Here is a 57,671-nt window from a genome sequence, read left to right as displayed (position 1 = left end):
GGCCCAACGCTCTTTTTCAGCGGCCGCCGCAAACAGCAGTTTGGCACTGTCGAAGCCAGAATCCTTGCGCATCAGTACGGCTTGTTCGGCTGACACCAGACGTTCGACACGCGGCAACAGCCGTTCGAGAAAATACTCGATCTCCAAAGACGAATGCCAGCGTCCGGGGCGAAGCTCCAGGCCAACACTAAAGTGGACCCCATTGTCCAGACAAATTATGACTCAGTTTAAGATCGAACCCTGTTCATACTCCAGCTGAATGGCGCTGTCCCAATTCTTCTACACGGGAACAAGCTTCCGCCTTCCCGTTAAATTTATCCACAATCTTGGCGCCGCCGCCTACAGCCGTCCGATACACATCATCCGGCGTTTTGTAATCCAACGATTGATGCAGGCGCTCCTCGTTGTAAAACATGAAGTAGCGAGTCAAGCCCATCAACAATTCCTGCAGGCTACCGTGCTGTTTCAAATACACCTCTTCGTATTTCACCGTTCGCCATAGCCGCTCGACAAAAATATTGTCCAGAGCCCGACCTCGTCCGTCCATGCTGATCGTGACGCCGTGCTCGATCAGGACGCCGGTGAAAGCGTCACTGGTGAATTGCGATCCCTGATCACTATTGAATATCTCTGGCGTTCCGTAGGCCTTGATGGCTTCTTCCAAACAGTCCACACAAAACCCGGCATCCATGGTATTCGACAACCGCCATGACAGCACTTTGCGGCTATACCAGTCGATGATCGCCACCAGATTGACAAAGCCACGCGGCAACCGAATATAGGTGATGTCGGTACTCCACACTTGGTTGGGCCGGATGATGTCGAGGCCCCTCAACAGATACGGATAAGTCTTGTGCTGCGGATGCGGCTTACTGGTATTGGGGCCGGGCGCCATGCCCGCCAATCCGAGGGTTTGCACTTGTGCCCTGTGGGTATCAAGCGCTGAACCCGCTTGCGATTAACCACCTGTCCGCCGCTACAGAGGTACCTCGTCATCCGCCGAGAGCCGTAAAAAGGATGCCGCGTATATGCCTCATCGAGCAAGCGCAGCAACAGGCCTTCATCTTCGTCAACAGCTTTCAGTAAACGCTTTTTCTGCTCGTATACCACAGAACGCGTGATCTTGAGCAATTGGCATTGCGTTGATAACGCTATCTCGTCGTCGGCTGCTATCCAGGTTTGACGCACCTCTACAGGCTGATCCCAGACTTTTTTCTAGTGCCCCGTGTGGGTATTAAGCCAGTCCAGTTCCATATTGAGTTGCCCGATCTTGGCATATAACCGGTCCGGATCGTTCTGCGCATTGACCGGTTTCGGCCCTCGCTTGCCGTCGAACAGACTGCCGGCATTGTCCAGCAACTCTTTTTTCCATTGGCTGACCTGGGTGGGATGCACGCCGTGCTCTTGGGCGATCTCATTGATCGTCTTCGTGCCTCTGACTGCTTCCAAGGCAACCTTTGCCTTTTGCGCCCCTGTATATATCTTCCGCTTACTTTCGCTCATTTCCTGTCTATTATTTTCCGTCAGGGCATAGCTTAAATTACTGTCCAGATTTCGGGGTCCACTTTAGTCGGTTTACGGCGGATGATTGCAGGTTCAATTGCAAATAATCTCGGTTTAAATGCCCGTCAGTTGTATCTAATTTCGGTCAACATTTGTGCTGATTGCCGGTTTGCGTGTTTTCGATTGCAAACCGCTGCACCTGCCCGCTAGGGAGCTTCGATTTTAATACCGAGTTTTTCCAGAAATACCGGCGGCGAGGCATAGCACATTTCGCCGCTGACCGCGCTTACCGCTGCCTGGATGGAATGGCCCTTAGCCAATACTTCGCGGGTTTCGGCATCCAGTATCCGATATTTGATTTTCATCCTGTATTCGTATTCCACCAATTGCGCTTCAGCGATGATGCGTTGTTCAAATCTGGCGGGACGGATGAAGCGCAATTGCAAATCCACAATCGGCCAAACATAGCCAGTGTCTTTCATGGCCATATAACCGTAGCCGATTTTGTCCAGCATGGCGCAACGGGCAATCTCGATATATTTGCAATAGTGTCCATGCCAAGCGATGTTCAATAAATCGATGTCATGAAAAGGCACGGTCAATTCGACTTCGGCACGTAGCATCACTTATCCTCCGCAGCCGACCGGCTCCAATAAGGGTAAAAATTGAACCATTGCAGTGGCGCTAGGCGACAATAGGCCTCCAGCCTCTGCGCATAGCGCCTGGCCAGGGTTTCCAACATTTCTTTACGCTGCGGTTCGGCGCGGGGAATGCGGATGTGGTCGGCAAATAGCTCAAGATGAATTTTGAATCGCCCTGCCACCGGAAAGCAAAACAAGGTGTAGACCGGGCAACGCAACAGCGAGGCCAGCAGATAAGGGCCTTGCGGGAATTCGGCGTCCTCGCCCAGAAAGCTGGCTGATACAGTACGTCCGCCTTGCACCGGAATCCGGTCGCCCACCATGACTAAAAACTCGCCGCGTTCGATCTTTTCCTGCAAGGTAATGGCGATGGCCGGGCTCAACTCCGTCACTTGAATCAATTGGATGGTGGCGCTGCCTCGGCTGCCGAGCAAGCGGTTGAACTTCTCGGCATGCTTGGTATGCACCAGTATGTTCAGATGAATGTGGCCGCGCATCGTAGCGATGGCCTGACAAATTTCCAGATTGCCGATGTGCCCTGATAGCAGCATGGCCCCGCGCTTTTCTGCGATCAAATCCAGCAGCAATTGGCGATGGGGGAAATCGACTTGCTCGGGCGTGATGTTGCCGGTCCAAACCACAATTTTATCCAGCAAGGTTTCGCCGAAGCAGAGGAAATGCCGGTAACTTTGCCAGTAACCGCCGTTGATCGGCAAATCGGGATAGAAGCGGCCGAGGTGGCTTAGATAATCTCTTGAAGCCTGGCGGGCAAGCCGCCCGGCCAGAAAGTAGTAGCTGACGACCGGACGCAAAAATAAGCGGAACACCCAACGGCCGCCGGTCCGATACACCCACACCAATACGCTTATGCCCCACAGCAGGCTATTTTCCTCGACAGCGGCCCAATGACGGGCGGCGGTGCTTGCCGGTTTCATCGAAAATGCCTCAGCAACAGAGTCGGCATCCGTAACAACATGCCGAAAAACAAGCGGGCATGCGTCTGACTCAGGAGCAGGTTATCCTCCCAGGCCCGGAAATGCGAGATGCCGTCGAGTGGATAGCGCACATGGGTGGGAATGGAGATGATCGACACCCCTTGCCAGTAAAGCCGAACCAAAATTTCCGTATCAAAACCCATGCGATTTTCCATGGTAACGCTTTGGATCAACTGCGCGCAGGATGCCAGCGGATAGACACGGTAGCCACACATGGAGTCGGGGATGGCGCAGGATAGCGTGTTGATGTGCACCCAGGCATGGGTCAGATAACGGGCGTAATAGCGTAGTTTGGGAATCGAAGCGTCGAACAGCGCTCGGCCGATGACCGCCGCTGCCGGTGCTTGTTGGGCTGCGGTTAAGAATTTATCCAGGTCGTTTAAATCGTGCTGGCCGTCGGCATCGATTTGCAAGGCATGCGAATAGCCTTGAGCATGCGCCGCTAAAATCCCGGCTTTCAGCGCAGCGCCCTTGCCTTGGTTCAGCCCCAGTCTGATGCTTTGTACCCAGGCATATTGCGCGGATAATCCGCGAATAACCTCGGCACAGGATGCCTCGCTACCGTCATCCACCAACAGACAAGGCAGTTGATAAGCAGCCAAACGCGCGACAATCCCAGGGAGCGGCTTTTCGTGGTTGTAGACCGGAATCAGAATGCAGGGATTAAACAAGGTCGTCATGAAAGTAGATTCTTCCGGAGCTATATTCGCAGCTTACCGAGCGGTAACAAAAAGACAGTTTGTTAGCTGCCGGCAGATATTGCAATGCCAATGCCAATTCCAACTGCTGGCCAGGTAACAACAACTCTTTGAATTTGACCGATTCCATATGACTGAATACGCGGGTTAAACCCAGGTATTGCCGAGCGTAATGCACCGCCCATTGGATTTGCACCACGCCGGGTACTACGGCAATCTCATCGAAATGACCATTGAAATAGGTCAGATCGGTGGGGATACGCAAGCCCAACACCGCACTATCGGCTTGGGTTTGTTCGTTTAGTATTTCCGGGAACAAAACGGCTTGGGCAATTAGCGTACTCAAAAGCTGGCCTTGACTTTGCGGCGGACAGCCATTTCTCCCGCCATCAACAATCCCATCAACACGTAGGCGATGCAACCGTTGTAAAGGCTCCACAACCAGCGGTCGCCATACCAAATGGTCAGCAAAGACATTGCCGCGTTTCCGAGGAAAAAGCCGCTCCACACCAGAGTGACTTTGCGGGTATACAGCACGCCATGGGCTGGCAGGTTAGGAAACTCCAGTCTCGCCAAGCGCTCCACCACCGTCGGCGGATGAATCAAGCTAAAGGAGAATACCGCAAAAAACAGCAGGCTGACGAACACCGGATAAGCCAGCAGCCAGCCGGCATTGTTAACCAGTGCTCCAAGCAACAAAAACAGCGCGCAAGCCAATATCAACCGAGACTCGGCTTTACCAGCCGGTTTAACGGTTTTCTGCAACCAATAACGCAGTAAGAACAAACCGGCAAGCCCCAAGGCCATGGAGCGCGGCTGCAAATAATCGGCGGAAAACCAAATCAGAAAGGGATAGCTGACAGTCACCCCCGCAACAAGCACATTCAGGATGATGTGCCGAGGCTCTGCCTTAGGCCTTGAGTAAACACTTGTGTCGGGATGGGCTTGGCGTTTGGCCGGCAGCAGATTGTTGAGAAAATCCTTAAACATCCAGGCCTATTCTGCGCTGATCCGATAGACGGTATCGACCACGTCCTGGATGGTGCGAGCGTTTTTGAAATCTTCGGGATTGATGCGTTTGCCGGTGATCTCCCGCAGCCGCACCATCAAATCCACCGCATCGATGCTGTCGATGTCTAAATCCTGCCGTAAGTTAGCCTCCAAGGTGATGTCCTCGGCCGTTAACTCGAACATTTCCACCATCAGTTGTCTTAAGGTGGAGAATACGTCTTCTTGGGTCTTCATACGGGTGTTGTTTCCTATTGCGATATGCTAAAACCGGCCGGGCTAGTTATGCGACACTTGCTCAATAAGCACGATTAAACGGTATCGGTTTGATATTGTATTGTTCTTCAGCGCCACGCCAAGCGCCAAGTATCTCTGCTAACCGCGCGATAAATTACTACGCCAGGTATGGATTATACCTTGGCTTAAAGCAGATCGCTTATGCTCCTGGCAATCGACCTCACGAAACATCATCCAAACGCCAATGCCAGATAGACCTATCCTGTCGGCAAGATCCACTGCTTTGACCGTGGATAACCGCTTGAACGAGCTTGGGCAGGCCATTTTCCTGCGATGTCGGGTCATTAGATGGCTCGCGCGTCAGCCGCAATTGCCGCCCTGCGCTCCCCGCTCTCGTTAAAGTCATAGCCAAGGCCCAAGTCACATCAGTGCCGGGCAGATAAGGTAAGTAAGCGTCGGGCAAAGGCTGTTCGTACCACACCACCAACACCTGGGGAACATCCAACAGCATGCCGCCTGCTTCCAGAAAGGCCGAGAACAGCCCTTCCGTACCGCCGGCCAAGGCCACATAAGGTAAAAAACTTGCGCTGTGAAAACTGGACAAACCGGCTATGGCGTTATGTACGCACTGGCTGAAGCGACTAGGCGAGACCGTTTCAGCGCCGGCTATGTCCTCCAGCATCTCAAAGTAATACTGGCTTTCGCCGTGATTTGAGCAAAACACCGAGGGCATGTCACCGCTTTTGCTGCGGCTGCGCCAAGCCACTGCGCAGGCGGCTCTGGCTAAAGGTGACAGCCTGCGCCTTTGCATCGCCGGTAAAAATCCCACATCGGCATTGCCTTGCTGATACGGCAATATGTCACCGTCCGGCCAGCCATTAGCTTCGGGACACGGCGCCGATTGCCAAAAACACCAGTGTTTCAGTGTAAAAGCCAAGCGGTTTTCCAAACCATTCGCGTCCATGCTGTCGGTCAACTCAGGTATCCCAGCGCTGGAAAACCAAGGAGGTGTTGATACCGCCAAACGCAAAGTTATTGCTGACGACATATTCGGCGTCGATAGTGCGGCCGTCGCCGGTTAGATAATCCAGCGCCGCGCAGCGCGGGTCGGGATTATCCAGATTGTGATTCGGGTGAAACCAGCCGTCCCGCATCATCTGAATCGCCACCATTGCCTCCAAGGCACCGCAAGCACCCAAGGTATGGCCAGTGTAGCTTTTCAGACTGCTAATCGGCGTGTTGCCGCCGAACACTGCCGCAGTGGCCTGACTTTCGGCAATATCGCCCTGTTCGGTGGCGGTGCCGTGCGCGCTGATATAAGCAATTTGACCTGGCTCAATCCGCGCGTCTTGTAAAGCCAGACGCATGACCAGTTGCATGGTGTCTGCATTGGGTTGAGTGGCGTGGACGCCGTCGGCATTGGTGGCAAAACCGACAATCTCGGCGTAGATCCGTGCGCCGCGCGCCAAAGCGCGCTCCAATTCCTCCAATACCAAAGTGCAAGCGCCCTCGCCTATTACCAGGCCGTCGCGATCACGGTCGAAAGGCCTGGGGGTTAGTTCAGGCTGGTCGTTGCGGGTACTGGTGGCATATAAAGCATCGAACAACGCCGCCTCGGTGGGACAAAGTTCCTCCGCACCGCCCGCCAACATCACATCTTGCAAACCGAATTTGATCGCCTCGTAGGCGTAACCTATGCCCTGGCTACCCGAGGTACACGCGCTGACAGACGGGATGACTCGACCGCGCACCTGAAAAAACAAGGCCACGTTAGCGCAGGTGGTATGACCCATCATCTTCAGATAGGTAGTAGCGTTGAGATTGCCGATGTCATGATTAATCAGCATTCTGCCGAAGTCAGCGATAGCCGGCGTCGACCCGACCGATGAGCCATAGGCCACGCCGGTACGGCCGCTGCTGATCACCGGATCGCCCAGCAAACCGGCATCAAGCATGGCCAGTTCGGTGGCGCGGGTTGCCAGCAAGGCGACCCGGCCCATGCTGCGGGTGTTTTTACGGGTGTAATGCGCCGGCAGCGTGAAATTTTCCACCGGCCCGGCCAAGCGGGTCAGCAAACCGTTATAAATTTCCCATTCCGGTATATACCGAATGCCGGATTGCTTTGCTAAAAGTCTGCCGCGTATTTCCTCCCAGTCGTTACCTATGGGTGAAAAGCCGGCCATACCGGTGACAACGACTCTCCGCGTCAACATAAACCTCCATTCACGGAAATTACTTGGCGGGTAATATAGCCGGCGTCTGCGGACATTAAAAAAGCCACCAACGCGGCGACTTCTTCCGGCGTACCCAAACGTTTGGCGGGTACGGCGGCAAGGGCTTCATCCAAAGGTAAACCTTCCAGCATTTCGGTCTCGATTAAACCGGGCGCCACGCAATTGACGGTGATTTTGCGTTTCGCCAACTCAACAGCTAGGGCTTTAGTCGCACCGATGATGCCCGCCTTGGCCGCGCTGTAATTGACCTGACCGCGGTTGCCGACTAAACCGGAAACGGAAGACAGGGTCACGATACGCCCCGGCTTGCGCCGTTGTATCATCGGCATGACTAGTGGATAAAGTACGTTGTAAAAACCATCGAGATTACTGCGCAATACTTGATCCCAATCCTCGCCGCTCAGCGCAGGAAAGGCATTGTCTCGGGAAAGGCCGGCATTGCAGACCACGCCGTAATAAGCACCGTGGGCTTGAATATCGCTTTCCAAACTGTCTTTGGCAGCACTCCGGTCGGCTAAATCAAAACTCAACACGCGGGCCTGCCGGCCCAACTCGACGATTTGCCGTTTAACATGTTCGGCCTCATCCAGCCGGCTGCGGCAATGGATGACAATATCGTAGCCCTCACGGGCCAGGCGCAAAGCTATCGCTTTGCCGATGCCTCGGCTGGATCCCGTGACCAGGATGGTGGGTTGGCTCATATTCCTTTTCCGGCGAGAAATTTTTTCGAATCCTGTGGCAGCAACACATTTAACTTTGAGCTGGCCTTGATATTTTGCCCTGCTATCGTGCAATCGAACACCGACATATCGTTGGCGGCCTCGATAATCTTTTCCGCCCGCACGGTTAGCTTGGTGCCGCAGGGGAAACTACCGACCGAGCATTGAAAGTAGCGGGTACCCAATAAAAATCCCAAACCAATCGCTTCGCCACGACACTTCCGGTGATAACCGGAATAGGCGGCAATGGCTTGTGCCATATATTCCAAACCCACCCAGGCAGGCACATGTTGGTCAACGCTGGAAAATAGGCCGTCATCGCGCACGTTCAATTCGACCAAGATATGGTTATCGCTTACGTCCAACACCCTATCCAGCAACACCATACGCCCGGACTGAGGTACTAAGGTTTCGATGGCATAAGGAAAAACCGCTGGACTGTCAGGGATGTCCAATGAGCAAGGACACATTGTTTCCGCCGAATGAAAAAGAGTTGCTGAGGCAGTATTGTAGCGGCTTTGGCCCCTGATTTTCCAGCCCTACCAAGTTCAGCCGAACCATATCGGGATCAGGTTCGCCATCCCACTGATGGGGGGGCAAGCGATTAGCCGGGTTTAAATCGGACAATAGCAACCAGCATAAACCCGCTTCGAGTGCGCCGGCGGCTCCCAAACAATGGCCGGTTGAAGGTTTGCTGGAACTGCAAGGCGTATCGCCACCGAATAACCGCCCGACCGCCCGATTTTCCATCGCGTCGTTTTGCCAGGTTGCCGTTCCATGCAAGTTGATGTAATCGATTTGCTCTGGCTTTATCCGCGCGTCGTCTAGCGCCGCCTGCATTGCCAGCGTCGCGCAGCTGCCGTCGGGACGTGGGGCGGAGATATGGTAAGCATCGGCACTGGCACCTACGCCCAGCAAAGCAATGGCTCCCGGCTCACGCGTCATCAGGAATAAGGCTGCGCCTTCCCCTATCATCGTGCCGTCTCGATTTTTACTAAACGGATTGCAACGCGTTTTGCTAATCGCGCCCAAAGCGGCAAAGCCTTCCAGAGTGGTAAGGCATAAACTGTCCGCCCCACCCACCAGCACGGCATCGCAGACACCTAAGCGTAACAGGCGGCGCGCCGAAGCCAAGGCGTTGGCGCTGGATGAACAGGTGGTGGACACCGTGTACGCCGGGCCGCGAATATCCAGGTGAGCCGCTAAAAATTCCGCCGCGCCGCCCAACTCCTGCTGTTTATAGCGATAGCTAGCCGGCATGCTCCCGCTTGCCTTCAAGGCTTGGACTGCCGTTTCGCCCTCAGCAATCCCGGAGGTACTGGTACCTACCACTACGCCAATGCGACCCGCCCCGTAATGAGCTATGGCGGTGCCGACCGAAGACTCGATCTGATCTAGCGCCGACAGCAACAAACGGTTGTTGCGGCAATCGTATTGTTTAAGGTGGGTCGGAATGACCGGTAATTCAGTTAGTACACCGAATGCGGGAATAGCCGAATCCAGCCAGGAAGGCGGAACCGGCAGAACGGAGAGCCCGGCAAGCCATGCGGCTAAAATATCAGCCCGGCTGTCACCTAAGGCACAGACCATGCCTAAATCATGTAAATACAAAAACGACACCAATCAGTCAGCTGGATAGGTTGCCAAGATGGCCTCGATTTTGTTGGCGGAACGCTGTGTCATCGGATTCTTTTCGTCCCAAGCATAGCCGGCGAGAATGGAGCTAATCATGGCCTTGATGTTGGCCAACTGGTGTTCTTCAAAGATGATTTTTTGGAAGCGGCCATCGTACCAAGCTTCCACATAGGCCCGAAACACCTCTATGCCCTTGCGTAAAGCTTGCTCGTATTCGACTGGCCAATCCACCGACTCACCGCGTAATTGGCGGTCGACCAATGGCACGGCCAGGGCTGCGGATTTCATCGCGATGGTGACCCCTGATGAAAACACCGGATCGAGGAATTCGCCGGCATTACCAAGCAGCGCAAACCCTTGCCCATACAATTGCTTGACGTTGGCCGAATAGCCACCGATGGTATTAGCCGGCGTATCGAAACGGCTATCCACCAACAACTCAGCGAGCCTAGGTTCCTCCATCGCGATTTCCCTTAAAACCTCCAGCGGCTCGCCGCTACGTTGGTCCAGGAATCCGGCGGGCGTCACCACACCCAGCGAGCATCGGCCGTTGCTGAATGGAATCAGCCAATACCAAATCTCGTGAAATTGGGGATGAATCGCGATCAAAATCTTATTGCGGTCGTAATCTGTCGCTGTAATCCGGTCTTCGATGTGGGTGAACAAGGCTCGCCGCGGCGATAACGAGGACGGCGTTTCCAGGTCCAACAGCCGAGGCAATACTCTGCCAAAACCGCTGGCATCCAATACCATCGCCGCGCTCCAGCCTTTCTGCACACCCTTGGCATCGACGCTGGTCAGGCTGGCTTGCCCTGGATTGCTAAAATCAGCCGCCAGGATAGTTTGTTGATAATGGATGGGCACGCCGGCGGCTTCGGCCGTGTCGGCTAAAATCTGATCGAAACGAGCGCGCGGCACTTGAAAGGTGGTTCCCCAACCGGCGCTAAATTTCTGGGTAAAATCGAACTCGGTCAGTTTGCCGGCCCTGGAAAAGGCCGCACCGTTTTTAAACTGAAAACCTTCCGCAGTGACCGCTGCCAACATATCGGCATCTTCCATAAACGCCATGCATTGCGGAAGCAGGCTTTCGCCAATCGAAAAACGCGGAAATTGCTCTTTTTCCAGGATCACCACGCGATGGCCGAGTTGTTTCAGCATCTTGGCTGCCACGCTGCCGGCTGGGCCGGCCCCAATGATCAATACATCCGCATCCATTTACTTTCCTGCCGGTTTATCCGGTTAAAATATGCTCAATACAAAAAGCGGCAATGCCGCTAAGTTAATGCCATAGCCGTGTTCAATAGATCGTATTGTCGCACCGGCCACGCCCGCGAGCTAAGCCAAGTCAATCGCGGGCGTGGCCCGTTCCGACCAATTAAGCTCAACTTCCGGCAATGGAAATCAGCTGCCACCCGTAAAAATCTACTTGATGCAGGCACTCTACCAATTTCCCAATACACCAATATCAATGGACCCTAGCGACTCAGCACCTTTTGCCGTCCATTCGGGCCAGGTGGTCAGCCACGGCAATTTATGGTCAGACGTAACGGCCATGGCCGCGCAATTGCCAGACCGGCCCTATCTGTTTAATTTATGCGAAAACCGCTATCTGTTTTGCGTCTGTTTGTTGGCGGCAGCTGCGCGCAAGCAGATTTGCCTGCTGCCACCCGCCGGGCAAATGGCGGTTATCCTGGAAATTCTTCGCGATTATCCCGGTGCCTATATCGCCAGAGAACACGCCCCGCAGCAAGCAGGTTTGGAATGGTACGAAGTGGTCGCGCCAAGTTCTACAAGCATGGCATTGCCACCCCACTTGGACTGGCAGCGCAGCGCCGTCATCGCCTTCACCTCCGGCAGCACCGGCAAACCCAAACCCTGTGCGCACAGCCTAAATACCTTCAAAACCTCCGCCGAGATGGCGGTAAGCAGCCTGGGAATAGCTGAGCAACAATTGTTGATGCTGTCCACCACTCCGCCGCAACACATGTACGGCCTGGAAACCTCGGTGTTTTGGCCGCTGTTTTCCACGCTGGTGCTGCACGATGGACGGCCGTTCTTCGCCGAAGACATACGCCAAACGATTAAAACGGCGCCGTGGCCGGTCGTGCTGGCTACCACACCCACGCACTTGCGTTCCTTGATCAAGACCGACGCCCCTTGGCACAACCTGGCCGGCATCATTTCCGCCACCGACACCCTATCCGAAAAGCTGGCTGGCGAAACCTCGGTAATTTTAGGACAATCGCCACGCGAAATCTATGGCAGCACCGAAACCCTGTCGTTTGCCAGCCGCGAGACCTTGCGTGAAAATTACTGGCGCCCCTACTCGGGCTGCCGTTTGATTCGAGGCAAAAACGGACAAGCCAGCCTGGAATCCGCACATTTGCCGGAAGCGGTGCAGTTGCAAGACAGCGTTAATATCGATACCAACGGCCGTTTCGCCGTATTGGGCCGGGATCAGGACATGGTGAAGATCGGCGGCAAACGCGCCTCCTTGACCGAATTGAACCGGCGCTTGAAAGACTTAAACGGCGTGGAAGACGGGGTTTGTTTTATCCAAGAAAACGGTCGATTGGCCGCAGTCGTGGTCAGCCAACTAAACAGCCAAGCGATTCGGCTTGGCTTGCAGCCCTATGTAGACGAAGTGTTTCTACCACGAAAAATCCACTTTGTTTCAGCCATCCCTCGCAATGAAACCGGTAAATTAGCGAAAACCGAGCTGGAACACCTGTTGGCGGATTTGTCCTCTTCAGAGGGGCTAGCTATGAAGTCGCCTAAAAGCGATCAATTTTAACTTAACACCACGCTCATGATCTTGACTCTATGCCCTCTATAGTCTTCCTCCTCCATTTCTGTCCAGCCGAGCTTTTGATAGAAATCCGCTTGATCCGGCGTGAACAGATACAGCTTGGCAACGCCGGCCGTCTCGGCTTGTGACATGACGTGTTTTACCAGCTTTGCGCCTATGCCCTGCCGGCGGAATGCGGGCGTCACGTAAACGCTGGCCAGCCATGGTGTTAATTCCAGGTGGGTATCCATGTCGCTTTCTATAATCGCTGCCGAGCCAGCCAATGTGCCTTCATGCTTGCAAATGAAAGTGCTCGGGATTAGTTTGTTGCTTAGATAAGCTTGCATTCTTTCTATGCGATCTTCCAAAGTTTGGCCGGGATTGAGACCGGCCCATTCGGCTTGGTGCCATTGCGCCAAGGTTGGGATTTTGTGGGGTTCTTGGGAGAGGTTGATGATGTTAAATGGCATCGGAGGTTTCAAAACAGCTACACGTTAAACCCGCGTGGGCACAAAAAACGTGCCCACCCTACTACTCTTCTCGTTTTTTGCAGAGCTTGACGAAATACGCGACCCAACTCCGATGCCGGTAAATTAAACCGTTCGCTGAGCGGAGTCGAAGCGAATTGCCTGGCTTCGGCTCCGCTCAGCCAGCGGTATCTCGCGCAAATAAGTCCGTGACTCCGCAGCATTGAGCAAAACTTTCCTCAAAGAAAACCATTTTTCAATTCAAAAATAAGCAAGCTACGCAGCAACGGTGTTCCCCCCTATGCCGCGCCGAGCACCGGAGCTTTTATCGAGAACAGCCCGAAGGGGCACCGCAGGGATGCGGTGCGTCGGCAGAGGGGCCTGGAAGCCCCTTCTGCCGACCCTCGATAAAAGCTTCGGCGCGCAGGATCAAAGCGGCATCCGGGCCGCCTTTTCTTTGGATACTTTCTTTTGGCGGAGCAAAAGAAAGTATCTCGCCCGTCGGTGCGAGAACCGACATTAGAAAAATCGTCGCGATAGCGACACGTAATTTCATCAGGTACAGAAATGCTAGTACCCACGCAAAAATATTTGGTTAACGTTTTTTTGAATTTCTTTTCTGATACTCACAGCGATATAGCAGGTAATTTAATCGATGAATTCTTTTCATCGCCTCTGTCCCTTTAGCCAAAATATCCACCACGGAATCTGAAATGTCCCAAATAATCTCAAATGCCCCCAAATCAACGGTACTCGACGGCACATGCTCTTCAAGCAAAACAAAGTTTCGGATCAACTTGTATGTATTGCTTCTACAACCTCTTAGATCAAAAGTAGACTTTAAATTATCAGGAAGTCCCGCGTTATCTTGAAATTTAAAACTCCCTATTTCTATCAGACCTAAAAATACACTCCAAAACTCGTCTGGCATGTTTTTAATATTTTTTGCGTCAAGTATTGTAGAGTTTAAATAAATCTCTCCATTATAAACTCCAAGTACATATTGGTGTTTTTGGGTGATTGAGTATGCAAAAGTTGCAATTCCAATTGATGTAGCATGCCATTTCACTGGAGACCAACTGTCTTTAACTTTTGATTCTAAAATAAAAATTCGTAATATTTCTGCAAAAAGCGAAGAGACTCTTTCAGCTGTAGAATTACCTTGGTTAGTATCAAGTCCAATTCCATTCGTTAAGCAATGGGCATATTCATCTATAACGACATTCCATTCTGACTCAACAATATTATGTTTCATATCGAAGGAGAACTCATTTTGTGGTGTTTCTGATTTGAAGAGTACATCTACTTACCTAATCCTTGGACAATAGCCTGGAAACCCTCACCAAATCCTCCTCCGTATCCACCCCCGCCTCCGGCGTCTTGTCAACAATCTTCACCAAAACCCTCTCCCCATGCCAAAGAATCCTAAGCTGCTCCAACGACTCGACACTTTCCAGCGGTGACGCAGACCAACTGCAATACCGCTGCAAGAAGCCGACGGTGTAGGCATACATGCCAATATGCCTGAGATGCGGCAAAGACGAAACAGCAGGATCATGTTGATCAGGGAAAGTCGAACGGTTCCACGGAATCGCCGCCCGGCTGAAATACAGCGCATAGCCGTTTTTATCCAACACCACCTTCACAGCATTCGGATTGAAAATCTCGTCCACATCCAGAATCGTTGCGGCCAGTGTCGCAATACCGGCCTGATATTGTCCTGCCAGAGCCAAGGCAGCATCGCGAATATAAGCCGGTGGAATCAGCGGTTCATCACCTTGCAGGTTAACGACGATTTGTTCGTCGGCCCAACCCATGATCCGCGCCACTTCGGCGATGCGTTCGGTGCCGGACTGGTGGTTGGGATCGGTCATCACCGCTTGCAAGCCCAAATCGCTGACCGCAGCGAAGATACGTTGATCGTCGGTCGCCACCACTACTTGCTCGGCGTCGGCTTCGAGTGCGCGTTCGCACACATGCACGATCATCGGCTTGCCGGCGATGTCCAACAAGGGCTTACCCGGCAAGCGGGTGGAACCGTAGCGAGCCGGAATAACGACTTTAAAGCCGGTGCTCATTTACGTAGCGCGTCCGCTTCTTCAAAACTCAACTCGCGGGCTTCGTCTTCCAGCATCACCGGAATATCGTCGCGGATCGGGAAAGCTAAATTATCAGCCTTGCAAATCAATTCCTGTTTGTCTTTGTCGTAAATCAGGGAGCTTTTGCAGAGCGGGCAGGCCAGAATCTCGAGCAGTTTTTTATCCATGAGCTTTATCTTTGAGTAGTTTTAACAGTTGTTGGGAAAATGCCTCGGGCAGTTCGGCATCGATAGGTAAATACCAGTGCTGGTCGGTCGCAAAGCGGGCGCATTTCACCGCATCTTTTTCGGTCATAATCACTGGGCGAGGCTCTTTGAATTGCAAGTCTTCGGCGGTAAACGGATGGTGGTCCGGCAAGGCGTGGGTTTGACAATCCAGTCCGGCGGCGGCCAATTGCGCAAAGAAGCGAGCGGGATTGCCGATTGCGGCAACAGCATGGCAGGCCGTATCTTTAAATTCGGCTAGCGGCTGCTGTTCGCCGGTTTGCAAATTGATTAGTTGCTGGCCTTTGCAGTGCATCGGCAATTCGCCTTCCAGCAATTCATCCGGGCCGTTGACGACCACCAAATCGACTTGCCTGACCCGTTCCTGCGGCTCGCGCAGCGGTCCGACAGGCAGGCAATAACCGTTACCAAAACGGCGTTGACCGTCTATCACGACGATTTCGATGTCGCGCTCCAATGCGTAATGCTGCAATCCGTCGTCGGAAATCAGTACGTCGCAGGCGTTGCTTGACAATAATTGCCGGCCTGCGGCTACCCGCTCGGCACCGACTACAACCGGACAAGCGCAACGTTTAGCTAACAACACCGCTTCGTCACCTACCTGTGCCGGGTTGCTGTCGGCGGTCACCGCTTGCGGGCTAACGCCGGCCGCTCCGGCATAACCGCGGCTAATGACGCCGGGTTTGTAGCCGTTTTGTTTTAGAAACTCGACCATCCAGATCACCAACGGCGTCTTGCCGGTACCGCCTACGGTAATGTTGCCAACGATAATCACCGGCACCGGCAATTTAGTCTTTTTCAATATGCCGATACGGTACAGAAAACGGCGGAAGCGGATCGCGTCTACGTACAACATCGACCAGGGCATTAACCAGGCCGAGATGTACATTTCCTTATACCAGGCGTCTTCAAACCATTTAACTAATTTCTTGTTCACGGTTTTTCCGGTCGGTTGATAGCGAAGGTGATGTGATGAAAACCCAGTTCATTAGCCACATCCAAGGCGCTGACCACGGCTTGATGCGGCGCTTTGCCGTCGGCGCTGATAATGAAGGGCAATTGTCTGGAGTCGCCGGCGGTTTGCGCCAAAGCCGCTTTTAAGCCGTCCAGATTTTGATTCACCAGTTCGTGAAATTGATTGTCGTCACCGGCCAAGGCATACGAGCCTTTCACGTCGACGTATAAATTGATGGTCTTACCCTGCTCAGAGGCATCGCTACCTTGGGCTTCCGGCAGATTAATCTTCAGTTCGGAATGATGGCGAAAGGTGGTGGCTACCATGAAAAAAAACAGTAAAACCAGCAACACGTCTATCATCGGGATTAAGCCGATATCGACCTGCGTGCGGCGTTTGCGGCGGAATTGCATTAAATATCCTCGCGCGCGCCTTGCATGATGTCGATCAGGCGCAGCGATTCTTCTTCCATCCGTACCACGTGATCGTCAACCAGCCGTTCGAAATAACGGTGAAAAAACAGACTGGGAATCGCCACGGTCAAACCCGAGGCGGTACAAATCAAGGCTTCGGAAATGCCGCCGCTCAACACGGCAGGATCGCCCATGCCGCCTATCGCGATGTCGGAGAACACCCGGATAATACCATCCACGGTACCCAGTAATCCTAATAAAGGCGTGATCGACGCGATGCTGCCCAGCGCATTCAAATAACGCTCCAGCTCGTGCGTCACCTGGCGGCCGACTTCTTCGATACTGGATTTCATGATTTCCCGGCCATGCCTGCGATTCAGCAAGCCTGCGGCCAAAATCCGCCCCAGAGGCGAACTTAGTTTGATGCGCCTGATGGTCGGTTCATCCAATTTCTTATCGCGATGCAATTGCCAGATGTACGGCACCAGATCGACAGGAATGATGCGTTTGCGCTGCAAAGACCAAAAGCGCTCGCCGATAATCGCCATCGCCACGATGGAACACAAAATGATAGGCGCCATCATCCAGCCGCCGTTTTTGATTACTTCAAACACGTTGTCTATCCCTCTTTCATAAAACTTGCCAATTTTAACCCAATCCGGGCCGAGATTCCCGAGCCACGCCGATATAGGCTATCAGCAAGGCCACGCAACACACCAAGGCCGCGATGATATAAACCAGCCGCCCGCCCAGCATATCCCAGAAATACCCGCTGTAAAGACTGCCTATCATCCCGCCCATGCCGAAGCTGACACTGCTGTACAGCGCTTGCCCTTTGCTCTGATGGCGTTCGCCGAAATATTGATACAGCAATTGCATCGCCACCACATGCACCACGCCGAAGCTGGCTGCGTGCAGAATTTGCGCACCTATCGTCAGTGCCAGAAAATCCACGCCGTCGGCGATTAACATCCAACGCAACACACTAAGCAATACCGCCAATAGAAGCAAAGTGCGCGGCGTAAACCATTTCAACAACTGGCGCATTGCAATGAACAATAGCACCTCTGCCGCTACGCCGGTGGCCCACAGCAAACCGGTTTCGGTCGCCGAATAGCCGTGCTGTTTTAGGTAAACCGAATAGAACACGTAGTAAGGGCCGTGGGCGACTTGCAACAGCATGTAAACCAGCAGAAACGCCAGCAGTTCCGGCTTAAGTAAGATTTGCCGAATGCCGCCGACATCGGTATGTGTCAGGCGCGGCTTGGCTTCGGGCGTAATCAGAGCCATCAGCCAATTCAACAGCATCAAGCCGCCAATAATCCACGGCAAATAGGCGATGCTGAAATCGTCCAGAAACCGACCTATGCCCAACACCGCCGCGATAAATCCTATCGAACCCCACAAACGGATTTGGCTATAACGCTGCGGTTCGGCTTTAAGATGAAACAAGGTCGCGGCCTCGAACTGCGGCAAAGTAGCATTCCAGAAAAAGCTGAAAATCACTGTTACCGCTGCACACCACAAGTAATCGCTACGGTACAAAAAGCCGGCAAAACACAGCACCGACAGCAAGGAGGTGACGCGGATTAAGCTGAGATTACGGCCGGTTTTATCGGCCAGCCAACCCCAATAATTGGGCGCGATAATCTTGGTGGCGACCAATAAAGCAGTCAGCTCGCCGATTTCCGTAGCAGCGAAGCCTATTTGTTTTAGATACAGGCTCCAAAACGGTAAAAACGAACCGAGCGTTGCGAAGTAGCAAAAGTAAAAACCGGATAAGCGCCAGTAAGGTACAGGCATTTAGTCCTTTGAAGTGCCAATCTGTTGAGATGCTACTTTAATGAGGAACCAAAAAGAGATTGGTACACTAAGCCAAGAAAGCAGTTGCCCCCAAAATAAGCCAACTCCTAGCCATGGCAGCAGATTGATCGATCCGACAAAGCAAGGCTGTAGGTTTTTTAGATTTCCTTGGCAATTGAAATAACTATAAGCCCAGTCGGCTAACAGCCATGCTCCAATAGTTAACGTCGCTGGTAACAGCGCGATTGTGTAGCGATATACCCAAGACATGTGATTTCTTAACGCAATATCGGTAAACCGGCTTCAACATGCAGATTCTGAGCGCGATGCCTAAGCAAATGATCCATCAACACCATCGCCACCATCGCTTCGGCGATGGGTGTGGCGCGAATGCCAACGCACGGATCGTGACGACCTTCGGTGACCACTTCAATGACTTCGCCTCTGGCGTTGATGCTTCGACCCGGCAAGCGCAGGCTGGAAGTGGGTTTAAGTGCGATGCGCGCAACAATATCCTGACCGCTGGAAATACCGCCCAAGATGCCGCCGGCATGATTACTTAAAAAACCTTCCGGGGTAATTTCGTCGCGAAATTTTGTGCCCTTGGTGTCGATGCAATCAAAACCGTCGCCGATTTCCACACCTTTTACCGCATTGATGCTCATCAAGGCGTAGGCCAATTCTGCATCCAGACGGTCGAAAATCGGCTCACCCAAGCCAGGCGGCACATTGCTGGCGATCACTTCGATCTTGGCGCCTATCGATTCGCCTTCCTTGCGCAGGGCGTCCATGTATTTTTCCATCTCTTCAACTTTGCCGGCGTCCGGGCAGAAGAAGGGATTATTCGGGACTTCGTCCCAATCGAACGCTTCGATCTTGACCGGCCCCAGTTGCGACAAATAACCGCGCACTTGAATGCCGTGCTGCTGGAACAGATATTTCTTCGCTATGGCACCTGCGGCAACGCGCATCGCGGTTTCGCGGGCCGAAGAGCGGCCGCCGCCGCGATAATCGCGAAAGCCGTATTTGTGCTGATAAGTGTAATCGGCATGACCGGGGCGGAAGCTTTCGGCGATCTTTGAATAATCCTTGGAACGCTGGTCAGTGTTTTCGATCATCAGTCCTATCGGGCAGCCGGTGGTTTTGCCTTCGAACACACCAGACAGAATTTTCACTTCGTCGGCTTCACGGCGTTGTGTGGTATGCCTTGAGGTGCCGGGCTTACGTCTATCCAAGTCGATCTGTAAATCGGCTTCCGACAACTCCAAGCCTGGCGGGCAACCATCGACAATAGCCAGTAAGGCCGGGCCATGACTTTCGCCGGAGGTAGTGACGGTAAATAATTTTCCTATGCTGTTTCCGGACATGGTTATAAAGCGCTGGCAAAGAGTGAGTGATAAAGAGTGACTTGTGCGGCGGTCAACAGAAATACGCCGTCGCCGCCATGCTCGAATTCCAGCCATTGGAACGGCACGTCGGGAAACATCTCCTGCAAAGTCTCGGCGCTGCTGCCCACTTCGATGATCAAGATGCCCTGCTCGGCTAGATAACGTTTGGCATCGACCAAAATCCGCAACACCAGATCCAGGCCGTGTTCACCGCCGGTAAATCCCATCTCGGGTTCGGCGTGAAACTCGGCGGGCAGACTTTCCCATTCGGCGATGGCGACATAGGGCGGATTGCTGACGATGATGTCGTAAGGCTTGGCCGGCAATTCGTTGAATAAATCGGATTGATAGAGCTGGACTTGGTCTTCCAGTTCATGTTTTTTCAAATTGATCCGGGCTACCGCCAAGGCATCGTCCGACAATTCCACCGCATCCACTTGTGCATCAGGGAAGGCATAGGCACAGGCGATAGCGATGCAGGCGCTACCGGTACATAAATCCAGAATGTTGAACACTTGGGTTTCTTCTATCCACGGCTCAAAGCGTTCGGCGATTAATTCGGCGATGGGCGAACGCGGCACCAAGACCCGTTCATCGACATAAAAAGACAGGCCGGCAAATATCGCTTCATGGGTTAAATAAGCGGACGGCTTACGTTCGACGATACGGCGTTCGATTAAAGCCAAAACCGCCTGGCGTTCGGCCATCGTCAGCGTAGCGTCCAAATAGCCATGATCCAAATCGTATGGCTGATGCAAAGTATGTAACACGATGGCTGCCGCTTCATCCAGGGGTGTGACGGTGCCGTGCCCTAAAAAAACCCGGTGCTCGGCAAATCGACTGGCAGCCCAGCGAATATAGTCTCTGATGCTGCTGAGGGTTGTGATAACATCCGGGCCAGTTCTATTCATAGCGTGTCTATACTTAAAAAACGTTTAAAAATGCAGCAGCGGATTTTAAACCAATCCCCCGCCGCTTGCCCGAATAAAGCAAAGTTAATGACCGAGGCCCATTCCCAACTGCTGTCCGCCAAACTGGCAAAAAACCGACTGTATCAAGATTGCTTTAAGTATATGCAATCCGATTCTTTGGCCTTGCCGACCATCCCCGATGTCTCGGTTAAAATTCGGCGCGCAATTAATGAACCCAATGCCAACAGCGCCAAAATCGCCAGAGTCGTGCAAATCGACCCCAGCATTACCGCGCGCGTGGTAAAAATCTCTAATAGTCCGCTATATCGTGGCCGGCGCAAAATCGAAAGTTGTCCGGAGGCGTTGACGCGTCTGGGTTTGAAAGCCGCGCAAGACATCATTACCGCCTTCGCGTTAAAAGCCGTGTTTAACGCCAAATCCCCGGTGATTCGCCGCAAGATGCAAGAGCTTTGGGCGCATAGCAGTTATGTCGCGGCGATCAGTGCGGTGTTTGCCCATAAAACCCCCGGCTTCGATCCGGATCGCGCCATGCTGGCCGGTTTGATTCACGACATAGGCGTGGTGCCGATTCTGGCTTACGCCGACCGCCAACCCGATATTTTAGCCAATCCCGGCGATTTGGCGGAAGCAGTGCGCGAGTTACGTAGCCCGATTGGCGTGCAAATCGTCCGTAAATGGGATTTTCCCAGCGACTTTGAAGACGTGATCATCCACGCTGAAAACTGGCACCGCGACAGCGGTGAGCAAGCCTGTTACAGCGATATAGTCATGATTTCGCAACTGCACAGCTTCATCGGCAAGATAGACATCAAACAAATGCCGAAGCTGGACGAATTGCCGGCTTATAAAAAACTGGCTAAAGGCAATCTGGATGCGGATTTAAGCATCAATATACTCGACCAGGCGAAAGATGAGATCGAGCATATTCGGCAGATGTTGAGTTAAAAATTTTCGCCACTGTTGGCAACACGGACAACTTGTCGAAGAGTCCACCCGCGCCCGCTAGACAAACGCAGTGGCCGCACCGCGTTGTCCACAAAGCACCTCAAAAACCCTAGCGCCGTCCTTCCCGCGAAAGGCTAAAGTCAGATTATCGGCCTTCGCGGGGATCGCGGTTTTTTCGGGGTGCTTGACAATCTTATCGTTGTTACTCGCCATATCGATGATTTCGAGCGCACCAAATTCGGCAGCCGAATCTTTTTATTGAATAGTCCTATATGGGTTGGTGGAAACAATCATCCAGCAGCAGTAGTGTTTTATCGGGCTTTTTCAGCCTAATAGTATGCGGCATATTGTCGCAGATACTTTCCTTCCAAGTTGGAATTTTCAGCCATTTAACACAGTTAAATTGGCCATTTAATATAAATTTGTGTGATTACACATAATAAAATTTACTCCGTTATCATTTTAAATATTAATTTGTCAATATTTTTATCGTCTGAAAATAATCCTGATTTACTGGTTGACTGTATTAACAAAAAATTGAAAAAATAAATCCATAGTAAGGCATGCCGACGAAGACTCTCGGCAAATAACATTGCTAGGCAACATATTCTAGGAGCTAACCAAGGGAATTCTTTTTTCTCTAAAAGACAATCCGCGGCTCTTTATATTTTAGAGTTTGAAATTTTCAAGAAGCGTTTTTACACCTTCTTTAATTTTTTATTAAAGAAAGCACTGTCATTAACCTGCCATCAATAACCCAATGGGCTTCTCGATGAGTAAAATCATGTTTTACACGTTCAACCGGTTTATCACCTGCGCTTTACTCCTAACCGCCACATGCACGGTGAGTTTTGCGCAAACCAACCCCGACGTCACTATCGTCAATGACACCATCCAATACGACGTGCAAACTGACGGTCGTTATACGGTCGAAGAAAGCGCCGCCTTGCGCATTGAGACGCCACAGGCGATTCAGCGCTTTGGACAAATACCACTTCCCTACAGTAGTACGCTACAGCAACTGGACGTGCTGGAAGCTTATGTGGTTGGCACAGACGACAAGCGCACCGACGTGCCGGCGGACCGCATCATGGTGCAACAGACACCGCAAAGCGCCGGTGCGCCGATGTTCGACGACGGTAAGGTCAAGGTAATCATATTCCCTGGTGTGGAGGTGGGCTCAGTGCTGCACCTGCACACACTCAAGACGCAGCTCAAGCCGCTGTTCCCGGACCATTTCTCCATGGTAGAGGCTATCCAAGGCATCTTTAATGTCGATTCCGAAGTGATCACGCTGACGGCGCCAGCCGCCTTGAAACTGTACGTCGACGCTATCGATCTGAAGGGCGGCGTCATCCAGGGCGATCAAGCGGATAAACAGTATTGGCGCTGGGAGGTCAAGAACTTGAAAGCGCTGCCCTTGGAGGCCGGATCCGTGGCACCTCAAGATTCCAGCCCGCGCGTAGCCGTCACCACCCTGGCCAGCGACCAGGAGGCTGCTCAGGCCTACCGTGATCGTGCGCTGCCGCAAGCGGCCGTGACGCCAAGTATCCAGGAACTGGCCAACGAGATTACCGCCGGAATCACCGACCGTCGTGCTCAGGCCGAGGCCATCTATGGCTGGGTTAGCGCCAACATCCGCTACGTCGCTATCTTTTTGGATGTGGGCGGCGTTGTACCGCACGCCGCGGACGAAATTGCCAAGGCACGTTACGGCGACTGCAAGGACCACACCACTATCCTGGGCGCTTTGCTCGCGGCCAAGGGAATCCGGAGCAGCCCGGTACTGGTTAATGCCGACTTGCAATTTTGGAAACCCGGGGTAGCCGTATCGCCAGGCGTTTTCAATCACGCCATCCTGAGCGTCCCGGAGTTTGACGTATACCTAGATTCCACCACCCAGTTTTCGCCATTTGGCACATTGGCGATGACGCTACGCGGCAAGCCCGCATTGGTGGTGAACGACAAAGGTCAAGCTAAAACGGTGACACTGCCTCTGTCCTTACCGGCGCAAGATCAGGTACGGGTGACGATGAATCTGGTACTCGAAGACGACGGCACCGTTAGCGGCCATGCCGATGTTGAAAGCGAGGGCATGTTTGGCCTGATCGCGCGTGGCCTAATGGCCAATATTCCGCAAGGCGCGGAAGCACAGGTTGTAGGCAACGTACTCTCGAAGACCGGGCAAAATGGCAGTGGTAGCTTCACCCGCGGAAAACCCCGCGACCTTGGCGGCCCACATCGTTACAGCACCGATTTCTCGCTACCGAACTATGTACAACTGCCCGGTCCGGGGGCTTTCATCGTGCCACAGGGATTCAGTAGCGCCACCAATATCGCGGCAACTTTTGAGCAACTAGGGCTCTCGCAACGTATATTGCCGGTACCGCTCCAGGGTAGACGCGTAGAAGAAACGATCACGCTACAGTTGCCCGCAACCTTCAAGCCAACTGCATTACCAAGCGGGGTACAGCGAAAGTGGACACACGGAAGTTATGAATCAACGGTAAAAACTGAAGGCTCGACCGTCACGATTACGCGAGTGCTTTCGCTCGCGATGCCCGGACCACTGTTGCTTCCGCAACAGTACGCCGAGTTCCAGTCATTCGGACAAGCCGTGATGCGCGATTTGAGGGCTCAGTTGGTTTATTGAACGTAAAACGGAAAATCGTCTGAATCAGGAAGTGGCGGCAGCCGTCCAACGGCAACTCAATTTGAATACTAACAGGTTTATGAAGGGGAAACAGTTCTATGGCCTGGTGCCAATACTAGCCCGCATAAAAGAATTAAGCCTTTCCAAGAAGTGTCTGGATTTTATTTAAAACTCCTCGCAGCGGTTCTTGCAAAGGCGAATGAATCGCTTCAAAAGAAGCGTGTTTTACGCCATCTTTATCTTGAAGATGGTTTCTATTTATTTTTACATCGGAATTATTATGTCTGTAAAAGAACTTTCTCTCGTTGAGATCAATGAAGTATCCGGGGCTGATTTCAATTGGGATTCATGCTATGGTCCAGTAACATTTGGGTTTTTGGGTGGTTTTGGCGCTGCCGCTGCCTCGAGTTGGTGGACTGGCCCGGCAATCGATTTTGGGGTTTCTACGATCTGGGGACTGGGTGGAGCATTTGCCGGATCATACGGCTGCTGGTTTTAATGCTTAGGGATTTGAAAACATAACAATAAAATACCCGTTGGCATGCTAAACAAGTGGCCGATAGTATTGGTTTTGTTGCTATTGTTGGTTCTATCTGGCCCACCATTTTCATCCAAGAAGATGGTAGGCCAGATTTTCGCAAAAATATTGAAAAGAAAGTTCCATGAGAAAAACTGGTATTCAATATTGCGATCGCTATGGTTTTTATCGAAAAATGAATTTCAGGCTATCAAACATAAGCACGCAAAAAAAACGTAATTGCGCCGTGATTAATTATGAGGTGAAAATGAGTTTTGTGAAGAACGTAAGTCAATTTATTTTAATGTTTTTATGTTTGATCGGCGCTCGCCAGCTTGAGTATTTATTATTCCATGAAATTGAAAGAGTCGGTCGCAACGAAGCTATGTACATATTTATAATATCTGCCGTAACGCAGCTTGTAGTATATATCTACCGATCCAAAGTGCACTGAAAAACACCTTAATGGTGCAATTAATTTAAATTAGAACACATTCCATCACAGATAGCCGGAACTGTAGTATGTTCGCCATTAGGTAATCCACCCCTGTTAAAGCCTTGGTGATTTGCTGTCGCGAAACCACACTACATTTTCTAGGAGGGAAAGTAAATGTTTAATTGCCAATGTGGGTCATGCCAGAAGAACATTTCTTGGCAGGACATTTCGTGGGGCCCTAGTAGCAATAGTCTATTACCTGAAGCATTTATATTATGCCCTTTTTGTAAGACAAGATTAGATTTTAATGGTCAAGCAAGAGCAATTGCCTACATAGTAGAAATTGCGTCGTTTGTAATGCTTGTTTATCTTTTTCGGAACTGGGGCATTAGTCGGGACTGGGGGATTACATGGACTTCTATTTATTATGCAACGATGATTTATATTGGGTTTATCGTAGGAGGATTTATAGAAAAACGTTTGATCTATGCTATTTCGCTTTTGTTTTTCTTGCCTCCGGTAGTCCGTGATGCTGAAGAGCTGTAAACGTCCGAAATTAGTTAATATTCCTTAGGTAGCTCTTGGTTACTATTGCGCGTCTCATAAGTTATTGCATGGTTTTGCGAGCACTGCATGAACTTGAGCAGGACTCTGGCGACTGACCTGCGGAAACTTATGAGACGCGCTATATGCTGGAAAAGTATATAGAGACCTTAGTTAATTAGCCCCCAAATAATAAGGATGAACGTAAAATGAATGCCATCTTCCAACCCGCTGCCTTGAATGCCCGGCAAGGCCATAAGGCGCAATAACTGAGTGTGATGGGTACATATGGTTTCGTGCCTAGGTTTTGGTTTACTGTCGCTCTACCCAGCGTAGTGCATCAAATAGATTTACTAGGTTTATTAGGTAAAAAATAGCTTTATTTTAGCGACGGTGTTCGGACGATTTTGTGGAGGGGCGATGTTAAGAGTGGGTGTTTCATTTCTTGTGTCATGTTTCCCAGTTATCTATACGGCATTGTATGTATTTACGGCAGTATTTGGATGGCTTGTTTTTGCGGAGGCAGCCAAGGGCATTGAAGGCAAAATGCTGGTCCAGGTAGCTGGATCAATAACACTTATTCTGTCGCCTTTAATATGTGCATCTGCCAAGAAAATAAAAAAAGAATGGGATAGCGAGCCATCAAAAATTGGCATTGTTGCTCACCCAATAATCATCGGCTTGCCAACTATCGTATTATTCTGCGTGACAGTATTTGCGGCGGCGGTGACTTATTTTGGAGACGAAAAAAATAAACCGCTTTACAATAATCTGTTGCTAATGATGTTGGTTTTCTTATTGATGATTATTGTCACACTTACCTTTACGGTGGTGTCCGAAAGCATTCATACGCGTAAAGTAAATCAAGCTAATAGTGGCTTGCCACTGCCGAGGCCTAGGCAGATAAACAATTCTATTTTATTTGAGCATATAAATGAGTGGCGTGGGTGGCCTGTTAAATGTCAAATCACCAGCGTAATTTTAGCGGGTGTGGTGATTTTCCTTTTCGGGTCAGGCATCGTATCGCTATTTAGCGGGGAATATAGAAACGCAATCAATTTGATTGCTGTGGGTTGTGTGTTCGCACCGCAGACTTTGACCCCGGAAATGTTTTTTCTGCCGATCGGCGAAGTAAGTCAAAATATGCAGCGAAATGGACAAAATGGTTTTATACAGAATATTCAGCGTATCGGCTTAGTACTCTGTATGCTGAGTGGAGGTTTATTTGTGCTGAACAAGATCGCAGAGCGTGTGGCCTGAACTTTGGTAAACAATCACGCGCATCAAGGTAAATTTAAGTTTCAGGGAACTTTTTTCGATTTACCGTTTTACAGGTGTATTTGGGAGGTAGGGATGAAAAATGAACTTGTGATAAGTTTGGTCGGCGCTTTGATACTCAGCGCTTTTATTATATTAATATATTTTATTTATTTAGAAAATTCCCCGAATGTTAATCGGCTAATAATAGATGGTATTTTATTGTTTGTCGGGTTCTTTGCAATGATTGCTTTAGCGCAATTTTTCTTTGGATGGCTTGAATCCAAATGCAATGCAATTATTCGGAATAGCACTATAAAAATTCTTGTGAAAAATTTGATTTCTGCTTTTACATTTTTTGTGTGGGCTTATATTTCGACACAATTTATAAACGTGATTTTAAAAAAATACATGGAATTCAACAGAGCTGGCATTACTGGAATTTTTATTTACGTATTTATTGTTATAGTGGCTGTGTGCATCCCCCTTTTTCTAGAACGGCATAAAACCCGTCGTAGCCATTAATAACAACCAATAACCAATACCAAACTGATCGAACGCCGTGTTTTGCTACCTTTCACTAAGCCACCTCAAAGTGGGCTAATATTTTATGAACGCTATTTTCCGACCCGCCGCCTTAAATGCCCGGCAAGCCAAATGGCTGGGTGACATTGTATTGATTCGCCCTGTTTCGTTTGCTTACCTGACGGCCTTGGCGGGTACTTTGGCACTTGTCGTTGTGTGTTTCCTGGTTTGGGGCACTTATACCAAGCGCAGTACGGTTACTGGGCAACTGATTCCGGACACCGGACTGGTAAAGGTTTTTGTGCCGCAACCCGGTATCGTTCTGGAAAACCACGTCGTGGAAGGTCAGCGCGTTACCCAGGGGGATGTGTTGTATGTGCTGTCGAGCGAACGGCAAAGCAGTACTCAGGGCAATACCCAGGAAACTATCAGCAGCCAGGTGGAGGCGCGCCAGCGATCGTTGCGCGATGAATTGGAAAAAACCCGGGCTATGCAAACGGATGATCGCGAGGCGTTGGTTAAAAAAATTGCTGGGTTACAGGCTGAGTTGGCGAAACTCGATAGCCAGATTGAAGGCCAGAAAAGTCGGGTGCAATTATCGACAGAAACTCTTTCCCGTTATGAAGGCTTGTTGGCACAGGATTATATTTCCAGGGAACAGTTGCAGCAGAAACAGGAAGAACTGCTCGATCAGCGCAACCGGCTGCAAGGCCAGGAGCGCGACCGCATTAGCGTCAACCGCGAACTGACCGCGTTGCACTATGAGTTGGCAAATCTGTCAGTCAAACAGCAAAAACAGTTGGCGCAAATCGAACGTGAAATTACCAGCACCGCTCAGGAATTGACGGAGAGCGAAGCCAAGCGCCGCCTGGTGATCACCGCGCCTGAAACCGGCATCGCCACGGCGGTATCCGCCGAAGTTGGTCAGGCGGTGGATACCAGCAAACCCTTGGTTAGCGTGGTGCCCAACGGCGCGATACTGCAAGCCCATTTATACGCGCCCAGCAAGGCGGTCGGTTTTGTCAAAGCCGGCGATGCCGTGCTGTTGCGTTATCAGGCTTACCCCTACCAGAAATTCGGCCATGCGGAAGGCAAGGTCATCTCCGTTTCCAAAACCGCCATACCCGGCAATGAACTGGCTGGGATCGGCAATCTGTCGAACGGCGCCGCCGGGGGCAATAACGAGCCGCTTTATCGCGTCACCGTCGACATTGCTGCGCAAACCATCAATGCCTATGGCAAGCCACAGCACTTGCAGGCCGGTATGTTGCTGGAAGCCGATGTCTTACAGGATACGCGGCGCTTATACGAATGGGTGCTTGAGCCCCTCTACAGCCTGACCGGAAAGCTTTGAAATGATGCCATTTATCAAAAACATTGCGTTTGGCTTTGGCCCTAAACTGCCGCTGATTTTACAAACGGAAGCGACCGAATGCGGTCTCGCCTGCTTGGGTATGATCGCCGGTTACCATAATTACCGTACTGACTTAAGAACGCTGCGCGGCCAGTTTCATATCTCGCTGAAAGGGGCGGCGCTGTCTCATTTAATCCAGATTGCCACGCGCATGGAGCTGGCGACGCGCGCTCTCAAGCTAGAACTGGAGGATTTGAATCAGCTAAAACGCCCCTGTATCCTGCATTGGGATTTCAATCATTTCGTGGTGCTGAAGGAAGTCGGCAATAAAACCATCACCATTCACGACCCTGCTTTCGGTATTCGTAAATTGTCGTTGGCGGATGCCTCAAAATCATTTACCGGCGTGGCGCTGGAATGTTGGCCTAACTTAGGTTTTAAGCCCCAGGAACAAAAACAGACCATCACATTGCGCGGCCTGCTGGGGCGAGTGACCGGTATTTCCCGTTCGTTCGGGCAGATCTTGGTATTGGCCCTCGCCTTGGAAGTATTTGCGCTGGTCAGCCCGTTCTTTTTGCAATGGGTGATCGACAATGTGATTGTTTCCGCGGACAGGGATTTACTGACCACGCTGGCGATCGGTTTCGGTTTGTTGATGGTCATGCAACAGGCGGTCAGCACGATCCGCTCTTGGGTGATCATGTATATGGGCACCACCCTGAATATCCAGTGGCGAGCCAATGTGTTTTCACATCTGATCCGGCTGCCGATCTCGTATTTCGAAAAACGGCATTTAGGCGACGTGGTTTCCCGCTTCGGCTCCATAGATCAGATCCAGAGGACCTTGACCACGTCTTTCATGGAAGCAATCCTTGACGGCCTGATGACGTTGGTGACATTAGTGATGATGTTTATTTACAGCCCGATGCTGGGCTGGATTGCGGTCGGCACGATGGCTCTGTATGCCCTGAGCCGCTGGGCATGGTATCGCCCGCTACGCAACGCGACGGAGGAACAGATCATTCATGCCGCCAAGCAGCAAAGCCACTTTCTGGAAACCATTCGCGGCGTCAAGGCCATCAAGCTATTTCAACGCCATGACGAACGGCGTTCAACCTGGCTGACCTTATTCGTCGATCAAATCAATGCCGATCTGCGCACCCAAAAACTGCAATTACTCTACAAGTTGTTGAACGGTTTACTATTCGGCTTTGAAAATGTGCTGATTCTCTGGTTGGGCGCCAAGCTGGTGATGGATGGCAATTTCTCGGTCGGCGTACTGATGGCGTTCAATTCCTATAAAGGCCAGTTCGACACCCGCGTCAGCTCCCTGATCGATAAATTCTTTGAAGTCAAGATGCTGCAATTACAGGGCGAGCGTTTGGCGGATATTGTGCTCAGCGCGCCGGAAACTGTCCGGGAGTCGTTAATTTCAGCCGATAACACCTTGCTGGAACCCAGTCTAGAAGTCTCGAATTTGCGCTTTCGTTATGCCGAGCATGAACCTTTCGTGCTGGATGGCGTGAATCTAAAGATTGCCGCCGGCGACTCGGTTGCGGTGGTCGGTCCCTCGGGTTGCGGCAAAACGACTTTGATCAACGTCATGCTGGGGATTCTGTCCGCCACCGAGGGCGACGTGCTGATAAGCGGGGCCAGCGTCAAGCAAATCGGGGTCGATAGCTTGCGGCGCATGGTGGGCACGGTGATGCAGGACGATGTGCTGTTTGCCGGGTCGATTGCCGACAATATCAGCTTCTTCGACCTGCACGCTGATCAGCAATGGATCGAAAAATGTGCGCAGATGGCGGCCATTGCCCATGACATTGCAGCGATGCCGATGGCTTACAATACGCTGGTGGGCGACATGGGTACCGTGCTCTCCGGCGGCCAAAAACAACGGATATTACTCGCGCGAGCGTTGTATAAGCGGCCCAAAATCCTGTTTCTCGACGAAGCCACCAGTCATTTGGACATTACCCGCGAACAGCAAGTGAATGCCTCGGTGAAGTCGCTAAATGTCACCCGGATCATCATCGCCCACCGTCCGGAAACCATCGCCTCCGCCAACCGGGTGATTGTTTTGGCGGGTGGCAAGGTCGTCAAGGATGCCTCGGTCTCGCAACCGCCGATTCAAGCCGACTCACTGGCGCCAACGAATTTGCCTACCTATAAAATGTCTTTTGGCGCGAAGCCAAACATGATTTAAAGGGTTACCAACATAATGAGCTTGTTAGGTATTTTTTGCCGAGGCGCTATTGCCATGGTTTTGATGCTCCCGATTAACGCCTTTTCAACGGGTCTCGATCCCATTTCAGCGCTGGACAAACTCTATAGCGACATTGACCCTTTCTCAACACAAGATGAGGTATCCGCTTCGCCGGCTAAAGACATCACTACCAGTAGGACCATGGAACCTTGTCAATTTACAGCGATAGGAGTGCCGCTAAGTTTACTGGAAGCCGTCGAACGCGCCTTGTGCAACCACCCCCACACACGGCAAACCTGGGCAAGCGTTAAGGCGCAGGCAGCGCTGGTTGGGACCAATCTGGCCGCCTATATGCCCACGATCAATGCGAGCGCGAGTGGAACCTACGGAAACAACAAGACAACGGTGAAAGACTATCCCATCTTTAGCCGCGATAAAGACACCTCCGTGCTCGGCTATAATCTAAAATTAAGCTGGATCTTATTCGATTTTGGCTTGCGCGGCGCTAATCTGGAAAATGCCCAACAACTTCTGGCCGCGGCGAATGCGACACAGGATGCAACCCTGCAAACCGTATTTGTCACCGCAGCGCAAAGTTATTACGACCTGTTAAGCGCACAGGGTGCGTTGGACGCCAGCCTGGACTCGGAAAAATCGGCAAAAGAGAGTTATTTGGCGGCTGACGCCAAGTACCGAGCGGGGGCGGGAACGCTGGCCGACAAGTTGCAGGCACAAACGACTTACGCGCAAGCCTCGCTCGATCGCGCCAAAGCGAGTGGGACATTAAAAAATGCTCACGGCACCCTGGCGATCGCCATGGGACTCAGCGCCAATACGCCCTTGACCATAGATGACCAGGGCGGAGAATTGCCGGATACCACCTTTGTAACATCGATGGATGCATTAATAGAGGATGCCAAGCGCGATCACCCCAGTTTGCTAGCGGCGCAAGCGCAAATGCAGGCCGCCAAGGCCAAGGTGGAAGCCGCCAAAGCGGAAGGCCTGCCCTCGGTGGCGTTAACCGGCGCCATCAGCTACAACAACCAGTTGGGGATAGCGCCAGGCGACACTGTCACCGAAAACGACAATATCGGCGTTCAAGTCAATGTACCGCTGTTTGAGGGATTTGGTCGTTCGTACCGTATTCAGTCGGCCAAAGCGCAGGTCGAAGCTAAAACCGCCGAATTGGCTAACGCGGAACAGCAGATTTCACTGGATGTCTGGAAAAGTTATCAGTCGTTGCAAACAGAATCCGAGAACCTGAAAGCCACGGACCATTTATCGCAAAGCGCTACGCAGTCGTTCAATGTTGCACAAGGCCGTTACAAAGCGGGCGTGGGCACCATAATTGAGCTGTTAAGCGCGCAAAGCACTCTGGCAAGTTCGCGGCAACAACGTATCAAAGCCCTGTCGAATTGGCGTACGGCGCGGTTGAAGTTAGCTAACAGCCTTGGTAAACTCGGGCTTTGGGCAATATAAATGGCTGTTGATAATTTAATGAAATTCACATCACGAAGCGCTGCACTAATACTGCTGATTTTCGCAAACCCCGCGCAAGCCGGTAGCCTAACCAACGGCAGTTGGCAACCCAGCGGCTGCGGCGTAGTGCCTGAATCGCCTACCATCAATGGCGGCAATATCGATGCCTACAATAAAAGCATTGCGGCTATAAACGCTTGGCAACAAAAATCCCGCGATTATTTCGAATGCTTGATCAAGGAAGCCAATACCGATAACAGCATCATCGCCGACCATGCCAATCAGGCGCAGGCCAAATATCGCGACACTGTCGAAAAAATCGGCGCGGAAGCCGACGCAGCCAAGAGGAAACTCGATAAAGAATAAGCCTGCTAAATTGATGGAATGCGCGAATTTCAGTTTATACGGCAAACACCCCATTTTTACCGAGATTTACAATTCGCGCACCCATTTTGCCTCCCAAGCATTTGGGATTTATCATAAAATCTCCGCCTGACATTAAGCAGCGATTCGCCTAATGCGAGAACTGCACTCCAAGACCACCATTCTCTAGCAATAAAAATTATCCAAGACATGAAAAAAGTCGACATCAAGCTGCTGATACTGGCAATCAGCGTGCTGTTAAACGGTTGCGCCAGTCTCGGCAAAGGGATTACCGAAGCCATTCTGGAAAAACAGGACGCGGAAGACACCCGCCTTTGCGAAATCAAAGGCGATAAATTCGAAGGCATCAAACCCCAACTGGAAGTGCATGATCGGAAAATGAAGCTACTGATGGTGCACGGTGTCGGCAACCACTTACCGGGTTACTCTACGCAGTTCATGGAAAAGCTGGCCAAGGAACTTGATCTGACTGTCACCAGCAGAAATGTCAAAAATATCCGCTTGGCCGATGCCAAGGGCCTGGATAGACCGCTGGGCAATTTGCGTATCCACCGTTATCTCGACGCCAACAAATCTCAGGAAATGCTGTTTTACGAACTGACCTGGTCTGAAATCAGCGCCAAGGAAAAAGAAGTACTGTCCTACGATAACTCTGGCGAGCAGTCGTTTCGCCGCGCCGAAGTCAACGATCTGTTAAAAAAGTTCTCCAACGATACCGGACCCGACCCCATCATTTATCTGGGTGAGAAGCGCGAAGACATACTGTCGGCATTTGCGCAGTCTTTTTGCTGGATGATCCACGGCGACTGGAACAGCCTGCCGGATGATGTTAAGCAAACCTGTTCCACCAAGAACGTGACGCCGTTTTACAACGATAGCTACGCCTTCGTCTCTCATAGCCTAGGTAGCCGCATCACCATTGACGGCTTGCAGCAAATCGCCTCGAAACTGGGTAACGGCGAAACAGCGAGTTACTACACTGCGCTGACCAACGTGTTGAAGAACAAAGAGATACCGATCTACATGATGTCCAACCAGTTACCGATGTTGCAATTGGGGCGGGCCTTGCCAGAAGTAGCTAATCATGCCGAGACATACTGCCAAACCGGAGGCGCTAAGTACAACGAACGGATCATGGCCAAAACTTCGGTGATCGCCTTTAGCGACCCCAACGATTTACTCAGCTATGCCATCCCACACGATTTCGTGAATAAATATCTGGATTCGCGATTATGCGTCAATGTCACCAATATCAATATCAACGTCGCCAGGGTTTATGATGCGTTCGGTTTGGGTAAACTGGCTAATCCCATGGATGCCCATATCGGTTACGACACCGACGACCGGGTGATCGCGCTGATTGCCAAGGGCGTGGCTAACGAGCGCACCGCGCCTATCGTTAAAGAACGTTGCCACTGGGTGGAAACCATAGATTGACGTGAAGTAAATCCCTCGGGTGTGGCCGTTGCTCGGCCATACCCCATTGTCGTATCCGCCCCTGTGGCGTCAACAAGCTCGTTCACACTTCACCCTCGCTTCACATTCCCCACATCGTCCGTTCACCTTGCCGGTGCATGCTGTTCATCGTCTTTTAACTCCACGGAATAAATACGATGCAAAAAAAACTCTGGCAAAAGATCTGCATAATGTTCGGGCTGACTTTGGTACTGCTGATACCAATAGGCATGGTAAAAAACTTGGTAAGCGAACGCGCCGAGCGTCAACAACAGACAGTAAGCGACATTGCCGCCAGTTCCGCCGACCCTCAGCAATTGTTCGGCCCCTTGTTGGTGGTTCCGTACACCGAGCGCTGGACGGAAATTATCGACACTAAAGTCGACGGCCAACCCAAACGCGAACTGATCGAGCACAACGAAAGCAGGCTGCTGTATTTTCTACCCGAACACTTGAATATAGCCGGCGAGCTCGCCACGGAAACCAAGCAGCGCGGCCTATTCAAAGTACGTTCTTACGTGTTGAATGTCAGTATCAAAGGCGATATGTCTTTACCGGGAGGGTACGGCAATCCGAAACCGCTGCATAACGGCCAGATCAGTTTCGGCACGCCTTACGCCAGTGTCGTGCTGGCGGATATGCGCGGCGTATTGGAAGCGCCGGGTATGGCATGGGCAGGTAAGCATTATGCGTTCGAACAGGGTGCGGAATTACCCATGCCCCAGGCCGGTATGCACGTGACATTGGACGCGCCGCCGGTCGAGTTCAGCCCTATCAATATGCCGTTTGCGTTCACGCTAAAAATCCGCGGCATCGAATCGTTGGATTTTATTCCGGCCGGCAAACAAACCCGCGTCGAACTGTCCTCTGCCTGGCAACACCCGAGTTTTTACGGCCGATTCCTACCCGATCCGCAATCTCAGCAAGTCGGCGAAACCGGTTTTCATGCGCTGTGGTCTGTCGATGCGCTGGCGTCGAACGTCGCCGAAAGTCTTTATAAATGCCACGCTATCAGTTGCTACGACAGCTTTGGCATCCGCTTGATGGAACCTATCAATGTTTATTCCCTGTCTGACAGAGCCAGCAAATACGGTTTCCTGTTCGTCTGCCTGACCTTTGCCGCCATCTTTCTGTTCGAAATCTTGAAAAACCTGGCGATTCATCCCGCCCAATACGCATTGGTCGGTTTGGCACTGGCGATGTTTTTCCTGTTGCTGTTGAGTTTGTCCGAGCATCTGGACTTTGTATTGGCTTATCTGATCGCCAGCGCCGCTTGCGTGACATTGATCGGCTTCTACCTCAGCGCGGTTTTGCGCAGCATAAAACGCGGTATTGCCGCTGGCGCTTTACTGGGCGGCTTGTTCGGCAGTTTGTATGGCTTGCTGGAATCAGAGGATAACGCGCTGATGTTGGGCTCTTTACTGATGTTTGCTCTGCTGGCCCTGGCGATGGTTACCACACGGCGCTTGGATTGGTATGGACTCGGTCAATCCGATGCCGATAACTCGGCAATCATTTAAATCCCATCGGCTCGGGACGCTGGCTGTACGCATCGTCCCGAGCGACAATATCGAGGTAGATATGATCGTTGCTCATCTCCCAGCCGGCTATATAGTATCGACACTGCTGTTTCACAGATTCAAAAAATATGGGGTGCCAAGGTCAGTTTTTCTGCGCGCCGGCTTACTCGGCAGTATCGCCCCTGATCTGGATATGATTTATTTTTATGGTTTCGATCACCGCGCGCACCCGCACCACAGCTATTTCAGTCACTTTCCTAGCGTTTGGCTGCTGTTATTAACGCTGGCAATACTGTGTTTTCAGCATTGTAGGCAGAAGAAACTGCCGTTGTTGGCGCTAATTTTTACATGCAACGGTATGTTGCATATGTTGCTGGATTATATCGCCAGCAATATTTACTGGCTGGCCCCGTTCGTAAACAGGCCGTTTGCTTTAATTACGGTGCCTAGTGTCTACCAGGACTGGTGGCTGAATTTTCTGCTGCACAGATCCTTTGCGCTGGAGATTTTGATTGTCCTTTGGGCCGCGTATTTGTGGCGTAAGCAGTGCATGGCCCGGAGCAGCTGATGAAGGAAATTGGTCTAATCGGGCAACATAATTTTGCCTTCCGCAAACAACACGGCTTGCCCACCGACCCTGATGGTCAAATTCTCCAGGCCTTTGTTATCCATTTCTAACTGAATCAAGCTGCGGCGAGTGCTTTGATCGCCGCGTTCGACCGCGAAAGTGTGGGTACCTTTTTGGGTGTGTTCGAACGAGCACAAATAACAACAAAATGCCGGTAAAGCACTGCCGACCGGCGGATCGGCATGGATGCCGATATTGGGCCCCAGCAAGCGCGCATTGAAATCCGCTTCCGGGCTTGACGATTTTGGGCAAAACAACAAGATTTCCTGCGCCGCGGTTTGCGGGGCGGCAGATTGCGCCCAGGCCGCATAGTTAAAACGGGCCTTGCGTACCGATTCGTAGTTCCAAACCGGGACCACTAAATAAGGAAACCCACAAGACACCAAGCGTGGTGAGTATTTTTTATGGTCCAGCTCCGCCAACTGCAAGCCCAGAAAACTGCATATTTCATCGTCGCTGGGCGAGAAGCGGTCGACAATAGAATCGACACCACGGCTAAATTGCACCAAGCCCGGCTGCCCATCCTCACTGGACAAATTGACTTGGATAACGCCGATATTTTGTTCAAACTCGAGTTTAGTCAGCGGTTCGGTTAACGCCACATCGCCGGAGATAGCCAACACATAGGCCGCGGCAATAATCGGATGGCCGGCAAAATTGATTTCACCCAGCGGGGAAAATATTCGCATCCGCCGATACTTGGCATTATCGGCCTTGTGAAACAGAAATACCGTTTCCGACAGATTCAACTCCTTGGCAATCTTGGCCATTTTCTCGGCATTCAAGCCGTCGGCCTTCGGCAATACCGCTATCTGCGCACCGTTGAATATCTGGTTGGTAAAGACATCAGCGATGTAATATTGGTAGTTCACACCTTACTCCATTTAACAGACAGCCAAAGACGGCGATTTTTGTTGCACAGACGGCGAAGCCTCCAGCACGGAGACTCTGCCGTTTTCCAAGCGTACCGGATAGGCTGGTACGCTGACCTCGGCATCTTCAAAGCAAATACCGCTAACTAGACTGAAATGTTGCTTATACATAGGTGATGTGACCATTGGCTCGCCGCCGATGTCCCCTACCATACCGCGCGATAACACATTAGCCTCGCTAAACGGATCGAAGTTACCTATCGCATACACTTGCCCTGTACGCCGTAGGTAAAAAATCGCAACTTGTTTGCCTTTTACCAGGGCACACACCCCGGAATCGGCTGGCAAATCGGCGATGCCACACACATCTATCCACGTACTCATTATGCAGCCTCCTCGATCAATTTGAAATGTTTACGTTCTTGTGCGTTGGCAGGCCTAACTTGGCCGCGCTCCTCGACAAACACCACATTGTCATCGGCTTGATCGCTGTTGACGAAATGCCGGAAACGTTTCAGCCGTTGTTCGTCAGCCAAGGTAGTTTTCCATTCGCACTGATAGGTATCGATAACGTGCTGCATCTGCCCTTCTAGCTGCGCGCCTATCCCCAATCGATCTTCGATGACCACCGATTTCAAATAGTCTAACCCGCCTTCCATATTGTCCATCCATACCGAGGTCCGTTGCATCCGGTTGGCGGTGCGCACATAAAAGATCAACACCCGGTCGATGTATTTGATTAGCGTTTCTTTGTCCAGATTGGTGGCAAACAAATCGGCGTGACGCGGTTTCATGCCGCCGTTGCCGCAAACATACAAATTCCAGCCGTTCTCGGTAGCTATGACGCCGATGTCCTTGCCTTGCGCTTCCGCACATTCGCGGGTGCAGCCCGAGACGCCGAACTTGATCTTATGCGGGGCGCGCAAACCTTTGTAGCGATTTTCCAGTTCTATCGCCAAACCGACGCTGTCATCAACACCGTAGCGGCACCAGGTACTGCCGACACACGATTTCACCGTGCGCAAGGATTTGCCGTAAGCATGACCGGACTCGAAACCGGCATCGATCAATTCCTGCCAAATCGCCGGTAATTGCTCGACGCGGGCACCGAACAAATCTACGCGCTGGCCGCCGGTGATTTTGGTGTAAAGCTGATACTTTTTGCCGACTTGGCCTATGGCGATCAACATATCCGGGGTAATTTCACCGCCGGCAACCCGCGGCACCACCGAATAAGTACCGTCTTTTTGCATATTAGCCAAGAAGATGTCGTTGGTATCCTGCAAGCCGATATGGTCTTTTTCCAGGATGTAGTCATTCCAATATGACGCCAAAATCGAACCAACTGCCTGTTTACACACTTCGCAGCCCAGGCCCTTGCCGTGTTTGTCCAGCAAATCGTCAAAGGTTTTGATTTCCTCGACCATCACCAGGTTATACAAGTCCTGGCGGGTATGCGGAAAATGCTCGCAAATATCGGTGCTGACTTCGACACCTAACTTAGTCAGTTCACAATCCAGTACCGACTTCAATAGTGCCGAGCAGCCACCGCAACCGGTGCCGGCCTTGGTCTCGGATTTCAGGCCGCCAAGCGTGGTGCAACCGGCTTCGATCGCGCTACAAATCTGGCCTTTGCTGACATCGTAGCAAGAGCAAATCTGCGCAGTGGCCGGTAAGGCATCCGGCCCCAAACCGACCGATTCACCAGCGAGTTGCGGCAAAATCAAAGAATCCGGATGCTCAGGCAGTTCGATACCATTCAAGCAATATTGCAACAACGTACTGTAAGCGGACGCCTCGCCGACCAATACCGCGCCTAATAGCTGTTTCTGGTCTTGGCTAACCACCAGGCGTTTATAGATTTCGCTGGCGCCGTTTTGATAGGTATACACCATGGCGCCTTGGGTTTTGGCATGCGCGTCGCCGATGCTGGCGACATCGACACCCATCAACTTAAGTTTGGTGCTCATGTCGGCGCCGGTAAAACTGCCTGCTTCACCCGCCAAATCTGCGACTACGGTACGCGCCATCGCATAACCGGGCGCCACCAAACCGAAAATCTGGCCGTTCCACAGCGCACATTCGCCAATCGCGTAAATATCCGCATCGGAGGTGCGGCATTGATTGTCGATGACGATGCCGCCACGCGGCCCGACTTCCAAATCACAACTGCGGGCGATGTCATCGCGAGGCCTGATGCCGGCCGAAAACAACACGATGTCGGTTTCCAGCGTTTCGCCATCGGCAAAATTCATTTTATGCAGGCATTCAGTGCCATCATCGATCAAGCTAGTGTTTTTGTTTAAATGTACTTTGACGCCTAAGGCTTCAATCTTGCGTTTCAAAATCGCCCCGCCGCCATCGTCAAGTTGCACGGCCATCAGGCGCGGCGCGAACTCGACCACATGCGTTTCCAGACCTAAATCCTTGAGCGCTTTTGCTGCTTCCAGGCCTAGCAAGCCGCCGCCGATCACCACTCCGACTTTAGATTTAGCCGCCGCAGCCGTCATTGCCTCCAAATCTTCAATGGTGCGATAGACCAAACACTGCGGCCTTTCATGTCCCGGTACTGGCGGCACGAAAGGATAGGAGCCAGTGGCCAATACCAGTTTGTCGTAATCGACGACCACGCCCTTGGTGGAAGTAACTTGCTTGCGCTCCCGGTCGATACTGGCCGCCCTGTCACCTAAATAGATCTCTATGCCGTGCTCTTCAAAAAAACCGTCAGCGACCAAGGACAAATCGGCGGCGGTTTTGCCGGAGAAATACTCGGACAAATGCACCCTATCGTAAGCCGCTCTGGGCTCTTCGCAGAACGTGACAATTCGATAGCGATCTTTCACATTGCTGCCGACCAATCCAGCCAGAAAGTTCTGGCCTACCATACCGTTGCCGATAACAACCAGGGTTTGTTTCATATTCATCAGGGGCCTCTTTTTACTCGGAATTTATGCAAACGCGCTACCCGGCTTAATGGCGGTAAGGCGATTCAACAAGTGACTACCTGGTCGCGACTACCCTTTTTGACAGCCAAAAAAAAAGGCGTCCTGTTCGAATGATTGACTCATTCAAGCAGGACGCCTTTGTCCAGGTTTCGTACGGGGGTAAAGTCTAACGACAAGACTTAATAAATCTATAACAAAATTAATGCCAACATACAAAACCCTTGAAAAACCTAGGCCCGCACACTGAGTCACTGCTTTTATCGGCCAAATTCGCACCCAAATAAGGCAAAGAAACCGGCGATTTGCACCACTATGGCGCCGCTCTGCCATAAATCCACCGAATTGTCGTTATTGTGTCGCTGGCACATATGCTGCTTATACAAGCCAAGGATCGACAACCACGGATAATCCATGTCTTTTACGCCTTTTAAACTACTATCCATGCGCGGCAAGACCAAAGTGCTGCACATGAGCTGGATCGCATTTTTCATCAGCTTCGTTATTTGGTTCAATCATGCGTCTTTATTAGTATTGATCCAGCAAGACCTGGGCATTAGCGAAACCCAAATCGAAATCTTGCTACTGCTGAACGTAGCGCTAACCATACCGGCCAGGGTTATCACCGGAATGTTGGTGGATAGATTCGGTGCCAAGATCAGTTATAGCGTATTGCTGGCGGTATGCAGCATCCCCTGCTTCATGTTCGCGATGGCGGAAAATTTTACCGAACTAGCCTGGTCGCGCTTCTTGCTCGGCTTCATCGGCGCCGGGTTTGTGGTGGGCGTACGCATCATCGGCGACTGGTTTCCCGCCAGCCAGGTCGGCACCGCTGAAGGTATTTACGCCGGCTGGGGCAATTTCGGTTCGGCTGTCGCAGCAATTTTTCTGCCCGGGCTAGCATTTTATTTCGGTGCCGAACACGGCTGGCGCTCGGCGATTGCCCTGACCGGCGTGATCGCGTTGGTCTATTCGGTGATTTACTATTTCAGCGTGGAAAACCTGCCGCCGGAAATTGCCGCACTAAAAACCCGCCGGCCGATGGCGATGGAAGTCACTAGCATCCGCGACTTGTTTTTATATATGCTCAGTCTGGTGCCATTGTACGCCACTATTTCGCTACTGGCCTGGAAGCTTTCGACACCGGCGACACCGGTGCTCAGCGCAAGCTGGAATATGACGATTCATCTGGTAGTCTGGACGCTGTTTTTCATACACGTCTATCAGCTGGTCAACAACAACGCTGACCGCCTCAGCCAACCCATCGCCAGCATCCATCATTATCAGTACAAACAAGTATTCATTCTAGCGATAGCCTATCTGATTACCTTCGGCTCCAAACTCGCAGTATTGTCGATGTTGCCGATTTTTTTCTTTAAGACATTCAACGAAACTCAAGGCACTAGCATGTTGGATGCCGGCTTTTTGGCGTCCAGTTTCGTGGTGACTAATGTCATCGCCCGCCCGGCCGGCGGCTGGCTGAGCGATAAAATAGGTCGCAAACTGTCCTTATATTTATTCGTAACCGGTCTGGCCGGCGGATATTGTGCGATGGCGATGATTTCCGCGCAGTGGACTATTGCCGCGACAGTGGCGGTTACTTTGGCTTGCTCGATATTCATGCAAGCGGCGGAAGGTGCAATTTTCGCGTTTGTGCCCCTAGTCAAACGCGCCATTACCGGTGAGGTTGCCGGCATTGTCGGCGCTTATGGCAATGCCGGTGCCATCGTCTATTTGATTTTGCTGACCTTCGTCTCGACCGGTCAATTTTTCCTAATCCTGGGCCTGTCCTGCTTTCTGCTACTGGGTTTGATTTACTACTTGGAAGAACCCAAAAACTACATCACCGAAATCATGCCGGATGGCACCTTGCTGAAAATCGCCCTGGATTGAATATGGCCGCGCTGAACGTATTAGTCGTCGACGAATTCGACAGTGAACGCTTGCTGGAAACCAGCTTGCGCCAGCACGGCTGCGAGGTGTTAACGCTGAAATTGAAAGAAGTGAATATGCTACAAATCGTCCAGACTCTGCACCCGGACGTGGTGGTATTGAATCTGTACACGCCCAGCGAGACCGTGTTAAAGATGATCATAGAGATCAATCACAGCTATTCTCTACCGGTGGTCATTTTTGCCGAGGATCAACAAACCGAGACCATCAATAAAGTCATAAAAGCCGGCGTCAGCGCTTATATTGTCGATGGCCTGGACGCCAAACGCATCAAATCCATCGTCGATATCGCCATCGCCCGTTTCAAGGAGCAACATGCCTTAAAAGAAGAACTAAAGAAAACCAAGACCCAATTGGAAGACCGCAAATTAGTGGATCGCGCCAAGGCGATTTTAATCAAGTCGCAAGGCTACACGGAAGATCAGGCTTATCATGCCTTACGCAAGCTGGCGATGGACCGCAACATCGCCATCGGCGAAATGGCCAAGAACGTGATTTCGATGGCGGAGTTGTTTAACAAATAATGGCTTTTGCGACACGGCTCGGAGCGTTTTGACGCTTTCGTAAGCTCTGCTGCATTCGAATTTGATTTGTGATTGAGCCTTAAATTTGGCTCCTGTCGGCCATTACCTGCCGATCGGGGCGACCTTCCAATTTCACTTCTTGATTCCCTTCGGATGTCCGGTATTCGGCGAGCAAGTTAGCATAATCACCGAGTCACAACGGCCAAAACCGGTCATATAAGAATCTTCTGTCACCGACTTCAATTTGATCCATAGCCGACATTGGATAGGTTTGCTTCAAAATGTAGATGTAGGGTAGCTCGTATCTTGTTGGACTCCCCAATTGTTGATACCTCAGAAGGCGCATTATGCGTAACAGGTTTGTAACGTTCGGCGATTTTCCCCAATCAAATGATATCGGTTGTGCCCCATGGCCTAACCCGACCTCTGAGATTAGCAGCATTAATTAACGCGAATCCTAGCAAAAAGAGGCCGGCAGACGGCGTTAATGGGACCGTCGAAATGACTCCTCGTAGTCCGACGGGATCGCCGGTGGGATCTCCATCATAACGGCCGACCGAAAAGTCTAAGGTATCGCCCTCGTGTAAATCCCTAGTAAAGTCGAAGCGGAACGGAATTCCGTTCAAGTAGCCGGCATAGGCGCCTAGTATTGCATCGGTGCTGAAATTACCGTTAGACGAATTGAGTTTTACACCAACAGATTTGGTTCCGAAGTCCACGCTAAAAAATTCTCCCTTCACCCGATAACTGCCTTCGGCAGGGGCGACGAATCTCAATATTGCAAAGTCGTTGGAAGAAAAATATCCGCCTGGATGCATGTATACAGCGTGGGGGGGGGCCAAGTAATGCGTCCCGGCGTAATAGGTTGCGTCGGTGGAATTCACCGAAACTTGCGGAAAGGGCTCCCGATTTACATAGTTCGAGCTAATCCAACCGTTGACCCCCGTAAAGCCCTCCAAACTGCTCATCGGTTGATCCAGTACCTGAAATGCGCTGGTTGCCGTTTCCGCATATCCGTATAGGAATGGCCCGTTTTGTTCAGGAAACTCAAAGTCCGAAATCAAATTGTAAGTTGCTGCCTGTGTCAGTCGATTGGGGCCGAGAATTAAGAAACAGATAAAACCGACCAGTATAAATTTATTCATTGCATTCTCTGTTTGGGGTTAGATGGGTTTCTGCCAACCTTGCGAGTCCAACCTGACGATTAGCCTCGTTGTTATACTCGCTGACTATATCTAAAATAAGCCGCCTCCCGAACCCGACCTACCGGGTGTCGATTTCTAAATGTAGGTCGGGCTAGGCCATGGCAATATGTCGACGGTTGAGCTTCGAAGCAATTAAGTTTATTAGAGCGAGCCCTGACAGCATCAAAAGAGCTGGATTGGAAATCGGGACCGTTATAAAACCAACTGTCCAACCAACACCTCTTTCAAGCAAGGGATTGCTCCAACTGATCGAGGTATAGGTTCCGATAAACTGGATAATGCCATTGCCCTCTTCGCCATACAGGATATTGGAGGCCGGCTGAGTCAGGGAATATTGGCTACCGCCGAATAATCCTGGTCCCTGATTAAGTAGAACAAACGGTTTGTCGAATACAAAAGACGACGGGTTGGAAATTTGACCGAGGCTGACGATTGCCATTACCGGATTTTCGACTGCTTTGGAGAACGTTAGCGTGTTGATATTGTCGGTGCCACCCCAAAAGTCTATTCGACCTTCATAAGTTGGTGCGTTAGAGATTTCGGTGCTGGTATAGGTTGATAGCGGTAACCAGTAATTTGAAACGCCGTTAAGGTGGCCACCCGCATTTACCTCGCCTTGATAGCTAATCTGGATCGACTCCGATCCAAGAATAACCTTGCCGTTTGCCGTCCCGGCGACATCATCGGCCGTCATCGATTCCCAAACCGTCCACGTGGTGTGTGCGGCGAGAGTTGCAGAAGATGCTGTCGCACCTAATATTGAACACAAAAATAAGCTTAAGTAACGCACTTTCATGACATAACCCCGATGGTGGAGATAACGCCCATCCTATGGCGAAATATTTGAGTAGTCAATTAAATTTACATTAGGCTCGTGGGCTGGGTAGAACAACGCGAAACCCAACTTCGGCTTATTATCAATTTACGGACATTGGCAAAACTATAGCGGTTGCCTCCTTTGGGTCGGTTTGACTCAGTGACGAACGGCTGCTTTCAGGTATCGGGAATTCAATGACAGCTTTCGGGGAATGAATCTGAAGAACTGACGATCACTAGGCGACCCTTTGCGGTCATCCAGCTTGGCCAAAAGCAGCCGTCAATGAATGACCGCATTTATACTGCGGCAAATTGCCTGTCTATGTCGAACTATTGAAACTAACCCATTTAATCTTCGGTGGTTACTTCCAGACAACAAGAAATCAGAATCCCCATATAGTAATTCTCGCTATATTGCATATGTTGGTATATTAAAGTCATACCCTAACCAACTCTCCAACACTCGCTTGCTATTTACTGGTGCAGTTGAGCGTTCTCGCCAATTTTCAATAAGCTCTATAATGGCATCCCGCGCGCCTCCACCATCAACACAGCGATTCATCAGGTATGTAACAAAGCAAAGTGCACCAGGATCAGTTTCAGATCTGCGGATTAATACTCCTCCGATTAATGCATGTGCAAGCCATTCTTCATTAAGTTCATTAGCTAACGTTTCATACAGTTCTTTTTCTCTGTTTAAATCTAGTGTGGTTTCGGATGCTCCAATTGTAGGTGCTTCAGTTTCTGAGAATAGCAACCAGTAGAGTGCCAATGCACCTGCTCTGTCATCTTGTTTATAATTATTTTCTTCAGCAATATTCCTAAGAATGTCCAAGGATAAACAATATCCTTTCAATGTTTTATGAAGAGACTGCTCTCTTGATGCGCTGGATTGCCATCGAAATTTGAATTGTCGACTGACACAAAACCATTTGACCAATGCAGGCGCAATATCTGATAGTAAGTGTACATCTTCTGGAATATTTAGCTCAAAAGGCGATATTTTTTCATCATAATCAATCCAGAACGCATCCTGTTTTAAAGATGTACTTGACGCCCTGTTTTTGAGTATTTTTAATAGTTCCGATTCTCTACCTTGAAAATTACCCCAATATTATATGTGCTGTCTTGTGTCGAGATGATTATTTTCAATTAAAGTCGAAAACACTGATATATCCAGCTCTGATATATAATTTGGCACATGTACAAGATGTTGGAGTCTTTCTGGATTTATTGCAAAGTCTAAGGCAATTCTAGGAAGGCGGGCCTAGAATACCCCCCATTGGTCAGTGGGAGATTTATTTTTATCTAAATCCTTCACATCTCTAATCTGCCAATATTGATGTCGATTTACTTGTTCAGCAGAGAGCGTATCAAGCCATTCGCTAGTAGTTGTGTCTACATTTCGCAAGTGATCAATTGAGAATGGCGTTTCGGAGTATCGCCCTGGAATCGGGAGCAAGGCCAATAACGAATCCGGCAGGACTCCAAGTTTTTCACTACCAATAGAATCAACAATTTTAACGAATTCATTTAAGGCCCAAGAACTTCTTTCTTTGGCAAGCCGAAGGCACGTAAAAATTAATTTGAATAATCCATCCGAGTGTTTTATGCAATTATTAAAATCAAGATTATTAAAATAATCTGGTAGTTTTCCATTTACCCAGTTTTCAGGGAATAGATAACCAGTTAAGAAACCACAATCAACTGCCTCAACTTCTTTTCGATCGATTTCTATTTCATCAATGTTTAAACATTTGAATAATGCTTTTGCACTGTCGCCGTTAACCCCGCTTGACTCACAGCTCGCGATAAATCTTTTATGATCATCACACAAAAATCTTAGAATAGTTCTAATACTTCCCGTGCTGTAATATTTCCAGTTATTTGAATTAACAATATGTATTATAGAGCATAAGACCCATTGGCTTGTATTTTTAAAGGGAAAGGAACGATGGATTCTTGTTTTGCGCCGATATACCAAGAATCTATCTCTTTGTGATGCCCATAATGAATAAAGATATTCTTGTTGTGAAATGGAGGTGCTTTTGAAAACGAGACTTACTGTTTTTGACTCTTCCGAATCATCAGGAAGCAACCAACCCAGCAGAAATAAAGCGCCTAATGTTTCGCGAGGAATTGCAGTATTTATTGTTTCCAATAATGATTGAATTAGCCATTTTTTTGATTTTGCCAGATTTATATGGCCAAGCTCAAATAGAGAGTTTAAATCTAAAATTCCACCTAGGGGATCAAACAACGGCTTGAGTTGCTGCCGATCACGCTGATCTTGTTCCAAAACACCTTCAATCAGTACACGACTGACTAGTAACGTCGCTTTTGCCATGCGGCGATAATAGATTCTATTTAGGCTTCCTTCTTCACCTTCATTAAGTCGACGAAGAGCTTGTACAGCAACGGCTACTTCGGCAGTGCGACGATTTTCGATCAACGCGCTCAAGAGAAAATGCATGACTTCTCGCCAATGAGCGTCTCCACTAATTGTCTCTATTCGGGTTTCCAGTTGATCTGTACCCACGCCGTCATAAAGAAATTCTGCTGCGAAGAATTCTTGCAATTGTCGAATATCAAATCGAACTTGTTCGCCATTCTCTGGTGTATTTACCAATACTAGCCGTTCCGTTGTTGCCTCCATAACATCAGCGACTGTTTGCTCGATATCATGGTCATCCAATACTGTCACAACATCGTGTACTAAACTTCGAAACTCTGTCTTGCTCAGAGTGGTTTGGGCACCTTCACTACGTTCGGCCCTTGCGTGTAACACAAATCCAAGCCGCATATGGACGGATTTCAATAAACGATCTTCTTCTCTCAATAACTTGGCAATGCGCGGATTTTGAAAGTTTTTCAGACTCTCTCGTTTCTTCATCACAAGATAAAAACTATTAAACAGTTGCCATCGCCTTTCTGGCGGGCGCCCTCCGTCACGCACGACTACTGCCATAATATGTGACTGTAACGGAGTGGTCATCAATTCCTTGACGTTCGGTGATTTGATTGCGGTTTCTAAAATTTCAATTGATTTTTCAGACTCCTCTTTAGAACGCCCAAACTTAAGCACTGGAGTTGCGCAACGCATAGCACTATCGGTATCAAGATGACTTAATTCCACAACTGGGCCATCTATACCGGCAAATTGACCCGAGTAACCTTGGGGACGTGAAGAACAAATAGCTAAAACATCGGCATTAATTTCTACTAAAATGTCATTTAGAAAATATAAAACCTCGTTGGCTACTTTATCTTTAAAATCGTTAGGAACCTCATCTAAGCCATCAAATACGACTATCCAAGATTGATTGGCTAGGGCTTTTTTAAAAGTTTTTACTAGAACCTGCGCACCTATTTTCTTAGTAATTATCCCGGTAATGTAAACCAAAATATTATTTGGCTGCTCCGGTTTGCACTGCGAATACCAATGAGCATACTCTTTTAGCTCCACTTGAATAGGGATACGAGGTGATGTTGGCCAGAAGCCATTTTTAGTTGCCGCAGTATTGATCTCTTTCGCGACGTTTTTTATGTTCTCCAATACATAAGGAGCATCATTACCTAAAATCAATTTTGCCCTATGGATTTGACATAAATATTGCCCAACAGTCGATTTTCCTTGGCCTGGCCCTCCTTTAATTAGACTTACTCTGGCTCGCCTTAAATTTTTATTCCATTCGCAGTAAGTTTCCGGAAACTCCGTACGTAAGCTATATTGATGACTCGGGTATCGTTGTTTTTCGCCCATTCGCTAGAAATGGATAAGCCCAAATCATCCATTTTATTGTTCACTTCGCCAGCCAATGCTGGGTCATTAATTCTCAGCAATAAATCCTGTTTAATACTATTCCAGCCGCTAGGATAAAGCTCCCATCCGTTATAAAAGCGCTGCACCCAGGTTAAATATTGCTCCAGCGTTTGCACATTAGTATTGATAGAATCTCGCTGGTATTCATTAAAAAAGTAAGCATACTTGGGTAAATCATCCGACCAGGCCGGATCTTTTGCAATTAAAATGCCGCAAGCCGGTAATACCATAATAATAAAAATGGCCAAAATCCGTATTTTCATATGAACTGCTTTGTGTCTATATAAAAACGATAAGCACCGATATATTTAGCCAGAGATTCTATAGAATGACCGCGTATTGATTAAAATTTGTCAGCATGTTTTTATTTAACATGACAAATATTTCATCTTTATTAATTTATATCGGAACGACGTGAAAACCGTTTGCGGAATTGGCTTCAGCTCAATCGGTTTTTATCCTACCGGACGCGTGGAAATTTAAAACAGCTCGAATTTAGCGAAATAACCAAAATGATCGGAAACGACAGGATAAAACGCATCATTAAAAATAATATCCATGGATTTAATTCTTAGCGGATGTCCATTTCTTTTAAAGATATAGTCGATTCGCTTGGGCGGGCTATGTTTCCAGCCGTCTATCCAGCCGTGATAGCTAGGCTGGTAAAATCGCCGAGGATGTAATTCATAAAATTGATCGACATATTCCGCGTTGCCAACGATATGGTTGTAGGCATGCTCGCCCGCCGGCGCATTGAAATCGCCAACCATTACATCGGCTCTGACACCAAAATGACGGCGTGAATCGACCAACTGCTTCAGACGCGCGTATTCCTGGAAAAAACCGTGGTGCGCCCAACTCAAATGAACATTGGCGACATGCAACAACCCGAACCAAGGCACATCGATACAAGAAACGGTGATATTACGCGACATGTAATTGTCTTTGCGCCAATCGTCCGAGACATAGGCCGAATAGTTGTGCAACATCGGATACCGGCTCAAGATGGCTGTGCCTTCCCGCCAGCGCTGAAAGCCGATATGGCTCCAGTCTTGATGAATATGAAACCAATGCCCCCAATCCCGCAATTTCCGACAAATCCGGAAAGCCATATTCGAAGGCGATTGGCCATACGGCTGAGTAATGGGGTCGTGCAAATATTCGCCCACCTCCTGAAAACACACCACATCAATACCTAAATGGGCTATTGCCTCGGCGATGATATGCACTTCGCGCTCATGCTGGTGCATCGTGTCGAAACAGCAATGGCGGGGATGCTGCTGATAGGTGTGCAGGTTGAGAGTCAGCAACGAAAGTTGCATATCCGCCCCCTCGTTCTGGAAAGTTTGAGCCGCCGTGGCTGAACCGAATGGTTTGTTGTAGGCAAGTGAAATATGGCTGCTGACAGGCCAGATTTTGGAGAAGCTGAGGGTTCGGTTACTCGCAGGAGCGCAACTAATCGGTAGAACTTCACTTCAATTTGTCATACCGTGTGCGATAGCTATGAAGCGTTTCAGTCCGTTAAAAGGGATGCGCCACCTTGCGTTGGCGCATCCCGACTCAAATTAAGCCACGCAGCCAATCATGAGTCCGGGGCTTATTTCAGCCCCATGCAACTCGCGTAATAACTCACCGTGCCTGACCAATCCGAGAATATGCCCAGGATACCCACGTCCTTGGCCAGTACATCCAGGGTGGTCATCATGTCGCCGTCGTTTTGCAAGGCATCCAGCGTGGATTGATAGTAAAACGAAGGGCTGGCGGTGCCTTTGGTAGGCAACACTTCTTCGACAATCCGGCCGGAACGTTCAAGCGTCCAGGTGATGATGCCCAGGCCAGCGGCTTTAGCGTCTTTCGCATATTGTGATGCGACAATCTTGCCGTCTTTAACATCCAACAGCATCCACATTGGTGGAGCGACGATCTTGATACCTTGTGCCGCATAGCCTTTCAAATCGTCTGCCGTGGGGACATCGGCTGGGACATTGGCATCGTCCAGATAAACCGCTTGTTTTCCAAAAGCCGGCTCGTTTTTGATCCAATACAGCACGTCGTCTTTATTGAAAGATTGCGCCCACACTTTTTTGGGTGAAACGCCGGCTTCCTTATACTCATCTATCATGGCTTGTGCATACGCTGCCTGGCTACCAAATACATCTTCTACCTGAAGTTTCGCGGCGCGGTTAGGCCCTTTAAGTTCTGGCGTATATTTACTGCCTAGCTGTTTCAGCAAATCGATACTCTCCTTATGGGTTAGCAGAGTAGCACCGGTGGAATAGAGATCAGTGCGCCAGTTTGCGGTACCACCTTGGTATTGGGCGGGTGTAGTCGCGTTTGGATTGGACGCATCCATCTTACCTTTAAGCGTCTTGAATTCAGCCAGACTCAGATCGCTGGTGCAGCAAAGTGCCGAAGCCGCCTTAATATGCTTGCCATTGGCGTCGAATTCGGCAGGCGAAAACGGTTTGGAGCAGGCAGCGGCCAACGGCGTGACCAGGATGTCGGTAGTCGTGTGCAAATCGCATTGGTCATGACGGCAAACCAGCTCGCCGTCCTTGGTAAACGTCACATCGCATTCCTGGATACCGGCACCCATGCGCGCACCTGCTTCATGGCTTTCCTTGGTGTGCTCGGGGAATTGCAAGGTGCCGCCGCCGCGATGGCCGATTGAGAAGTCGGTTTTATAGAAGGGGCCATTGCTGCACTGTTCCAGTTTGGTTTTCAGCGGACTGGGGCTCATCTTCTCCACCAAGTAAAACGGACGTGGACCCACTTGCATGCTGACGTCTTTATCGTCTCTATCCTCGCCACGCTCTCTATCGTACTTGTCGGCGCTTGCCAAGGCAGGCAAAAGACAGGTGGTTAGCAACAGCAGCGTTGCCGCTGTTTTGCTGGTTAGCTTGTTTAGCGTAAACATTAAGATCTCCGGTTGATATATTTTGTCGCCGGCATCTGATCAACCCTATTAGTCAAAGACGAATCGATCAGCGTTTTGTAATTGAAATAGCCGGCAAATCGTTACTGCACCGATTATTTATCATGCAAATATTGCAGAGCCATTAAGAAGCGTTGACGTAACTATTTGTCTGTTACAGGAAAAACTAAAGAGATTGCCTCATTTGGATAGAGCGGACATCGGTTATGACGCCCTAGGGCTTGAGGTGAGAACATCTAACCACGCTACAAAAAACGTCAAGTGCGCGGGGCAATGACCGACTAAGTGTCGCAAGACTGTGTGTCAGGGCTCCAGCAAAATCCCAACGCATCATTTGATTGCCTGATTCACGTGATTGCCGACAACCGATAAAACACCTTGCCAGTTAGCATCGATAACACAGCGTTAGTCTGCCGCTATAACCAAATCATTTGATCCTCGACGCTGCTCCAACATATCGTCCTTGGGCGCTATCCCGGACAAACCGCGAATCAAAGCCTGTTCAGAGGGATATACCAGTTTGGATGAGGCAGCCCCGTAGCTCTGGCCGGTGGGCGGGCGAATATTGGAAATGCAGTTGCGCTGGTCGTCCGTGTTGCCGGCTGGCGGTGTCAGGCAACGCCCCCAATCGGGACTTTGCCGATACTGGGCGCGGCTGGCGACCGGCGTGGCAAGCACCAGCGACTCAAAATCCGTAGTTTCCAAGCCTTCGGCAAATGCCGCCACATCCCAAGCCTGATGCACTGCATCCTGCGCCGCCGCATGGGCCAATTGAAATCCAATAGCGCTGCAGTCGGCAGGCTGCAACCGGCCGCGCCTAGCAGCGTCTGAAGCGTGTCCATGTCGTTCTGATCAGCCTCGGCATAATGGTGTAACAAATATCGCAGCCCATCGGCACACCCAGCAGCTTGCCGCAAAAATGGTCTTCCAAACCGGCGCGGATGATTAGGTTGCAGGCTAGTGGCCAAGCTGCCCCTGCAAGCCAATGGTGCTGCGAAAGCGAGTAACCACCCGGCAACGGCGATCAAATCCTGGTCGTGCATAATTTTGCTGACCGCGGTCACCAATTCCGGCGTAAGCCCGGCAAAGTTTACCGCCAAATCGTTACCCTCGGTTAACAGTCAGTCGCGAAATTCGCCCACACTTAAATTCGCAAGCGGCGCAAACCATTGCAGGCCATGGCGCGCCAGAATCTAGCGGGAAACTTCGTTTCGCTCCGGGGCTATCAATGGTTCTTCGATAAATCTCCGTAGGGTACCTCGGCCAAAACCTGCTGCGCGACCGCACACTCGACTTCGGAATCCGCCGCCAAACCGGCCAATTCATCCGCTGCCCGGCGCGGCATAGCCTTAGCCCACAAGATAGGCAAATCACGAAAATGAGAGCGTTTGCCTCGTGCGGTTGCGGAATAATTCATCAGGCAAGTTACGATGGGAGAATATCCGAGAATACGACAAGTTTAAGACTATTATGTGACCCGTGGCAGCCAGCAGACGGTCAGTTATGTTCGAGTCACTTACCTGCAATATTTGTCTCGTACCGTAGCGAAAATTCGCTGCCGATTCCAATGGCTAAGCGGTTTACCACCCACAAACACACCGAGGCGACGCAGATGACTACCCTATCCCTCAAGCAACTCAACCGTTCCATCGGTTTCATTGCTTTGGCCCTGTCGCTGAGCCTAGCCTCCGCCGTCTTACCCTCCGAACCGCTTACCGCCGATGTATTGATCGTCGGAGCCGGCCTATCGGGTTTAAGCGCCTCGTATTATTTAAAAAAAGCCGGTAAATCAACCGTGATTCCGCATATCGGCGGCCGTGTCCGCACCGCTGCTTATCCCGACGGCACGCATGCCGAAGTGGGTCTGGAAGAATTTTGGGAAAATAACCCGGCTATCGAGATTTTCCGGGATTTGCATGTGCCTATGGAAACGGCTTACAGCAGTTTTTCCAGTTTTTATTACCAAGGCAAGCTGTATCCGTTTACGCAAAGTACCAATCCGGAGTTTCTGGCATCGGTACTGGATAGCGACGAAATGCAAATTTATCAACGCTGGGACGCCAAAATGGCCGAGCTTTATCAGCAATTGACTTTGCGGCCCTTGTCCGAGGATATGCTAGCACTGCAAGAAATTTCCTTTGCCGACTGGATCGAAAGCACCAGCGGCCTGTCGCCCAAAGCCCAAGAGTTAGTGCGCATTGAAACCGAACCGGAATACGCTACATCCTGGCGAAAAATCAGCGCGCTGGACGGCATTGCCGAATGGCATTATTTTTCCGGCAACGGTCTGGCACCCCGCCGTATAGTCGGCGGCAATCAACGGGCCACGCAAGCGCTGGCCAATTTTATCGGCCGGAACCGCATCCTGCTGAACCAACAGGTCACCCACATCACAACCACCAATAATAATGTGGAAGTGCTTACGTCCGACCAAGGTAACTTGCGGCAAAAGATCTTCCACGCCAAATACTTGATCACTGCAATTCCATTATTCCGGCTCAACGACATTCAGTTCGCTCCGCCGTTGAGCGCCGAGCGAAAACAGGCGATACAAACTCAATCGGCCGGCGCCTACTTTACCGCGCACGTCACGGTGGATAAGGCCGCCAGCAGCTTCTGGACCCGAGGCGGCGACAGCATATTGCCGATTATGACCGACAGCCCTTTAGGGGTGATTTATGAGGGCGGATCCCAATCCGGCGGAGATGCGCTGTTGAATTTATTGGTCAGCGGTTCGGACGCGGAGCGGTTTAACTCGCGGATGAGCGATCCGGACCAGATTCGGGAAACTTTACTGACGGCGTTTGACAAACAGTGGCCGGGTTTCCGGCAATCGGTCAAACGGATGAGCTTTTACCGCTACCATCCACGCGCAATAGCGTCATGGCCGGTCGGCCGGTCGCGCTTCGATAACCTTTCGGAGTCGTTGAGAAAACCGCAAGGCCGCGTCTATTTTGCCGGAGACTTTACCGAGGACACCCACTCCAACGGTGCCAGTCAATCGGCGATACGCGCGGTTAAGGATATTTTGCAAAGAGACTAAGGGCGAGTTTAAACACTCAGTCAGTGGCGAGGGTGCTTACGATACTAGGAATGGGAATACCACCATTGCCGGACGGGATGCAGAAGCCGTTATTCCCGCGCGTAAGAGTGTCAAGCTCCGGAAAGAAAATACCCCGGGCACCAGTGTCAGAAATGAAACGCTGCGAGCCGTAGCAAGGCTAGTATAACTATCTGGAGAAAATAGCGCGGCCACCATCGCCGATGTTTGGTCGAAACCAAAATGCGTTGCTTCAAGCTGTTAGGCGAGCCAGTCAACGCGTGCATCTGCAACACTCCGGTCCCTGAATTCCAAATCCTAGCAGCAATGTAAAATCTGTTTACCGAGTCGGACACGTCGATCACGGTGGCTATACCCTAAATCTCTGTAACGGATCGGGGGTAAAGGAAGTTTGCTCGGTAGTGGATTTATGAAACAAAACCGAACTGAAGCCAAGATTCTAGAGCATTCATAACATCCCAGCTTATTGGTTCAAATTGTTGTAAAAACTTGAGCCTAATTTGTTGCCCCAAGTATTTCCGCCGCTATTACAGCGTCGTTGACGCTCCAGAACAACTTGTCTTGGAAATTATCTGCCGACGAATTCATTAGTAACTGACTAATAGGATCCTTTACCCGAGCGAGTAGTAAAATCGTCTGACGATGCTTAAGTTGGTCAACAAATTCGGCTAAGCATTCAAGCGTTGTGCTATCCAAATTCGCGGTTTCTTCAAGGCTGATAATTAAAATCCGCACATCGTCGCGCGCCTGTAAGCGTTTCAGTGACTCGGACAAAACGCCTTCCACGCTGGCAAAAAATAGAGGTTCTTCTGGGCGAAGGATGAGTATATTCGGACGAATCTTAGAATTCGGATGATTCTGTCGATCCACATAGTCTCTTGTATCATCCAGCTCCGCCAGTTCTCGAACTAAAGGCTGACTGAAAGAGCGTATTGCCGCGGCAAGCGACAACCCTATGGCAATCAACATGCCGTGTAACACGCCAAAGGCCAGCACGGCCGCTACCGCAGCGATGGCCAGATACTGATCCCGATCCATTCGCCAAAGCCTGATTAAGGCCATGGGATTTAATGCATGACTTAAGGCGTTGATAACGGCTGCCGCGACCAGTGTTTCGGGAATATCACCAATCCAATGTTGACCCAAAGTCGCCATGACCAATAAAACCATTGCAGCACAGATACCTGCCAGTTTGGTTTGTGCGCCAGCGGATTCACTGGCGGAACTGGCGGAAAAACCCGCTCCAACCGGCATACCCTGTAGCAAACCGGAAAACAGATTGGCTATTCCTAATGCTGAAAGCTCCCTATTAGGTTCCACGGCTTCGCCGTGTTTCAGCGACAAACTTCGAATACTACCCCACGATTCGGCCACGATGATGATCATCAAACCAAAAGCCATCTCAGCTAACTGAAGCCATTGTTCCAAAGCAATGCCTGGCATGTTCAATTCGGGCATTTTTATCGATACGACACCTACGGTGGCCACCTGTAAATCACCGAGATCGAGGCGGTTGCTTAAAATAATACCCGTCATCAGTACCAAAAAAGCGCCGGGAACGAAGGGCCAGTATTTTAGGATTGCCAAAATAAGTAATGCACTGAAGCCAAACGTCGCGCTCCAAATCGACCAATCGTGCGTATGCGCCGCCACTTCTATTAAGAGGGGCAGCGGAGCAGAACCGTGAACAGAGAGGCCCACCAGGAGTGGTAATTGTTTGATGATAATGGTGATCGCTAATGCAAACGAGAAGCCACGCAACACGGGTCTGGATACAAATGCCGAAAGGCGGCCTAATCCCGCCTTGGCAAAGATCATTAGGCCTATGCCAGTCAATATGACTAAAGCGGCTCCAAAACCGGCAGCGAGATGGCTATTATCCGGACGTAAGGACAGTACGACCGCCGCCAACAAAGCCGCGGCCGACGAAGTAGGAGCGACTACGGCAAAAGGGCTGCCGCCAACACAACCGTAACTGAATAAACCGACTATTGCCCCCGTGATGGCCGCTTGAATCGGCAGGTGGGCAATCCCTGCGTATGCGACGGCTTCCGGCAGCAAAATAAAGGCAACCGATAAACCGGCTATGAAATCAGCAATGAGCAATTTTCTAGATGACTGCTTATTTCCAAATTTCACGGGCAAATCCTTTTTAAGGTCACTCAGGAAAATAAATAGAATCCGTTTTAAACCTTAACCAATCCGACTGGACTTGACCACTATAACCTTGCGCATACTCTAAAACGGTATCTTGCCAGTCAGTGCGCTGGCCGAAGGCTTGCCATTGATCGGCAATCGCAGAGCCCTGCCACCCGCTGTTACGAATATGTAACCAGGCGGTGAGATGAGCCATCGAAACCACGACCTTTTCCAAGCGTTTGAATTTTCCATGCCAATGATCCAGTTTTAGTCGGTCTTGGGTTGGCATCAGTTCTTTAAGCAGATAGGCGCGCTGACCGTCTTGGACTGCCGACAAAAACGCCGGTGCGATGGCTTGCCCTCGACGCTGCAACCGCACAACGCGTTCCGCTTCATTTTTCCATGCGGGTTGAGGAACACTTGAATACGTTGCCAGGGCTGAACCCGGTTGGTATTTCAAATCCAACAGATAATGTTGCCGCCGACCTTTACCCTGAATAAGGACGACATAGCATTCTAAGCCTAGACTACCGAGACCGGCGATGCGGCGCGCCACATCCAATACGTCAAAAAATTTCGAATTAGGTTGGGTAGCGGCAAATTGTTCTATGATCGATTTGACTTTTTGCTGATCCGCCGGCGCTGCGACTAAGGTTTTATGACCATCGATTTTTAATACCCGCTGACTGCCGCGCTTAAATGTTCGTTCATCCAATAAATCGGCGCGCGAACGATGCTTTAGATTTTTCAGCAAATCTCT

At 50.5% G+C, this 57,671-nt stretch carries 55 protein-coding genes and 3 pseudogenes (2 of these 58 cut by a window edge); 17 read left to right on the top strand and 41 right to left on the bottom strand.

The features are described 5' to 3' along the window. The 14 genes and pseudogenes from EBA_RS10625 to EBA_RS10560 form a co-directional block, all read right to left on the bottom strand. Positions 1–192 (bottom strand): annotated as a pseudogene (locus EBA_RS10625) (transposase); its annotated part reaches 686 nt to the left of the window's first position; the annotation flags it as partial. Between the two features lie 52 nt (positions 193–244). Further along, positions 245–1,503 (bottom strand): annotated as a pseudogene (locus EBA_RS10620) (IS3 family transposase). 206 nt (positions 1,504–1,709) lie between these two features. After that, a complete protein-coding gene (locus EBA_RS10615) occupies positions 1,710–2,126 on the bottom strand; it encodes an acyl-CoA thioesterase (RefSeq protein ID WP_192374696.1) in 417 nt (138 codons plus the stop codon). After that, a complete protein-coding gene (locus tag EBA_RS10610) occupies positions 2,126–3,079 on the bottom strand; it encodes an LpxL/LpxP family acyltransferase (RefSeq protein WP_192374695.1) in 954 nt (317 codons plus the stop codon). Before EBA_RS10610 ends, EBA_RS10615 begins: the two co-directional genes overlap by 1 nt. Then, positions 3,076–3,819, bottom strand: coding sequence for a glycosyltransferase family 2 protein (locus EBA_RS10605; RefSeq protein ID WP_192374694.1), 744 nt, complete (start codon positions 3,817–3,819; stop codon positions 3,076–3,078). Before EBA_RS10605 ends, EBA_RS10610 begins: the two co-directional genes overlap by 4 nt. Continuing rightward, entirely contained in the window at positions 3,803–4,183 is a 381-nt protein-coding gene (locus tag EBA_RS10600; protein ID WP_192374693.1) for an ApeI family dehydratase, read from the bottom strand. The genes EBA_RS10605 and EBA_RS10600 overlap by 17 nt, the downstream gene beginning before the upstream one ends. Beyond that, on the bottom strand, positions 4,180–4,827 hold the full coding sequence (locus tag EBA_RS10595; RefSeq protein WP_225616140.1) for a COG4648 family protein: 648 nt from the start codon (positions 4,825–4,827) through the stop codon (positions 4,180–4,182). The genes EBA_RS10600 and EBA_RS10595 overlap by 4 nt, the downstream gene beginning before the upstream one ends. Positions 4,828–4,833: 6 nt before the next feature. Continuing rightward, positions 4,834–5,082, bottom strand: a complete 249-nt coding sequence (locus EBA_RS10590; RefSeq protein ID WP_192374692.1) for an acyl carrier protein — start codon at positions 5,080–5,082, stop codon at positions 4,834–4,836. Positions 5,083–5,302: 220 nt separating this feature from the next. Beyond that, complete coding sequence (locus EBA_RS10585) at positions 5,303–6,058, bottom strand: beta-ketoacyl synthase chain length factor (RefSeq protein WP_192374691.1); 756 nt, start codon at positions 6,056–6,058, stop codon at positions 5,303–5,305. 1 nt (position 6,059) lies between these two features. Beyond that, entirely contained in the window at positions 6,060–7,295 is a 1,236-nt protein-coding gene (locus EBA_RS10580) for a beta-ketoacyl-ACP synthase (RefSeq protein WP_192374690.1), read from the bottom strand. Then, the gene (gene fabG / locus EBA_RS10575; RefSeq protein WP_192374689.1) at positions 7,289–8,017 is read right to left on the bottom strand and encodes a 3-oxoacyl-ACP reductase FabG; all 729 of its coding nucleotides are present in this window, start codon (positions 8,015–8,017) and stop codon (positions 7,289–7,291) included. The genes EBA_RS10580 and fabG overlap by 7 nt, the downstream gene beginning before the upstream one ends. Continuing rightward, positions 8,014–8,505: an ApeP family dehydratase gene (locus tag EBA_RS10570; RefSeq protein ID WP_225616138.1), complete on the bottom strand. Its 492-nt coding sequence runs from the start codon at positions 8,503–8,505 to the stop codon at positions 8,014–8,016. The genes fabG and EBA_RS10570 overlap by 4 nt, the downstream gene beginning before the upstream one ends. Next, positions 8,477–9,625, bottom strand: coding sequence for a beta-ketoacyl-[acyl-carrier-protein] synthase family protein (locus tag EBA_RS10565; RefSeq protein WP_192374688.1), 1,149 nt, complete (start codon positions 9,623–9,625; stop codon positions 8,477–8,479). The genes EBA_RS10570 and EBA_RS10565 overlap by 29 nt, the downstream gene beginning before the upstream one ends. 33 nt (positions 9,626–9,658) lie before the next feature. Next, a complete protein-coding gene (locus tag EBA_RS10560; protein ID WP_192374687.1) occupies positions 9,659–10,885 on the bottom strand; it encodes an NAD(P)/FAD-dependent oxidoreductase in 1,227 nt (408 codons plus the stop codon). A gap of 253 nt (positions 10,886–11,138) precedes the next feature. Between EBA_RS10560 and EBA_RS10555 the strand changes: the two genes are divergently transcribed. Continuing rightward, positions 11,139–12,464, top strand: coding sequence for an AMP-binding protein (locus EBA_RS10555; RefSeq protein ID WP_192374686.1), 1,326 nt, complete (start codon positions 11,139–11,141; stop codon positions 12,462–12,464). Here the strand turns inward: EBA_RS10555 and EBA_RS10550 are convergent. The 10 genes from EBA_RS10550 to prmB all read right to left on the bottom strand — a co-directional run bounded on the left by EBA_RS10550 (position 12,461) and on the right by prmB (position 20,718). Next, complete coding sequence (locus tag EBA_RS10550; RefSeq protein ID WP_192374685.1) at positions 12,461–12,928, bottom strand: GNAT family N-acetyltransferase; 468 nt, start codon at positions 12,926–12,928, stop codon at positions 12,461–12,463. The genes EBA_RS10555 and EBA_RS10550 overlap by 4 nt on opposite strands. A 592-nt stretch (positions 12,929–13,520) precedes the next feature. Continuing rightward, complete coding sequence (locus EBA_RS10545; RefSeq protein ID WP_192374684.1) at positions 13,521–14,180, bottom strand: hypothetical protein; 660 nt, start codon at positions 14,178–14,180, stop codon at positions 13,521–13,523. Between the two features lie 55 nt (positions 14,181–14,235). Further along, positions 14,236–15,003 carry a 3-deoxy-manno-octulosonate cytidylyltransferase gene (kdsB, locus tag EBA_RS10540; protein ID WP_192374683.1) on the bottom strand — a complete coding sequence of 256 codons (768 nt, stop codon included), beginning with the start codon at positions 15,001–15,003 and terminating at the stop codon, positions 14,236–14,238. Further along, positions 15,000–15,191, bottom strand: a complete 192-nt coding sequence (locus tag EBA_RS10535; protein WP_033156289.1) for a Trm112 family protein — start codon at positions 15,189–15,191, stop codon at positions 15,000–15,002. Before EBA_RS10535 ends, kdsB begins: the two co-directional genes overlap by 4 nt. Next, positions 15,184–16,185, bottom strand: coding sequence for a tetraacyldisaccharide 4'-kinase (lpxK, locus tag EBA_RS10530; protein WP_192374682.1), 1,002 nt, complete (start codon positions 16,183–16,185; stop codon positions 15,184–15,186). The genes EBA_RS10535 and lpxK overlap by 8 nt, the downstream gene beginning before the upstream one ends. Further along, the gene (locus EBA_RS10525) at positions 16,182–16,616 is read right to left on the bottom strand and encodes an ExbD/TolR family protein (protein WP_192374681.1); all 435 of its coding nucleotides are present in this window, start codon (positions 16,614–16,616) and stop codon (positions 16,182–16,184) included. The genes lpxK and EBA_RS10525 overlap by 4 nt, the downstream gene beginning before the upstream one ends. Next, complete coding sequence (locus tag EBA_RS10520; protein ID WP_192374680.1) at positions 16,616–17,230, bottom strand: MotA/TolQ/ExbB proton channel family protein; 615 nt, start codon at positions 17,228–17,230, stop codon at positions 16,616–16,618. The genes EBA_RS10525 and EBA_RS10520 overlap by 1 nt, the downstream gene beginning before the upstream one ends. Before the next feature lie 34 nt (positions 17,231–17,264). Further along, on the bottom strand, positions 17,265–18,419 hold the full coding sequence (locus EBA_RS10515; protein ID WP_192374679.1) for an MFS transporter: 1,155 nt from the start codon (positions 18,417–18,419) through the stop codon (positions 17,265–17,267). 278 nt (positions 18,420–18,697) lie between these two features. Continuing rightward, positions 18,698–19,786, bottom strand: a complete 1,089-nt coding sequence (gene aroC, locus EBA_RS10510; RefSeq protein WP_192374678.1) for a chorismate synthase — start codon at positions 19,784–19,786, stop codon at positions 18,698–18,700. A 2-nt stretch (positions 19,787–19,788) separates the two neighbouring features. Continuing rightward, complete coding sequence (prmB, locus tag EBA_RS10505) at positions 19,789–20,718, bottom strand: 50S ribosomal protein L3 N(5)-glutamine methyltransferase (protein ID WP_192374677.1); 930 nt, start codon at positions 20,716–20,718, stop codon at positions 19,789–19,791. Between the two features lie 87 nt (positions 20,719–20,805). Here prmB and EBA_RS10500 point away from each other — a divergent pair, with 87 nt between their 5' ends. From EBA_RS10500 to EBA_RS10440, 13 genes are all read left to right on the top strand, one after another. Continuing rightward, positions 20,806–21,684 (top strand): HDOD domain-containing protein, encoded by an 879-nt coding sequence (locus EBA_RS10500; protein WP_192374676.1) that lies wholly within the window; start codon positions 20,806–20,808, stop codon positions 21,682–21,684. 772 nt (positions 21,685–22,456) lie between these two features. Further along, positions 22,457–24,337: a DUF3857 domain-containing transglutaminase family protein gene (locus tag EBA_RS10495; protein WP_192374675.1), complete on the top strand. Its 1,881-nt coding sequence runs from the start codon at positions 22,457–22,459 to the stop codon at positions 24,335–24,337. A gap of 199 nt (positions 24,338–24,536) precedes the next feature. Further along, a complete protein-coding gene (locus tag EBA_RS10490) occupies positions 24,537–24,836 on the top strand; it encodes a hypothetical protein (protein ID WP_192374674.1) in 300 nt (99 codons plus the stop codon). A 628-nt stretch (positions 24,837–25,464) separates the two neighbouring features. Beyond that, entirely contained in the window at positions 25,465–25,836 is a 372-nt protein-coding gene (locus EBA_RS10485; RefSeq protein WP_192374673.1) for a hypothetical protein, read from the top strand. A gap of 417 nt (positions 25,837–26,253) precedes the next feature. Next, complete coding sequence (locus tag EBA_RS10480) at positions 26,254–27,093, top strand: hypothetical protein (protein WP_192374672.1); 840 nt, start codon at positions 26,254–26,256, stop codon at positions 27,091–27,093. Between the two features lie 93 nt (positions 27,094–27,186). Next, positions 27,187–27,615 (top strand): hypothetical protein, encoded by a 429-nt coding sequence (locus tag EBA_RS10475; protein WP_192374671.1) that lies wholly within the window; start codon positions 27,187–27,189, stop codon positions 27,613–27,615. 85 nt (positions 27,616–27,700) lie between these two features. Next, on the top strand, positions 27,701–28,969 hold the full coding sequence (locus EBA_RS10470; protein ID WP_192374670.1) for an HlyD family secretion protein: 1,269 nt from the start codon (positions 27,701–27,703) through the stop codon (positions 28,967–28,969). 1 nt (position 28,970) lies between these two features. Next, on the top strand, positions 28,971–31,175 hold the full coding sequence (locus EBA_RS10465) for a peptidase domain-containing ABC transporter (RefSeq protein WP_223146665.1): 2,205 nt from the start codon (positions 28,971–28,973) through the stop codon (positions 31,173–31,175). A 54-nt stretch (positions 31,176–31,229) separates the two neighbouring features. Then, positions 31,230–32,654, top strand: coding sequence for a TolC family protein (locus EBA_RS10460; protein ID WP_223146664.1), 1,425 nt, complete (start codon positions 31,230–31,232; stop codon positions 32,652–32,654). An 18-nt stretch (positions 32,655–32,672) separates the two neighbouring features. Next, positions 32,673–33,020 (top strand): hypothetical protein, encoded by a 348-nt coding sequence (locus EBA_RS10455; protein WP_192374669.1) that lies wholly within the window; start codon positions 32,673–32,675, stop codon positions 33,018–33,020. Between the two features lie 207 nt (positions 33,021–33,227). Next, on the top strand, positions 33,228–34,475 hold the full coding sequence (locus tag EBA_RS10450) for a hypothetical protein (protein WP_192374668.1): 1,248 nt from the start codon (positions 33,228–33,230) through the stop codon (positions 34,473–34,475). Between the two features lie 176 nt (positions 34,476–34,651). Further along, entirely contained in the window at positions 34,652–36,013 is a 1,362-nt protein-coding gene (gene creD, locus EBA_RS10445; protein ID WP_192374667.1) for a cell envelope integrity protein CreD, read from the top strand. Positions 36,014–36,074: 61 nt separating this feature from the next. Continuing rightward, positions 36,075–36,581, top strand: coding sequence for a metal-dependent hydrolase (locus EBA_RS10440; protein WP_192374666.1), 507 nt, complete (start codon positions 36,075–36,077; stop codon positions 36,579–36,581). 14 nt (positions 36,582–36,595) lie between these two features. Here EBA_RS10440 and EBA_RS10435 read toward each other — a convergent pair whose 3' ends face one another. The 4 genes from EBA_RS10435 to EBA_RS10420 form a co-directional block, all read right to left on the bottom strand. Beyond that, the gene (locus EBA_RS10435; RefSeq protein WP_192374665.1) at positions 36,596–37,513 is read right to left on the bottom strand and encodes a PhzF family phenazine biosynthesis protein; all 918 of its coding nucleotides are present in this window, start codon (positions 37,511–37,513) and stop codon (positions 36,596–36,598) included. A gap of 12 nt (positions 37,514–37,525) precedes the next feature. Further along, a complete protein-coding gene (gene nirD / locus EBA_RS10430; RefSeq protein ID WP_192374664.1) occupies positions 37,526–37,897 on the bottom strand; it encodes a nitrite reductase small subunit NirD in 372 nt (123 codons plus the stop codon). Then, on the bottom strand, positions 37,897–40,437 hold the full coding sequence (nirB, locus tag EBA_RS10425; protein ID WP_192374663.1) for a nitrite reductase large subunit NirB: 2,541 nt from the start codon (positions 40,435–40,437) through the stop codon (positions 37,897–37,899). Before nirB ends, nirD begins: the two co-directional genes overlap by 1 nt. Positions 40,438–40,715: 278 nt before the next feature. After that, a complete protein-coding gene (locus tag EBA_RS10420) occupies positions 40,716–40,949 on the bottom strand; it encodes a hypothetical protein (RefSeq protein ID WP_192377392.1) in 234 nt (77 codons plus the stop codon). On the opposite strand from EBA_RS10420, the gene EBA_RS10415 reads away from it, so the two are divergent. Together EBA_RS10415 and EBA_RS10410 are read left to right on the top strand one after the other, a co-directional pair. Continuing rightward, entirely contained in the window at positions 40,870–42,348 is a 1,479-nt protein-coding gene (locus tag EBA_RS10415; protein WP_407663545.1) for an MFS transporter, read from the top strand. The two genes, EBA_RS10420 and EBA_RS10415, sit on opposite strands and share 80 nt — an antisense overlap. A gap of 2 nt (positions 42,349–42,350) precedes the next feature. Further along, a complete protein-coding gene (locus tag EBA_RS10410; RefSeq protein WP_192374662.1) occupies positions 42,351–42,932 on the top strand; it encodes an ANTAR domain-containing response regulator in 582 nt (193 codons plus the stop codon). Between the two features lie 386 nt (positions 42,933–43,318). Here EBA_RS10410 and EBA_RS10405 read toward each other — a convergent pair whose 3' ends face one another. The 11 genes and pseudogenes from EBA_RS10405 to eutB (EBA_RS24545) all read right to left on the bottom strand — a co-directional run bounded on the left by EBA_RS10405 (position 43,319) and on the right by eutB (EBA_RS24545) (position 53,128). Continuing rightward, positions 43,319–44,077 carry a hypothetical protein gene (locus EBA_RS10405; protein WP_192374661.1) on the bottom strand — a complete coding sequence of 253 codons (759 nt, stop codon included), beginning with the start codon at positions 44,075–44,077 and terminating at the stop codon, positions 43,319–43,321. A gap of 151 nt (positions 44,078–44,228) precedes the next feature. Then, positions 44,229–44,933 (bottom strand): hypothetical protein, encoded by a 705-nt coding sequence (locus EBA_RS10400; RefSeq protein ID WP_192374660.1) that lies wholly within the window; start codon positions 44,931–44,933, stop codon positions 44,229–44,231. Between the two features lie 429 nt (positions 44,934–45,362). Next, entirely contained in the window at positions 45,363–45,788 is a 426-nt protein-coding gene (locus EBA_RS10395) for a hypothetical protein (protein ID WP_192374659.1), read from the bottom strand. Between the two features lie 432 nt (positions 45,789–46,220). After that, positions 46,221–48,716: an NACHT domain-containing protein gene (locus EBA_RS10390; RefSeq protein WP_192374658.1), complete on the bottom strand. Its 2,496-nt coding sequence runs from the start codon at positions 48,714–48,716 to the stop codon at positions 46,221–46,223. Then, positions 48,629–49,039: a hypothetical protein gene (locus tag EBA_RS10385; RefSeq protein WP_192374657.1), complete on the bottom strand. Its 411-nt coding sequence runs from the start codon at positions 49,037–49,039 to the stop codon at positions 48,629–48,631. The genes EBA_RS10390 and EBA_RS10385 overlap by 88 nt, the downstream gene beginning before the upstream one ends. 216 nt (positions 49,040–49,255) lie before the next feature. Beyond that, complete coding sequence (locus tag EBA_RS10380; RefSeq protein ID WP_192374656.1) at positions 49,256–50,098, bottom strand: endonuclease/exonuclease/phosphatase family protein; 843 nt, start codon at positions 50,096–50,098, stop codon at positions 49,256–49,258. A 275-nt stretch (positions 50,099–50,373) separates the two neighbouring features. Further along, positions 50,374–51,693, bottom strand: a complete 1,320-nt coding sequence (locus EBA_RS10375) for a glycerophosphodiester phosphodiesterase family protein (RefSeq protein WP_192374655.1) — start codon at positions 51,691–51,693, stop codon at positions 50,374–50,376. Between the two features lie 423 nt (positions 51,694–52,116). After that, positions 52,117–52,518, bottom strand: a complete 402-nt coding sequence (locus EBA_RS10370; protein ID WP_225616133.1) for an ethanolamine ammonia-lyase light chain EutC — start codon at positions 52,516–52,518, stop codon at positions 52,117–52,119. 10 nt (positions 52,519–52,528) lie between these two features. Continuing rightward, the gene (gene eutB / locus EBA_RS24895) at positions 52,529–52,642 is read right to left on the bottom strand and encodes an ethanolamine ammonia-lyase subunit EutB (protein ID WP_225616131.1); all 114 of its coding nucleotides are present in this window, start codon (positions 52,640–52,642) and stop codon (positions 52,529–52,531) included. Positions 52,643–52,717: 75 nt separating this feature from the next. Next, a pseudogene (locus EBA_RS24890) lies at positions 52,718–52,775 on the bottom strand (hypothetical protein); the annotation flags it as partial. Positions 52,776–52,936: 161 nt separating this feature from the next. Then, positions 52,937–53,128: an ethanolamine ammonia-lyase subunit EutB gene (eutB, locus tag EBA_RS24545; RefSeq protein ID WP_192374654.1), complete on the bottom strand. Its 192-nt coding sequence runs from the start codon at positions 53,126–53,128 to the stop codon at positions 52,937–52,939. 195 nt (positions 53,129–53,323) lie between these two features. Between eutB (EBA_RS24545) and EBA_RS10355 the strand changes: the two genes are divergently transcribed. Continuing rightward, positions 53,324–54,754, top strand: coding sequence for a flavin monoamine oxidase family protein (locus EBA_RS10355; protein WP_225616115.1), 1,431 nt, complete (start codon positions 53,324–53,326; stop codon positions 54,752–54,754). A gap of 513 nt (positions 54,755–55,267) precedes the next feature. Here the strand turns inward: EBA_RS10355 and EBA_RS10350 are convergent. Together EBA_RS10350 and EBA_RS10345 are read right to left on the bottom strand one after the other, a co-directional pair. Then, positions 55,268–56,911 (bottom strand): SulP family inorganic anion transporter, encoded by a 1,644-nt coding sequence (locus tag EBA_RS10350; protein ID WP_192374652.1) that lies wholly within the window; start codon positions 56,909–56,911, stop codon positions 55,268–55,270. Positions 56,912–56,930: 19 nt separating this feature from the next. After that, positions 56,931–57,671, bottom strand: the 3' portion of a protein-coding gene (locus tag EBA_RS10345; protein WP_192374651.1) for a DUF2252 domain-containing protein. The gene runs 459 nt beyond the window's last position; 741 of the gene's 1,200 nt are visible here — the last part of the coding sequence; its start codon lies beyond the right edge, outside the window; the stop codon is at positions 56,931–56,933.

The sequence above is a fragment of the Methylomonas albis genome (assembly GCF_014850955.1).
Classification (GTDB): Bacteria; Pseudomonadota; Gammaproteobacteria; order Methylococcales; family Methylomonadaceae; genus Methylomonas; species Methylomonas albis.
This window is presented reverse-complemented; position numbering and strand designations above follow the sequence as displayed.

Coding starts and splice junctions, on each gene's coding strand:
- EBA_RS10615 (WP_192374696.1), bottom strand. CDS start 2,126: ATGCTACGTGCCGAAGTCGAATTGACCGTGCCTTTTCATGACATCGAT.
- EBA_RS10610 (WP_192374695.1), bottom strand. CDS start 3,079: ATGAAACCGGCAAGCACCGCCGCCCGTCATTGGGCCGCTGTCGAGGAA.
- EBA_RS10605 (WP_192374694.1), bottom strand. CDS start 3,819: ATGACGACCTTGTTTAATCCCTGCATTCTGATTCCGGTCTACAACCAC.
- EBA_RS10595 (WP_225616140.1), bottom strand. CDS start 4,827: ATGTTTAAGGATTTTCTCAACAATCTGCTGCCGGCCAAACGCCAAGCC.
- EBA_RS10590 (WP_192374692.1), bottom strand. CDS start 5,082: ATGAAGACCCAAGAAGACGTATTCTCCACCTTAAGACAACTGATGGTG.
- EBA_RS10580 (WP_192374690.1), bottom strand. CDS start 7,295: ATGTTGACGCGGAGAGTCGTTGTCACCGGTATGGCCGGCTTTTCACCC.
- fabG (WP_192374689.1), bottom strand. CDS start 8,017: ATGAGCCAACCCACCATCCTGGTCACGGGATCCAGCCGAGGCATCGGC.
- EBA_RS10570 (WP_225616138.1), bottom strand. CDS start 8,505: ATGTGTCCTTGCTCATTGGACATCCCTGACAGTCCAGCGGTTTTTCCT.
- EBA_RS10565 (WP_192374688.1), bottom strand. CDS start 9,625: ATGGTCTGTGCCTTAGGTGACAGCCGGGCTGATATTTTAGCCGCATGG.
- EBA_RS10560 (WP_192374687.1), bottom strand. CDS start 10,885: ATGGATGCGGATGTATTGATCATTGGGGCCGGCCCAGCCGGCAGCGTG.
- EBA_RS10555 (WP_192374686.1), top strand. CDS start 11,139: ATGGACCCTAGCGACTCAGCACCTTTTGCCGTCCATTCGGGCCAGGTG.
- EBA_RS10550 (WP_192374685.1), bottom strand. CDS start 12,928: ATGCCATTTAACATCATCAACCTCTCCCAAGAACCCCACAAAATCCCA.
- EBA_RS10545 (WP_192374684.1), bottom strand. CDS start 14,180: ATGAAACATAATATTGTTGAGTCAGAATGGAATGTCGTTATAGATGAA.
- kdsB (WP_192374683.1), bottom strand. CDS start 15,003: ATGAGCACCGGCTTTAAAGTCGTTATTCCGGCTCGCTACGGTTCCACC.
- EBA_RS10535 (WP_033156289.1), bottom strand. CDS start 15,191: ATGGATAAAAAACTGCTCGAGATTCTGGCCTGCCCGCTCTGCAAAAGC.
- EBA_RS10525 (WP_192374681.1), bottom strand. CDS start 16,616: ATGCAATTCCGCCGCAAACGCCGCACGCAGGTCGATATCGGCTTAATC.
- EBA_RS10515 (WP_192374679.1), bottom strand. CDS start 18,419: ATGCCTGTACCTTACTGGCGCTTATCCGGTTTTTACTTTTGCTACTTC.
- aroC (WP_192374678.1), bottom strand. CDS start 19,786: ATGTCCGGAAACAGCATAGGAAAATTATTTACCGTCACTACCTCCGGC.
- prmB (WP_192374677.1), bottom strand. CDS start 20,718: ATGAATAGAACTGGCCCGGATGTTATCACAACCCTCAGCAGCATCAGA.
- EBA_RS10500 (WP_192374676.1), top strand. CDS start 20,806: ATGACCGAGGCCCATTCCCAACTGCTGTCCGCCAAACTGGCAAAAAAC.
- EBA_RS10495 (WP_192374675.1), top strand. CDS start 22,457: ATGAGTAAAATCATGTTTTACACGTTCAACCGGTTTATCACCTGCGCT.
- EBA_RS10490 (WP_192374674.1), top strand. CDS start 24,537: ATGAATCGCTTCAAAAGAAGCGTGTTTTACGCCATCTTTATCTTGAAG.
- EBA_RS10485 (WP_192374673.1), top strand. CDS start 25,465: ATGTTTAATTGCCAATGTGGGTCATGCCAGAAGAACATTTCTTGGCAG.
- EBA_RS10480 (WP_192374672.1), top strand. CDS start 26,254: ATGTTAAGAGTGGGTGTTTCATTTCTTGTGTCATGTTTCCCAGTTATC.
- EBA_RS10475 (WP_192374671.1), top strand. CDS start 27,187: ATGAAAAATGAACTTGTGATAAGTTTGGTCGGCGCTTTGATACTCAGC.
- EBA_RS10470 (WP_192374670.1), top strand. CDS start 27,701: ATGAACGCTATTTTCCGACCCGCCGCCTTAAATGCCCGGCAAGCCAAA.
- EBA_RS10465 (WP_223146665.1), top strand. CDS start 28,971: ATGATGCCATTTATCAAAAACATTGCGTTTGGCTTTGGCCCTAAACTG.
- EBA_RS10460 (WP_223146664.1), top strand. CDS start 31,230: ATGGTTTTGATGCTCCCGATTAACGCCTTTTCAACGGGTCTCGATCCC.
- EBA_RS10455 (WP_192374669.1), top strand. CDS start 32,673: ATGAAATTCACATCACGAAGCGCTGCACTAATACTGCTGATTTTCGCA.
- EBA_RS10450 (WP_192374668.1), top strand. CDS start 33,228: ATGAAAAAAGTCGACATCAAGCTGCTGATACTGGCAATCAGCGTGCTG.
- creD (WP_192374667.1), top strand. CDS start 34,652: ATGCAAAAAAAACTCTGGCAAAAGATCTGCATAATGTTCGGGCTGACT.
- EBA_RS10440 (WP_192374666.1), top strand. CDS start 36,075: ATGATCGTTGCTCATCTCCCAGCCGGCTATATAGTATCGACACTGCTG.
- nirD (WP_192374664.1), bottom strand. CDS start 37,897: ATGAGTACGTGGATAGATGTGTGTGGCATCGCCGATTTGCCAGCCGAT.
- nirB (WP_192374663.1), bottom strand. CDS start 40,437: ATGAATATGAAACAAACCCTGGTTGTTATCGGCAACGGTATGGTAGGC.
- EBA_RS10415 (WP_407663545.1), top strand. CDS start 40,870: ATGTCTTTTACGCCTTTTAAACTACTATCCATGCGCGGCAAGACCAAA.
- EBA_RS10420 (WP_192377392.1), bottom strand. CDS start 40,949: ATGAAAAATGCGATCCAGCTCATGTGCAGCACTTTGGTCTTGCCGCGC.
- EBA_RS10410 (WP_192374662.1), top strand. CDS start 42,351: ATGGCCGCGCTGAACGTATTAGTCGTCGACGAATTCGACAGTGAACGC.
- EBA_RS10405 (WP_192374661.1), bottom strand. CDS start 44,077: ATGAATAAATTTATACTGGTCGGTTTTATCTGTTTCTTAATTCTCGGC.
- EBA_RS10400 (WP_192374660.1), bottom strand. CDS start 44,933: ATGAAAGTGCGTTACTTAAGCTTATTTTTGTGTTCAATATTAGGTGCG.
- EBA_RS10390 (WP_192374658.1), bottom strand. CDS start 48,716: ATGGGCGAAAAACAACGATACCCGAGTCATCAATATAGCTTACGTACG.
- EBA_RS10385 (WP_192374657.1), bottom strand. CDS start 49,039: ATGAAAATACGGATTTTGGCCATTTTTATTATTATGGTATTACCGGCT.
- EBA_RS10380 (WP_192374656.1), bottom strand. CDS start 50,098: ATGCAACTTTCGTTGCTGACTCTCAACCTGCACACCTATCAGCAGCAT.
- EBA_RS10375 (WP_192374655.1), bottom strand. CDS start 51,693: ATGTTTACGCTAAACAAGCTAACCAGCAAAACAGCGGCAACGCTGCTG.
- eutB (WP_192374654.1), bottom strand. CDS start 53,128: ATGAATTATTCCGCAACCGCACGAGGCAAACGCTCTCATTTTCGTGAT.
- EBA_RS10355 (WP_225616115.1), top strand. CDS start 53,324: ATGACTACCCTATCCCTCAAGCAACTCAACCGTTCCATCGGTTTCATT.